We start from the raw sequence: 57671 nt of genomic DNA, 5'->3' as shown, positions 1-57671 counted from the left end.
TTAGTCGTTATCCTGATCATCGGATTGATCGTTTACAAACTGGCTGTCAATAAGAAAAAGCTGAATGAAAAAAATAAACAGGCTCCCGTGACCCAGGTACAGATTCCAGTAAAGGTAGCAGTAGCCACCGAACAGCTGCTGGAAATCAATATCATAAAAACCGGTAACATAGCGCCCTTCAAAGAAGCAAAAGCCGTAGCCATGACTGCTGGTACCCTCACCCAAGTGCGTTTTGAACTGGGCGACCAGGTAAAACAGGACCAGCTACTCGCCATTACGGATACACGTCAGGCACAACTGGAACTGCAGAAAGCAGAAACCGATGCTGCCAAACTCCGGAACGACCTCGATACATACACCGAACTCCTGAAAGGTAAAGCAGCCACACAGGAGAAAGTGAACGAAATCAAAAACAACTACCAATCCGCCCTTAACCAGGTAGAACAGGCCCGTAAAAAACTGTCTGATGCCGCCATCAAAGCGCCTACCAGTGGTATTATCAGTGCTAAACCTGTGGAACAGGGTGTATTTGTAAACGCAGGTACAGAGATCGCTACCATCGTAAACCTGAATAAAGCAAAGGTGCAGGTGAACCTTACCGAAGCAGAAGTATACAAGGTTACAATCGGCCAGAAAGTAAAGATCACCACCGATGTATACCCAGGTAAAGCATTCTCCGGAACCATCAGTTTCATTAGTCCGCAGGCCGACCAGACACACAATTACCTGGTGGAAATCATGACCGACAATACTACCCAGTCCATCCTCCGCTCCGGTACATTCGTATACGCAGACTTCTCAAAGAAGACACAGGAACAACTTCTCGTGATCCCAAGAGAAGCGCTGACAGAAAGCGCGAAGAACGCTGCTGTATATGTGGTTAAGAACAGCATCGCACATCTGCAATCCATTCAGACCGGTAGCGAAATGGGAGGGATGATGCAGGTTATCAGTGGTTTACAGGCAGGTGACACAATAGTTACTTCCGGTCAGATCAACCTGAAAGATGGTACTCCAGTCACTGTATCAAAATAAAAAAGCGCCTCATGTCAATAGCAGAAATTGCCGTAAAACGGCCTCTATTAATCATTGTAATATTTACGGTGCTGATCCTTTTCGGACTGGAATGTTATCATAGCCTGAATTATAACCTGCTGCCAAAAATGGAAGTGCCGACTGTAACAGTCAGCACTGTCTACGCAGGTGCCTCCGCTTCTGAAGTGGAATCATCCGTCACAAAGAAACTGGAAGATGCCTTCGCATCTGTGGAAGGATTGGATAAGATCACTTCCAAATCCCAGGAAGGTGTATCACAGGTAGTCATCTCCTTCAAAAGCGGTACCGATATCGACGAGGCAGAAGCTAATATTCAGCGTAAAGCTGATCAGGCACAGAACGACCTTCCAAAGGATATCGATAAGCCCCTGGTCAATAAAGTAAACCTGGAAGAAGCGCCGGTAGTGAAAGCCGGTGTCACTTCGGCCCTCGCTCCCCGTGCACTGTACGACCTGGTTGATAAACAACTACGCCCCATCTTACAAAACGTGGCTGGTGTAGGACAGGTAAACATCATCGGTGGAGACGAACGTGAGATCCAGGTAAACGTAGACCAGAATAAACTGAATGCCTACGGTATTACTATTACACAGGTTACAGATGCAGTAAACTACGCGAACCAGTCATTCCCTGCCGGTAGCATCGAAACGAAGAACCAGCAGGTAACGATCCAGTACGATGCAAACGTGACCTCTGTCGCACAGATCCGCGATCTGATCGTAGTACAACGCCCCGGTGCCGGCAGCGTCTATTTAAAAGATGTGGCCGAAGTAGTAGATGCGACTGCAAAGGCAACCGCTATCAACCACATCAATGGCCTGCCCTCCATCGGTATCCAGATCGTAAAGCAGTCAGATGCAAACACCGTGAATGTAAGCCGCGATGTCAAGAAAGCATTCACTACCCTGGAAGAGCAATATAAAGACAGCAAGGTAAAATTCACCATCTCCTCTGACCAGTCTACCTATACCTTACGCTCTGCGGATGCGGTTATGGAAGATCTGATCCTGGCAGTGTTCATCGTAGGTATCGTGATGCTGGCCTTCCTGCATAGCTTCCGTAGTTCTATGTTTGTGATGGTGGCATTGCCATCCTCCATGATTCCCACCTTCATAGCCATGTACCTGATGGGGTTCTCGCTGAACCTGATGACGCTGATGGCCCTTTCGCTGGTAGTAGGGATCCTCGTGGATGACTCTATTGTGGTACTGGAAAATATCTACCGGCACCTGGAAGCAGGAACGGACCGGAAACAGGCTGCCCTGGATGGCCGAAATGAAATAGGCTTTACAGCGATGGCGATTACGCTCGTGGACGTAGTAGTGTTCCTGCCACTGGCTATGTCAGGAGGGATCATCGGTATGATCTTAAGAGAGTTCTCATTGGTAGTAGTCATCTCTACATTAATGAGCCTGTTCGTATCCTTCACGGTAACGCCGATGTTGGCCAGCCGCTTCGGCCGGCTCGAACACCTGAACAAAGACTCCTGGTGGGGAAGACTCAACCTGGGTTTTGAGCATATCATCGATGTGATCAAGGTGAACTACGGTAAACTCCTGAAGGTCTCCCTGCATAAAAAGCGCTATCTCTTGTCCGGTGTGATCATTTTGATTATTGGTTCTATCATGCTGGTTGTGAAGGGCTTTGTGGGTGCTGCTTTCATTCCTTCCGGAGACCAGGGCGAACTGATGATCAACCTGGAACTATCCCCTGACGCATCTATTTACCAGACCAATATGCTGACCCAACAGGTAGAGAAGGAAATCCTGGCAAGACCGGAAGTAGACAAGGTCTTTTCCAGCATCGGCTTCCTGACAGGTGGTGTTGCAGGGACAGGCAATAACAGTAACCGCGCGGAGCTGACAGTAACACTTGTAGACGCAAAGAAAAGAAACATGACAGCCGAGGAATTCGGGATCATGATGCAGCGCGAGCTGACTGCCAGCGTACCTGGTGCGAAGGTAACAGCATCCCCGACCTCCATTACTGGTAATGCCAGTACAGCGCCCATCCAGATCGCTGTCAAGGGTGTAAACCTGAAAGATGTACGGAGTGTGGCAGAACAGTACATGAAGCTCACAGCTACCGTTCCCGGTACACAGTTCGTGCAGCTCTCTGTAAAAGATCCAAAACCACAGATAACGATAAAACTGGACCGAGAAAAGATGACCTTGTTGGGATTGAATGCGAGCCAGGTAGGTGGCGCATTGCAAAATGCATTCAGTGGAAATGACAAGAGCAAATTCAAACAATCCGGGAATGAATACAATATCCTTGTCAGTTTCGATCGCTTTAACAGGTCTGATATCAATAACGTAAGAAACCTTTCATTCACAAATAATGACGGACAGACATTTGTACTGAGCCAGTTCGCCGAAGTAAAAGAAGCCACGGGTGAAAGTGTGCTGGAACGTAGCGACAGGCTCAATTCCATCACCGTGAATGCGAACGTGGCCGGCAGACCAACTGGTACGGTAGCCAATGAAATCAAAGAAAAAGTAGCAGCAGTAAAATTGCCTGAAGGTGTGTCAATAGAATACCTGGGTGATGTAAAGAACCAGGGAGATGCATTTGGCAGCCTGGGACTGGCATTAATCACAGCGATCCTGCTGGTATACCTGATCATGGTGGCGCTGTATGAAAGTGTGATCTATCCCTTCGTTGTATTGTTCTCTATTCCGGTAGCTTTGATTGGTGCCTTGCTGGCACTTGCGCTGAGCATGGAGACTTTAAATATCTTCTCAATTATTGGTATCATTATGTTGTTAGGATTGGTATCCAAGAATGCGATCCTGATCGTGGACTTCACCAACCATCTGAAAGAGAAAGGTGCAAAAGTAGAAGATGCACTGGTAGAAGCGGGAGAGGAGCGTTTGCGCCCGATCCTGATGACGACACTGGCTATGATCTTTGGGATGTTGCCTATTGCTTTGGCCCGGGGAGCGGGCTCTGAGGTCAAGAATGGGATGGCATGGGTGATCATTGGGGGTCTGACCAGTTCTATGATCCTGACCTTATTCGTAGTGCCGGCCATGTATCTCATTATTGATAAACTGAAGACACGTTTACAAAAGAAAAAGCAACCCGCATACCATGAAGCTCATAGCTAGTAGTCTTATCTGCATGCTTGTATGGCCTGCAGTCCTGAATGCACAGGATACGCCGTCAAGGGCCCGTCTGGCAGCATCGTTTGTAAAAACGCGGGGAGTAGATTCCCTGTCAGCCGATCAAACGACAATTGTGCCTGCACAGGACAATAAAGCTATTAAAGACCGCAGGATTGATTCCCTTACCAGGGCCCGAATAGCCGATTCAGTCAAAAAGGCCGTCATTGTGGATGCCTTATTAAAGAATCCGAATTTAAGACCCGCCATGATCTCCACTACATTCATCAGCAGGGGCCAGCTGGAAGGAAATTTCAGGGGCAAAAATGTCCTAAGCGGAGATTTTGCGCAGCGACGTACAGAAGCACTCCTCAATCTCCCTGTGAAGAACTGGGGTAAGAGTGGAATGGTAACTGCTACGGTTTATTATGTACGAACAAACTATGACCTTTCTGATGTCAAAGGAGTGGAGATCAAAGACCCCAGGCTTTCTAAAAATACTGTAGGCCTGACTACCGCCTACCGTAGAATTGATTCTTTGTTTGGTCGCCTGTTCATCTCCTCAGCCAGTTTGATATTAATGACGGGCGATGGGGGTGGTATTAATAAATACGCAGTAATGGGGAATGGCATGTTCCTGTTAAAGAAAACAGCCACCACCACATTCATGCTGGGCGCGCAGGTGATCATCGATCCTACTTCAAGTGTGCCTGTAATCCCGCTGATGGTTTATCAGAAGAACTTGTCGAATGGGTATGACCTGAATATCACTATCCCGCAGCAACTGACATTGAGGAAGACGGTGAATAAGAATATGTGGGCCAGCTTTGGAACTATGCTGGTATCATCTGTGTCTTTCTTCAATATTACATCTCCGAATGTGCCACGGAATTCGAATTTCAACTTACTTGATCTGAAGACCGGCCCGTCGGTGGATTATAAATTGAATAAGTTATTGTTGTTAGGGCTGAGTGCAGGACTGTGGACACCGGTGATGTACAGACAATATGGAAGGTGGCAAAAGTCGAATCATTATTTCTTTGATGGGAAAGTGGATACCACTCCTTATATCAATGTGAATTTGTCAGTAATACCTTTTTGATAGTTACAAATGTGTAACGCAGTTGTAGGTTTAAGCAATGAGCCCGGTATTCATGCCGGGCTCTGAATATTTATGCAGGTGTTGTTTCTTTCTTATAAGCGCCCTATGCAACCAGTGCCTGCGCCGGCAGTGGAACAAACACCGGGGCTCCACTCCAAAGCCTTAAAATTGCGCAATATTTCCCTGAACGCCCCTCTGCCACACGGATACATTCAACAACTTCCCGCATATTTTTAAAACATTACATTTGTGCCCATGAAATTATGGTATCCATACAAGCAGATGAAAGACCTGGGGCAGGTGCCTGTCATGGTCGCCGGTCAGGGCACGCAGATGATCCTGGAAGATGGCCGCATCCTCACAGACGGTATTTCTTCCTGGTGGGCAGTGATTCACGGGTACAATCATCCAGAACTCAATCATGCACTTATCCACCAGGTCAGCAATTTCTCGCACGTCATGCTCGGTGGCTTATCACATCCCCCTGCACTGGCCCTGGCTGATAAACTGGTGGCCATTGCACCCGCTGGCCTCAACCACGTATTCTATTCTGACAGTGGCTCAGTAGGCGTAGAAGTAGCCCTGAAGATGGCCTTACAGTTCTGGAAAAATACCGGTTATACCGGCAAGCATAAAATTATCTCTCTCAGAAACGGTTATCATGGGGATACATTCAAAGCCATGGAAGTAGGAGATGACTCCGATTTCTCCAGTGCCTTTGCCGATGTATTGCACCGGGGGTATTTCTTAGATACTCCCACCGGAGGATTTCATGCAGATGCTGCCACACTCCAAAAGGATTTTACTGCTTTAGAAGATTTACTCAAAGCACACGCGCCGGAAATTGCCTGCTTCATTCTCGAACCCATTGTACAATGTGCCGGGGGCTTTAGAATCTATTCTCCCTTATATCTAAAAGTTGCCCGGGAACTCTGTGATAAATATGAGGTACTGCTCGTGCTGGACGAAGTAGCTACCGGCTTTGGCCGCACAGGCAAGCTGTTTGCCGCAGAGCATGCCGGCATCACACCTGATATTATGATTGTTGGAAAGGCCCTGACCGGAGGTTATATGGGGCACGCGGCTACCATGGCAAGCACCCGCATTTTCAATAGTTTCCTGGGTGATTCTTACGACAAGGCCCTGATGCATGGACCGACTTTCATGGGCAATCCCCTGGCTACCACCGTCGCACTGAAAAGCATAGAAATTATAGAAAGGGATCATTACCTGTCCCGCATCGCACAAATTAATGCCGTCATTCAGTCTGAATTTGATAAAATTGAATCTCCCGCTATTGCCGATAAAAGGATCGTAGGGGCTATTGGTGCCATTGAATTGAAGGAGGAAAGCATGATGGCCGGATTCCGTGACTTTGCAATAAATAACAATGCCTGGTTAAGGCCTATCGGCAAGGTAATGTATGTAATGCCTGCCTATATTATTACAGATGAAGAACTGCTGTTTTTAATTGGTATTATGAAGGAATGGATCAGTCGTATTTATGTAAACGACTAAGCGTCTCCCTGGATACACCCAGGTAATGAGCGATCATTTTCTTCGGTACCCGCTGGAATAATTGCGGGTACTGGTCTAACAACAATTCATATTTCTCTTTGGCTGAATTCCTTAGTAAAGAAAGCACTCTTTTCTGGGTTGCCACATACCCACCCAATGCCTTCCTTTCCCAGAAGATGAGCATTTGCGGCACCTGTCTGCCGATTTCCGCCCGCGCTTCCATGGTTAAGGCCAGCACAAAACAATCTTCCAGTGCCTGCACATCCATGTCTGCATTGCCTTGTTTCGCATACGCAGGGTAGTCAGATACCCACCAGTTCTCCATAGCGAATTGAATGATGTGCTCTTTGTCAGCATCGTCATAGGCAGCTGTTTTCAGGCAACCCTGTACAACGAAATATTCTGCACTCACTTTTTGCCCCACTTTGATCAGGTACTCCTTTTTAGAAAGGGACACAGGTATGAAACCATTGAGCACGATCTCGAATGCTTCGTCAGAAAGTGGTACCAGGTTTTCAATGTGCTGGCGTAAAATAGAGGCATATTCCATTTTGTAAAAGTACAAAAAGAAGGCCCGTACGCAAAAAGAGGGTATATCAAAGTAAGCTCCCGGGATTTAACCCGGGTATCTGACGGAGAGAATTTTTGTTTATATCATTCTCAGGCCCTTCAGATTACTTTGATACCACCTCTTTTTAATACATAAGCAGGATATTTATTTTGTCCGGGTCTTCAGCGCTTCCCTGATCGCTTCGCCCACTTCCTTCGCCGACTGCGGGTTCTGTCCTGTAATTAACCTTTGGTCTACCGTTACATGTTGCTGCCATGGGCCTGATTGCTCATAAATTCCACCTCTCTCTTTCAACTTATCTTCCAGCAAAAAAGGCACCACCTTAGTCAACTTTACAATCTCCTCTTCCTCATTAGAAAACCCATTCACCTTTTTCCCTGCTACCAGGTATTGTCCATTGCTCAGCTTAATATTCAGCAATCCGGCCGGTCCGTGACAATCTGCCGCCACGATCCCTTTCGCCTCATAAATCTTCGCAGCAATCGTCGCTAACTCCTTATTCTCCGGTAAATCCCACATGGCACCATGTCCACCCGCATAATAGATCGCCGCATATTCCTCCGGATGAACATCAGCAGGCTTCATACTATGCGAAATCTTGTTTTGGTATTTCTCATTCTCCCAAAACTCCTTATTCACCGGATCATTCAGATCAAACCCGTCCACCGGTGGATTCCCGCCTTTCGGACTCACAAAGTCAATTTCATATCCTGCATCAGTCAATACTTTCCAGGGATGAGATACCTCTCCTAAATAGTAGCCTGTTTTCTCACCGGTGCTGCCTTTAGTCGCATGACTGGTCACTACAAATAAAATTTTCATTTTTTGTGCTTTTAAAAAACCGCTGCTCATAAAAAGTAAGGCAGCTAATAACCATTTCGTTTTCATTGTATATATGCTTAATAATCAGAATCTCCTATTTCTCCTGGTGCTCACCGGACCTGCACTTTTAATCTTCCGCCCTAATCGGACTGCCTGTCCGCCGGTGCCGTCATTGTTGATGCAAAATTCAGGCGCAGACACTTAAATAAAAGTGATGTAAGTCACCAATTTGAAGGAGCATGTAGGATGGATACCAATTCGAACGAAATGACGACTGGTTTTTTATTGTAGTTTTGATGTTGTGGGAACTTGACGCTTTTAAGAGGCAGCTTTATGTATAAATCTATCGTTCATTTGGAGCTTGCCGTACCCACTCCTAAAATATTGGAGGGATCAGCACATTTTTTTCTAATTTCGCGCCATGAGATCATTTATCATCACTTTCATTTTTGCAATCGTCATTGGTCTTATTTATAAATGGATCATGGAACCGCCACTTACATGGGCTAAAATACCTCCGGTTATCACCGTTGCCCTCGTGCTTTCTTTGTTTTTTTCCCTGTTAACCAGGCCGCGGAAGAAATAGGGATTGGCTGACCCGGTCAGCCCATTTATCGCTCAAACAACTGTTTCCTGTAATTAATTCCCCACTTCGCCATCGCTTCAATCACGGGGTGCAGACTCTTTCCCTGTAAGGTCAACTCATACTCTACTGTAATCGGCATTGTATCCAATACTGTCCTGCTCACCAGGTGATTCATCTCCATGTCCTTTAGTTCCTTCGATAATACCTTCGGTGCTATCCCGGACAACTGCCGCTTCAAATCCATAAACCGCATTTTCCCCCTATAATACAAGGCACCTAAAATCTCCGTCTTCCATTTCCCACTCAATAACTCCTGTGTATCCCTAATCCCAATAATCATTGCCTGACACTCTGGTGTCAAGACGGGGCTTGCAACCTGGGGAAAATCTGTTTTCAAGTTTATAAATTTTGCGACAAAAATAGTAACATTCACAATCAGTTACAAATTAGTAACTAGTTACCATAAGGTAATGGGTTACTATTTGTAAACCGCATCAGCTAATTTTGATAAATAAATTTAAAAACTGGAATATGATACTCATCACCGGAGCAGCTGGAAATCTTGGCTCGGCTATCATCAACAGCCTGTTAAAGAAAGTACCTGCGAACCAACTTGCCGCTTTTGTAAGATCTGAACAAAAAGCGGATCAACTGAAGAAACTCGGCCTCAATATCCGTATCGGGGACTATAATGATATCGCCTCCCTGGACAATGCTATGAAGGGTATTGAAAAAGTCATCCTTATCTCTGGTATGTCCATGGAGAGACTGAAGGAACATGCAAATGTAGTGGATGCAGCAAAAAGAGCAGGAGTAAAACAAATTGCTTACACCGGCGTAACTATGAAGGATGCCGCTGTGAGTCCATTGAAAGCCCTGATGGAATCTCACTTCCAGACAGAAGACTATATTAAGGCGAGTGGTATTCCCTATACCTTCCTTCGCAATACCCTGTATGCAGAAGTGATTCCTTTCTACATTGGCGACCAGGCGCTGAACACTGGTATTCATTATCCTGCAGGTGCCGGTAAAGTACCTTATGTTTACCGTCCTGACCTGGCCGATGCTGCAGCTGTTGTAATGACAAATAAAGGGCATGAAAACAAAACTTACCAGCTCACCGGCGATCAGCTGTATTCATTTGCAGATGTAGCAGGATTGTTGTCAGAAGTGTCTGGTAAACATATTGCTTATACGGATGCAGACCCTGTAGCATTTGAAAAACATATGAAGGAAATAGGCGTACCTGAAATAGGCATTATGATCAGTACGGGTTTTGCTGCTGCGATAAAGCAGGGAGACTTTGAAGTAGTAACAACCGACCTTGAGAGAATCCTGGGGAGGAAGCCTACGCCGATAAAACAATACCTGAAAGCACATTATGTAGGATAAATATACTGAAATGCGCGACCTGACTGGCAGTTCGCGCATTTCAAAAAAATCATAGTGTCTAATCGACATTTAACCCCAAAAATTCCCTAAATTACATCACGTCGTATCTGATGTGACAATTCCCGTTAGAAAAAATTGTAGCCGGAAAGAAAACCCTGGTTGGCCCGATCCGTTGTCGCATCCTCATTTATTTTATTAAACCCACAAGCGTTATGAATTACTTCCCATTGCCACTGGCATTGAAGAGGGCTTTATGTGTTCCCGTCTTCCTGCTATTCCTGTTTCCGTTGACGACCCTGGCTCAGCAAAGTATCAAAGGCAAAGTCACCGATGATGCTAAAACTCCGCTGGCTGGTGTTTCCGTCGCAATCAAAAACACCCATCGTGGTACCGTCACCGCGCCCGACGGCTCCTTCAGCATCGCCGCTGCCAATGGCGAAACCCTGGTATTTACCTTCATCGGTTTCATTACGCAGGAACTCACCGTGAGTCAGACCGCCAACTACAACATCACCCTCGCCTCAAATGTCCAGAACCTGGACCAGATGGTCGTGATTGGTTATGGTATTCAAAAGAAATCTTCTCTTACCGGGTCCGTTGCCTCCGTCAATAGCAAGACGCTGAATGAGCTGCCTGTAGCCAGCGTGCAGCAAGCCTTGCAGGGCCGCGTGGCCGGTGTGACTGTCACAAACAACGGCGCTCCCGGTGCTGACCCAATCGTAAGGATCAGGGGTATCAGCTCTATCAGTTATGCTTCCGATCCCTTGTATGTAATAGATGGTTTTCCTACTTCCAATCTCACCAGCTTTGACAGCAAAGATGTATTGTCTGTCGAAGTCCTGAAAGATGCCAGTGCCGCCGCCATCTATGGTTCCCGTGCCACCAACGGGGTGGTGATTATTACTACCAAAAAAGGCAGCAGTAACACAAAACCCCAGGTCAGACTCGATACTTACACCGGCGTTCAAAATGCCTGGAAAAAGATTGACCTGCTCAATACGCAACAATACCTACAATACGAACGCGCGCTCAATGGTGCCGCCGGTATTGCCAAACCTCCCCGTCTTGAGGATGCAAACTGGAATTCCCCCATTTACGATGGCACTACCCAGACCTACGCCCAGACAAACACCGACTGGCAGGATGCATATTTCAAAACAGGCCTGATCACCCAAAGCAATCTTTCCGTCAGTGGTGGGGATTCAAAATCCACCTACTACATGTCTGGCGGCTACTTCAAACAGGACGGGATTACGCAGGGTGTCAACTATGAAAGAGGTAATTTCCGCCTCAATTCAGAACACCATATCAGCAGCGTCTTTACAGTAGGAGAGAACCTGCTTGTATCATACTCCAATCAGCGTTATGACAATACCTCGGGCAACAGAACCCGTCTTGCCAACGTGATCCGTTCACTTCCCTATCTGCCAGTTCATGATCCGACTACCCAGGGTGGTTTCCGCAACGCAGAAAATAGTGTGGATGGTGCAGACCCGACCAACCCTGTAGAAGATGCCCTATTAATAGGCAATGCTCATCGCCAGATCTTCAAACTTTTGGGTACCGTCTATGCCCAGGTTAATTTCACGCCATGGCTCAATTTCCGCTCTGTATTCGGCGCTGATTATGCCGGCCAGTATCAACATGAGTTCTCTCCGATCTACAACGATAAAGGCCGTAATGCCACCGTTGCAACGATCACTGATCAGCGGGCTAACAGAACAACTTTACTCTATACAGAACAGCTGACTTTCGATAAAACTTTTGGCAGGCATCGCTTTAATGCTATTGCCGTATTTGAAAGACAACCAGCCCGTAATTTTGGGGAAAACCAGACAGGGAACCAGAGTACCAATGATATTGAAACCCTGGTAGGTGCTACGAACGTCTCGTCCTATTCAACCAGGACATCCACACTCATTCAGTCTTACATCGGCCGCCTGAACTATGAATTTGGCAGCAAGTACCTGCTTAGTGCTGCTATTCGCAGGGATGGATTGTCCGTATGGGCACCCGGCAAAAAGTTCCAGAGCTTTCCCTCTTTCTCTGCCGGCTGGCGAATAGACCAGGAGCCTTTCATGAAACCCGTCACCGCTGTTTCAGAACTGAAACTCCGTGGTGGCTGGGGGATCACTGGCTTGAATGCGATCGGTATCTTCCCCGCATTGCAAAACTCCATCCTGGCGAATGAATATCCCTGGCAGGCGGTCGTACAGGCCAATGGTGCAACCTATCCATTTGGGAACACTATTTCTATCGGCAACGCTTCTTATTACAACCTGCTGGCCAGCACTAACCTGGAATGGGAGAAGACCAAGCAGGTCAATATCGGACTGGACTTCGGTCTCTTCGACAATAAAATCACCTTTACAGCAGAATGGTATCGTCGCCTTACAGACAACCTGATCCTTACCATTCCTACACCGCTCAGTTTTGGTTATGGCGGGGCCGGTTCCCAGCTTAACGCCGCCAGTATGAAGAATACGGGGGTGGACCTGCAGGTAGGCTATAACCAGCGACATACGCAGTTTAGCTGGAGTGTGACAGGCAACATTGGTTTTATCAGGAACAAGATCCTGTCTCTTAATACGCCGAATGCTACCATCGATGCGGGTTCCGATGCTGATTTTGGCAATGGCAATATGACCCGCACTGTAGCCGGACAACCTATTCAGTCATTTTATGGTTACGTGACTGATGGCATCTTCCAGAACCAGTCCGAGGTAGATAAAGGGCCTGTGCAGCTGCCCGGAACTGATCCTGCCAAAAGTACCGCCCCTGGTGATATCCGTTTTAAGGACCTGAATGGGGATGGCGCTATAACCTCTGCAGACCGTACATTCTTAGGCTCTTATATTCCTAAGTATTCTTATTCCCTGAGCTATAATGCGAACTGGCACAACTTTGATCTTTCTGTATTCTTCCAGGGGGTGCAGGGAAATAAGATCTTCAATGGAACACGGGTATTGCGTGAAGGCATGGCCCGCTTGTTTGGCGCGGGTACAGCCGTGCTGGATGCCTGGACACCGGAGCATACGAATACTGATATTCCCCGGGCAATTAGCGGGGATCCGAATTCGAACCTGCGGGTATCGGACAGGTGGATTGAGAATGGGTCTTACCTGCGATTGAAGAACCTGATGATCGGTTACTCACTGCATAATTATACGATTCGCTATATACAGAGTGTAAGGGTGTATATCGCTTCTCAGAACCTGCTCACGTTTACAAAGTATAAAGGATGGGATCCGGAGATTGGGTCTAAAAATACTACGTTGACGAACGGGATTGATTATGGGCAGTATCCGTCTGCACGGTCATTCCAGGTGGGGCTGCAGGTAGGGTTTTAGGGAATCACCACCCTTACCGGTTGCATACACACACTCAATGTATTACACTTGAATCACACATAAACCGATAAAACATGTACAAATTCATATTCATCGCCTGTCTGCTTCTCGGCGGCATAGGCTGTACCAAAGACCTGGACAAAACGAACCCGGGATACGCGACCCTGGATAATTACTTTAAAAACAGTGCAGAGCTGCAAAGCGGTACCAACGCCATTTACTCCACCTTCCACGCCAGTACCCTCATAGGCCGCGAATGGTTCTTCGTGCACGACCTGCGCAGTGATGATGTCTCGTCCGGTGGCGGCCAGCTGGAAGTACCCCGTGGTCAGATCCTGAACGGGGCGACTACGGCAGATAATTCAGTCATGACTGCTGTGTGGCAGGGCCTTTACATCGTTGTACATCGTGCAAATACGGTAATAGGCAGTGCGCCGAATGTAACTGACAATGATGCGCTCCGGGACCAGTGTGTAGCACAGGCCAAGTTTTTCAGGGCATGGGCTTATTTTGAACTCGTCACTTTATGGGGGCCTGTACCCATTTACACGCAGGTGGTGAGCCAATCCAACCAATTCCAGGCCCGCGCTGCGGAAACCGCTGTTTACGACCAGATCATAAAAGACCTGACAGATGCTGCAGGTATATTGAATGCAAGCTATTCCGCTGCTGAGCAGGGGAAGATCACTTCGGGTGCTGCCAATGCATTGCTGGGCAGGGTGTACATGCAAAAGGGTGATTACGCAGCAGCGAAAGCCGCTTTGTTAAAAGTCGTGAATTCAAACCTTTATCGCCTGGTAGACAATTATAACGATAACTTCCTGGAAGAAACAGAATTCAATGCAGAATCCATCTGGGAAGCTGTCTTTGTGGACAAGGGTGATAACGCGTTTGACTGGGGTGGTACCGGTGATGGTGCCGGCAATGCACAATCTACCATCCGTAACCAGGAATATTGTCCGCTGGCATGGCGCAACCTGATCCCGTCTAATAAGTTCCTGAATGAATTTGAAAATACCGCCACCGGTGCTGCTAAAACAGATCCCCGTTATAAATGGACGGTGTATGAAACCGGTGATCGCTTTAATAATGATGCGGATGTGCTCACAGATGCGATGCAAAACGGTAACTCTTCTACAGTTAATGGTGTGACTAAAAAGATCAGCTGGCGCAAGTTCATGCTTATCTATAAGCAAAGTTTGTCAACGGCTTCCTACCATCCAGGTGGCAATAACCAAAGGATTATCCGCTATGCGGATGTCTTGCTGATGTTGGCAGAATGTGCAAATGAAACAGGCGATCAGGCGGGAGCTGTGGCTTATCTGAACCAGGTGAGAGACAGGCCTTCCGTAGCCATGCCACATTACCCGACAGCACAATTCCCTGTTAGTTCCAAGGACCAGGTGACAAAGGCCATTATGCATGAGCGAAGCGTGGAGCTGGGTGATGAAGAGGTGCGGAACCGGGATATTTTAAGGTGGAGGAAGATGGGATATTTTTCGACAGATCCGATTAGCTATTTCAGGAAGAACAGGGATGAGTTATTGCCTATACCACAGGCAGAGATAGATAATAATCCTTCATTGGCGGATGGGGGAATTGCAGCACAAAATTCAGGTTATTGATCTGGTAATATTAACTCTGACTGTCGGATCAAATCTTAACTATTACAGGTAATTATATTGAAATTTAATTTTCTTTTTGTATCGGCAAAGCCCCCGCTTTGCCGATACAAAATTCATCGTTTTTGATCCTCTGTTGTGTAATTGCTAACAGCAGTGCTTTCATTCTTTGCTACGGATGAATCGTCTCGATACTTCCATCCGCCCTGTAGTGCAACTCTGTTACCTTCACATTCCTCAAATAAGTCTTACCAGACAACTCCACATCATGATAAAACAAATACCATTTCCCGTCCTTTTCAACAATAGAATGATGTGTAGTCCACCCCGTTACTGGTGTCATGATCACTCCTTTATACGTAAACGGTCCATAAGGAGAATCTCCTATAGCATAACACAAATTATGTGTATCGCCTGTAGAATAGGAAAAGTAATACTTCCCTTTATATTTGTGCACCCATGATGCTTCAAAGAATCTTTTATCATTATCCTTTTCATAAAAAGGCTTCCCCTGTTCATTGAGCAAAACAAGCTCCTTTACCTGCCCCTCGAAGCCAGTCATATCTTTCCTGAGTTTTGCTACTCTTGGTAGTGCGGCCAGTTCATTCGCATCTTTGTTTCCTGCACTGGCAGTATATTTATTGTGATCCCATTTCTGCAATTGCCCTCCCCATATGCCTCCGAAGTACATATAAAAATTACCATCGTCATCCTTAAATACGCAGGGGTCAATGCTATAACTGCCTGCAATAGGCTTTGGCAATGCTTTAAAAGGGCCTTCAGGTTTATTGCTTGTGGCCACTCCTATATGAAATATGCCACTGCTATCTTTTGCCGGGAAATATAAATAGTAGGTATGGTTGGCATAAGCTGCATCCGGAGCCCACAGTTGCTTTTTTGCCCAGGGCACATCTTTTAAGCGCAAGGCTACACCGTGATCAGTAACTTTTCCACCTACATGATCCAATGATAGAATGTGATAGTCTTTCATGTCGAAATGGCTGCCCAGGTCGTCTTCTGGTACGCCGGTGGCTGTGTCGTGGGAAGGGTAGATGTAAATCCGGTTGTTAAAAACATGTGCGGAAGGGTCAGCGGTGTAAATATGTTTTACCAGTGGCTGTGCTATTCCTTGCAGGCATGCAAATAAACAAACAATTAGTATACGGGTCATAGATAGATATTTTGTGTTTTATTAGGTTATTTCTTTTCCAGTTCTATACTTTGAAAAATAATTCCAGGCGAGCATTGAGCATACACCAATGTATGCTTTCCCGGTTTTAATGTTCGTGCCAGTTTAATTTGAATGATATTATCAGCCACCCATTGCTCCCAGACTTTCTTATCATCGTCGTTGCCGTTGATGGTCATTTCAAGTTCTTTTTCACCATCAATTGAGATGGCTATTGCAAGGCCTTTGCCATGCGGGAAGTTCAGGGTAGGAGAGAAGTTGAGGTAGATATTCATATCTCCTGCGGCCTGGAATTCATACTTCAGTGTAGGATTGGTGGAAGATTTATTTCCTGTATTAATTCCAGTACAGGTCATCCCATCCCCAAATTTCCCAATCCCTTTCAAAACCTGCCAGTCACCCTTCTTCTCCACATATTCCGTGGCATGGATCCGCCTATCTATTTTAGGTAACACTATCTTTGGGTTATACGCTCCTGATAAATCGGGCATTTTATTTACTGCTGGCTGCTGCCACCCGGTATAACCAATGTGTGTCTGGTCCATCATATGATTCCACTTACCATTACCCATTTTATGATAAGCTATCGTGAGCAACGAATCCTGTTTATAATAAGCCAGCGCACTATCAGCATAAGTGCTATTCCTGGCCTTATCAGTTTTATACATGGCCACCGCATAATACAATCTATGTAAATTATACATCGCCTCCACCGGATATTGCACTAACTGAAAATAGGCATCTGAATAAGGATGCAGGCGCACCTCCTTAGCCAGCGCTGCCCATTCTGCTACAATCTCTTTGTACTGCTCCAATGTATAACTATATTCATCCAGTAATTCCGGTTTTCGCCTTGCCGCCATTTCACTATACCGGCGTAACCAGTCGCCTATTTTCGGCTCACCAAAATTCTCTGCTGCAAATTCCCCATACCAATCGCGCATAGTATCCACTGCCGACCAGGCATAATCCATAAAGAAGGAGATGGGCAATTCCATCGGTTTCAAATCTCCTACATTTACAATCCAGACCTTATCAGCCCCGTACATCTTTGCCAGGTGAAACTGCTCCCACACCCTGGCCAGGTTATTTGTATTGATCCATTTATAATTTCTGGGATCGCCGACATAATCAAAATGATAATAAATGCCATACCCACCTTTACGCTTTGTTGATACAGCTGGGGCGCTGTCCACTTCCGGCAATCTCCCTCCATTCCCCACTTCCTCCATTTTCCGTGCTTTCCCTAATTCCGGCAATCTCTCTCCATTGCTTACTTCCTCCATTTCCCGTGCTTTCCCTACCTCCGGCAATCTTCTCACATTCCCCCAGTTATCGTCACACAACAACAAGGTCACATCCTCCGGCACCCGCATTCCCTTATCATAATAATCCTGCACCTCCTTATACAACGCCCACATCTGCGGTGTTTCCTCCGCCGGCTTACCTGTCACCTCACTGATAATCTGCCGCTGATCCCTCACAATCCTCTCCAATAAATCCGTCGCCGTTTCCTCAGTCATCGGCATATCCCCATCTCCGCGCATTCCCACTGTCACTATGCTCTCATGCTTCCCCATATTCTCTATCCCCTTCCTCCAAAACGCTCTCAATACGCTATCATTCGTCTCATAATTCCACGCACCCTTTCCATATCGCTTCCATTCCTGCTGGGAACGCAACATCGGTTCATGATGACTCGTACCCATTACTATTCCCCACTTATCTGCCAATACCGGATTCAATGTATCATCTTTATTAAAAGCGTTCCCCCACATTGCCGGCCACAAATAATTACCTCTTAGCCGTAGCAATAATTCAAACACCTTCTCATACACCAAATGATTAAAACCGCCGAATTTCTCATGCGTCCATCCTGAAAACGCAGGTGCCTCATCATTGATAAAGATTCCCCTATACTGAACCGATGGCGGCCCGAAATCATAACTGCCCTTCCGCACATAGACTTTCTCCTTCTTCTTCACCGGCACATCCGCCCACCAGTACCAGGGTGATACGCCCAATTGTCTTGACAACTCCAGTGCACCATAAGCCGCCCCTCTCTTGTCACTGCCTATTATCAGCACGCGTCCCGAATCAGCCATAATCCGAAACGCTTCCCATTTACCAGTCAGCCCGGTTGTATCTACATGAAATTCTTTTATGAGTGAAGATTGTAAAGTGGCTATCAAAATAAAGCCTTTGCTGGCAGGAACCGCCATCTGCCTCTGTACACCCTCCGTCAACACCTCTACCTCTTTATCCATCACTTTCCGTACATCCTCCTTCAACAGTTCCGCAGCCTTCCCCACCAGCCAGTCATCCTGCTGATCTACAATTATCACTTCCGGTAATGGAAAAGTATGTTGTGACTTGTTTATGGTTATCATCTGCTGTGCATAGCCATAGGTACCTATACACAGTAGGATTAACAATGGAATTGAGTTTTTCATAACATATCTAATATAAGAAAATTATTCTAACGCTATCTGGAAATGAAGCATATTATTTTCTTATTCCTGCTGGTCTTAATGGCCATCCAATCATCAGAGTGTGTGATTCGCTTCAACCAACAGTATTTAATAATATCATTTGTTCGGTTTAATCTTCAAAAGATTGAAGGAAATTCATATAGCACCGGATTTTTTGACTCACCCCAAATAACATTTCTTTTTTCAAAACTAATTCCTTAGTTTTGAAAACTAAACATTTAGTTAGTATGATCAGAACCTTGCTGCTACTGCTTCTCCTGCCAGCCAGCGCACTCTATGCCCAACAAGCTGATGCTGTAATGGAATACCTGCAGGAACAGGACTACCCACGGGCCATTGCCTACCAACAGGCACACCTGGATACCAATAATATCAAACAACAGTCGCTGCTGGCATATACATATTACCTGGCCGGGAATGATAATGCTGCTATTAAAACATATCAGCAAGTACTGGCCCTGGACAGTACTAACATATCAGCGCATCAATATATAGCTAATATCTGCCTGAATAAACAGGCACTCCTCCTGGCGATTCCACACCTACGCCGTATTGCGGCTTTAAGGCCCAATAATCCCGTCGCCATCCGTCAACTGAGCTTCGCCCTCCTGAATAACTTTGAGGGCAAAGAAGGCTTCGCTTTATTGCAAAAAGCCTATCAGCTAAATCCGGACGATCCCAAAACCGTCAACCGCCTTGCCGATGGACTCCTTGAACAGGAAAAGTATAGTTCCGCAGATTCTATTCTCAATATTTACCTGCAGAAAGATTCCACCCAGTACTACCTCATCGGCACTGCTATCAGAAGTAGCTATTACCTGAAGAATTATAAGAACTGTCTTGCCCTGGGCAAATACCTCATGACCCATGAAGTCGTCATGCCTGGTGCCATGAGCTTCGTCACCTCCGCCAGTTTTGCACTGAAGGAATACCAGTTTTGCGTAGACATCGATCAATTCATGGAGGACCGTAAAAGTCCCTCTGAGCAGATTATGTATTATGCCGCCCTGGCCCAGACTAAACTGAAACACTATGAAGAAAGCAATCTGCTCCTGGATGCCTGTATCAACCTGGCAAGATCCAAATATCTGCCCGGATACTACGCCGCCATCGCCAGCAATGATGAGGGCCTGAAACAATATAAACCAGCTATCGCTTACATGGATACGGCCTACTACCTGAGCCGGGAGCCCATGCACTTATATAGTATCGGCAGAATCTATGATGTGAATATGAAAAACGAAACAGCGGCGAAGAAATATTATAAACGCTACCTACAGGAAGGGGATAGTACGGACAAACAGGAAGCGATGATTTATAAATACCTGAAAGAAACTTACTTCACAACTAAGTAAAAAAAAGCGCAACTTTTGCCATTTGACAAAAGTTGCGCTTTAAATGCTAATAAATGTATTAACCCCTGATCAATGAAATCATCGCAGAAATCTCTTCCAATGCTGCATCCGTACCACCGGAGAAGCCGGAAAATTTAAATCTTACATTACCCGCCTTATCGATCACAAACTTAGCAGGAATGCTATTCACTTTATAAGCGGTAGCAGCCTTGTGCTCATTCAGATCCATCAGCACTTCAAAAGGATAATTGTGATCAGCAATGAACTTTTTGGTATCTGCTACTGCCTTATCATCTCTTTCCCAGGTATGAATAAACAGGAATTTTACATCGTTGTCTTTTTCATAACGCTGTACCGCCTGTTTCATTACCGGGAAGGATGCTTTACAGGGTCCGCACCAGGTAGCCCAGAAGTCCAGTACCACGACCTTTCCTTTCAGTTCACTGAGGGTGACATTTTTCCCATCCAGGTCTGCCAGGGTAAAATCAGGAGCAGGTGTATTGATCATCTGTCTGGTCAGTTCCTTTGTGATCTTTGCCACCAGCTGGCGGTTTACTTCCTGCAGGTATGCGTCGTAGCCATCAGGGCCCTTTACCTTTGCATACAGGGTTTTCAGCTCACCTTTCATGTCTTCCGTAGCCTGACCCGCCTTTACAGCTTCATCGATCTTTTCAAAGGCTTCCCTGTCACGACCCAGGGCGATCAGGATCTTTGAATAGGTATCCTGTAAAGGGCCATTCACCTCCCCATCTTCCTTGTACACCTTATATGCATTTTCTGCATACTTCAGTGCTTCATGATAGTTTTTGTCATTGTACAGCATCTTTGCGAGAATACTGTTATAAGACCGGTACCCAACCGCAGCAAATTTCGCTCCCTGATCCTGTACCTTCGCCATTTTGAAGGAGTAAGAAGTATCAATCGCTTTTTTCAAAAGTACTTCTGCTTCCTTAAAGTGACCTTTTTTTGCAAGAAAATTACCAACTATAGCCCAGCCTTCACCTTTCCAGGCGGAAGTTTCCACCATGTTGGCAAACTTTACGGCTTTGTCGACACTGTCGGTTTCAGCATAAGCAACACCAATCGCATTTCTCACATAATCATACGCAATCCTTTCCCGGCCAAATTTAGCAGGAGGGAAGCGTTTGATCAGCTGGTAGTACATTGCTTCTTTTTTAACAGGGTTTTTCTCATCGTAAATAGTAGTAATGTAGTCGTTTCTTACCAGCTGGCCGGCAGGAAATTTCTTTCTCTCAGCAGCCTGGATAGAATCCACTACATCCTTTTTATTCAGACGGTAAAAAGTATTGGCTGCCAGCTGCCATTCATCTTCATTGTTACTTTGCAGATGTTTGTACAACTCGGCATTCAGATAGGACTTGTCTTTTTCATCTTTTGAAGCGGCCAGCTTGTCATAAGCCTTGTACAGGCTGTCTATGCGCTGTGCCTTTACCGAGGCACAGCACATAGCAGCGAAAACACACATTGTTGTAATCTTTTTCATGTGAATACTTTTTAGCAAATGGATCATTCGTAACCCGGGTTCTGGGTCAGGGCTTTATTATTAAGAATTTCCTGGTAAGGTATTGGCATGAGCGTATCTCTTGCTACCCAGGTAGATTTTGCTTTGCTCAACACAGCATCTGCCTGACCGGTGCGTACCAGGTCGAACCAGCGGTGTCCAAATTCGCCAAACAGTTCAATTCTGCGCTCCTGGGCAATGGCAGTGAGCAGATCGTCCTTAGTGGCAGCAGTGGTATTACCAAGGCCGGCACGGTTCCGGATGGCATTCAGGTCAGTTTGTGCTGCGCCGGTATTATTTAGTTGCGCATTGGCTTCTGCACGGATCAGGTATTGTTCTGCCAGACGTAATACCACGTTGTATTCGTCGCCTGCAGTGGCAGATCCCAGTTTGTATTTACTGACACGGCGGTAGGTGACACCTCCGTTGACAAGACTGTCTGTCCAGGCTGTTTTCCTGTTATCTCCCGTTTCAAACTGGTCCAGGAAAGAATTGTACAGGTAGTAGTTTGGAACTGCAGTTGCGGAAGATGCCCTGTAGCCAAAACTACTTAGGCCATAATAGGTAGCAAACTGTAAAATGGTTTCTGCACTGGTGTTTTTAAATGTTGTACTCAGGTCAGAAAGTGTATAGGTGACATCTGTCGCGCCGATCACTTTGCTTGCATAGGTCACCGCATCTGCATAATCTTTCTGGTAGAGGTACACTCTTGCCAGCAATGCTTCCACGGCATGTTTGTTCACCCTTGCATGGAAGTTGCCGGTATAGGTGCCAGGCAATAACGCTTCTGCAGCTTTCAGGTCACTGATCACCTGGGCATATACTTCTGCCTTTGTCGCCCTGGGCAGATTTGCATTGTTCAATGCGATCGGATCGAGAGACAATGGTACACCGCCAAAGAAGTTAGCCAGGTAAAAGAAATGGAAGGCCCGCATAAAGTAGCTCTCACCCAATAACTGGTTCTTTACAGAAGAAGTCAGGGTAGCTGAATTGGAGAGCCCGTTGATCATGCTGTTAGCCTGTGCGACAACATAATATGGATTATACCATTGGTAGTTAAGCACGTTGCTGTTGGTACTTGTAACGTTGCCGTTCTGAAATTCGGCCATCAAAGGAGTTGAGCTATACAAGCGGTATTGGATATTATCGCCCAGCAGTTCTGCCGTCCAGTTATAGTATTGCAGGCAGGAGGTAGTCGTATAATAAGAATACATGGCCACAACAGCGCTGGTTGCTGTTCCGTCCGATGCAAACACGTCAGATGGTGCCAGTGAACTCGGTGCGTTGTCGATTGTTACAAATTTCTTGCAGGATGTGGCGGTAAGCCCCAGTGCGAGTAATATATATGATAGTTTCTTCATTATCTCTCAGCTTTTTTATAATGATAAATTCAGGCCTACAGTCAGGGTACGCAGCTGTGGTACGGCAATGTACTGACCAGTACCCAGGCCGGCACCGGTACCTGGCTGGGTGGTTTCAGGATCCAGTGTATACTTTTGCTTTGCCCATGTGTACAGGTTCTGACCTCTGGCATAGATAGATGCATTGGCAATCTTCACTTTGTTTAACAGGGTTCTGGGCAGATTGTAGGTCAGGCTCAGTGTTTTGAACTTGATGAAGGAAGCGTCACCCCAGTTTGCATCAGAGTAAGCGTAATAATAATAATTGTTAGAATACGTTTTACTTGCTCCCGGGATGTTGCTGCCATCTCCTGCACCATGCCAGCGGTTCAATACAGCAGTGCTCTGGTTTGTCATATCATATCCAAACGGATAGAAGTAATTATTCAGTGTGCTGTTCAGGTAGCCGTACCTGTGATTGAACTGGAAGGTGAAATCCAGTGTGAATCCATTATAGGTGATGGAGTTGGTCAGACCACCGTAGAATGGTACGCCTACTTTGCCAGCACTTCTATCATTAAAATCGACTGCGCCACTCTTATTCAGGTCCGCCAGTATGGGAGCACCGGTGGTAGGGTCTATACCCTGGAAATGGAAGAGGTTTGGTGCATCTACCGATTTACCAACAGTGTAAGTATTCGCATAGGAAGAATTCTTAATGTTGTCAAACGCAAGCAGTTTGTTCTGATTGATCGTCAGGTTCAGGGTCGTGTTCCATGAGAACTTTTTCGTAGCAATATTGGTTGTATTTAATTCGAACTCCCAACCTTTGTTCTGGATAGTGGCAGGCAGGTTACCGGCATAGGAATTTACACCAATCTGCGTGGGCGTTGTGATATATGCCAGCATATTAGAGGTCCTGTTTTGGTAATAGTCCGTTTTCAGCATGATGCGATCCTTCAGGAAGCCCAATTCCAGTGCGATATCCAGCTTTTTGGTCGTTTCCCATTTCAGGTTTGGATTAGATAAACCATTTGCCACCAATCCGGGAGTACCCATGTAAGAATAGGTGCTACCAAGTGTGTTGTAAATCGGAGTATACATATAGTTAGCTATCTGGTCGTTACCTGTTACCCCATAGCTGGCGCGCAGTTTACCAAAGCTGACCGGCTTCAGATCTGCCATAAAATCTTCCTGTGAAAAGATCCATGCTGCACCCAATGCACCGAAGGAACCAAACTGGTTATTAATACCAAAACGGGAGGAACCATCTCTTCTGAAGGTACCATCCAGGTAATATTTCTCTTTGTAGTTGAAATTGAAACGACCAAATCCGGCAGCATATTTATACAAGGAGTAATTACTGCCATATACGATCACAGTACCCGCGGCACTGATTGCATTCAGGAGGGCTTCGCTGGTGTAACCGGAGCCTCTCAGGGTAGTACTGGTGGCCTTGGTCTGTTGGAAGGTCGTACCTCCAATCACCTGCAGGTGTGCATCTCCGAAAGTTTTGTTGAATTCCAGGAATGGTTCTACAATCCAGTTGTCGTTCTTCCCTTTTGAATCCAATAACTGGTTATCTGCTATTGCTGTAGAATTCACAGAGCGGTTCGGTTGGGTACCCTGCTGCTCCAGGTTGTTCTGGGTAAAACCAAGGTTGGCTTTGATCGCCAGCTCCTTGATAATATTGTAGCGCAGGTTCAGATCGGTGATCAGGTTGTAGGTCTGGCCGGTATACTTTTGTAACAGGAGCGCAGCAGGATTTTTTCCTACACCCAGGTCCCAGTTAAATGTACCATCTGCATTATAAGGATTGAAGTTCGGTGCCAGGTTGTACACGGCAGAGAGATCTGTTTTAGGCATATCGCTCTTCATGTAAGAATAATTGGCGGAAAGAGAGATGTTGAACCGGTTGTCCTTGCTGCTATGGCTGGCATTGATCCTGTTAGAAAAAGTGATGGTATTGTTTTCGCCCGGGAATACAGTTCCTTCTTTACGGTAAGACGTAGAGTAGAGGAATGTATTCTGAGCATTACCTCCTGATACTGAAGCCATGGCTGTAGTCGTTTTAGCTTTGCCGCCAATGGCCCATTTCTGCCAGTCAGTATAGGCTGTCTGGTCCCATTTGGTCAGGTCGAAATCTGTCGCACCAGGGGTGGTTCCGGCATTGGTAAATGCTTCCTTACGCATCGCCAGGTATTCTGGTGTATTTAACATAGGAATGTAGCGGCTTACTTCGCCAAATCCATGGCTTACGTTTGCGCTTACTTTTGTATTACCATGACTACCTTTTTTAGTGGTAATGAGCACTACGCCGTTCGCACCTTTTGATCCGTAGATGGCGGTAGCATCCGCATCTTTCAGTACATCGATCCGCTCTATATCCTCAGGAGCGATCATGCTGAAAGGGCTGAGATTACCACTGGCACCGCTGATGCCATAACTGTTGAGGGCATCGGTCGCCGGGGTGCCACCATTGAACAGGGTAAAAGGAACACCATCTACTACATACAGTGGAAGGTAACCACTCATAATGCTGGCATTACCGCGAATGCGCACACGAACCCCGCCACCCGGTAAACCATTGTCCTGTGTGATTTCCATACCGGCTATGTGACCCTGCAGGGCTGTGAGCGGGTTAGAAACCGTCTGTACAGCGATTTCGCTTGCTTTTATAGAACTTACCGCACCGGTATTGTTCCTTTTGGTTGTAGAACTATAGCCCAGTACCTGTACTTCGTTCAGACTGCTGAAGCTGCGTACCATAGTAACAGGGAAGGAGGTTTGACCTTTCAGGGCCACGTCCTGGGTAGTATAACCTACTATACTGAATGTTAGTACGGAATTAGGATCTTCTACTTCGATGGAGAAATGACCATTTTGGTCAGAAGCAACGTATTTTTTACCGTTTTTTACGTGGACAGTTGCACCTGGAATCGGTTCGCCTGTTTCATCTTTAACAATGCCATGCACCAGGATACCATTGGATGGTGCTGATGTATCCCTGGTGGCCTGTACTGCTTTCTTTTCCTGCAGTATGACCTTGGCACCCTTGTCAATATAGACCAGGTTGGTACCAGTCAGGATCATGTCGAGCACTTGCGCTACAGAACGGGTACCACTACTGATCGTGACCCTTTTGTCCTTATTTAGGAGGTTGGAGGAATAAAAAATGCTGAACCCGGATTGTTCCTGCAATTTTTCCAGGGTGGCTTTGAGGCTCGCATCGTGAACCTCGAAACTGACCATTGTTTCCCTGATACTCTGACCGGCTGCATGCGTAGTTGCAAACAGGTTCAGGCACATGACAAAAAATAAGCTGACGCACACACTGACTCTCATGATAAACAATAAAATTGATTGCATTTTTTCTTTTGGCAATGGGTGCACGATCCCCTCTTGCAAAAGCTGAACTTTTGGCATAAATTTGAAGACGTTTAAATGATCAATAATTTTTACGTGAAACTCCTCATTGCTTCCTACGGCCGGAGGAGTTTTTTTGTGTGTTTACGTTTTTTTAATTCTGGTTGGTTTTTGTCATTTTTTAATGTTGATTTTAGTTGATCTAGTTAAAACAAGCGGTCCCGTCCAGTTCTACTGTCCGTCCCTTGATTGTATACGTTGTACCCATTGTTTGTGAGAGGACATCCAATACCTCGCTCAATGATTCTGTCCCTGAGAATCGACCTGTAATTGGACAATGTTGTAATGCCGGATTTTTAAATACAATGTTTACATCATACCTTCTGTCCAGTCTTTGTGCCAGTTGCTCATAGGGCATGTCCTGGAACTGCATATCTGATTTTGCCCATGCAATGACCGTAGCCGGAGTGATTTTGACCTCCTGAATGTTGTTGGTGTGCTGATTATAAACCACCTGCTGGTTGGGCGTCAGGATGGTTTTTTGCTGGCTGGCATCAGTGACCTGAACCTTACCAGTGAGTACAGAGACAGATACACTGTCAGTGTTCCAGGTTTTAATATTAAGAGAGGTACCTAATACGGTGGTAGATACCTGGCCGGTATGAATAATGAAAGGTTGTTCAGGATGGGAGGCGATGTCGAAATAGGCTTCTCCTTCCAGCGTTACTTCGCGCTTGTTGCCATTTCGCTGGTAATCCATTTTGCTGCCCGGGTGTAAAACCACCTTACTGCTATCCGGCAGGTAGATGAACCGGTTCTCGCTGGCAGCTGCAGGAATACTGGCTACCAGATTCTTATTTTCAGGCGTTTTAGACCAGTTTACATACAAAAAGGCACCCAGCAGGCATGCGGCAGCCAACGAGGCAAATACGGCCACAGGAGGCCGTTTTTTACGCCGGATCCGGGAGCTGAGGTAGGAGAGCATTTCCTGACCAGCCGCAGTTTCCTGGGCATCTGTCATAGGAAAAGGATCCGCTTCCCCGGAAAAATCCCTGTACCAGTTATTGAGCTCCTCCTGCTCTGAAGGAGTAGCTGTCTGATCGATGTATTTCTGAATAAGGAGGTCCAGGCGATTTCTTTCCATGCGATATCAGGTCGTTATAATACTATGTACCATAACTTACCCTGTTACCCTTAGTCGGTTTGAAAAAAAATTTTTAGAGGAAAAACAGCATGTTGATATGCCGTAGATTGAGGCGAATGGTACGCAGGGCCTTGGTGAGATGTGCCTCTGCCGTCTTTTCTGAAATATTCATGATACCGGCTATCTGTTGGTTGGTTTTCCCATCCATCCGGCTCAGTTTATATACCTGCCTGCATTTTTCCGGCAGCTTTTCTACAATTCCATTAATGTAATCGTCCAGCAGACGGGCATAAATCTTTTCCTCATCCGCACTGTGGGAGGACCGGAATATGCTGTGAAGAATATTTTTCCGGCGCTGTTGCTGGTGATAATGCTTAAATACAGAAAACTTGATGGCGGTAGCCAGGTAGTGGGAGAGTTCCCTGATTTCCAGGCTTTCCCGCCTGTCCCACAATTTGATCAGCACTTCCTGCACGATCTCCTTGGCTGAAGATTCGTCGTACGTATGCTTCCAGGCAATGGCCAGCAGCTGCTGCCAGTACCGGTGGTAAATCTCAGTAAAGGCGGCTTCGTCCCCCGTTGCCATGGAGGTAAGTAGCTCACTGTCACTGAAATGTTGCATAGTCATGAGTTGAAAATAAGAAAATATTTCCAAAAATAATGAAATCTACTAGAATGGTAGAGTATTAATTTGAGGATAAGGTAGCAATAGTTAAGATTCTATGCAAATAGCTCACTAAAGTATTACTAATAGGTCACCAAAAGGTCACCTCAATATCCCTGGGATATTGAAGTGACCTTTTGGTGACCTTATGATGATAGGATAGTGACCTTATTATATTGAATCCTCACTATGGTCGGTCCATATCAATTCGCCGGTTTCGAAGCCGATTTGCTGTGCGAGTGCAAGGTAATTTTCCCTGATATGAGCTGGAATGGTCGTCTCCCTGGATAAAATCCACATGTAATTGAGATTGTCCCCGGCCACCAGCGCGTACTGGTAGTCATCGTCCACCGCGATCACATTGTAACCGGCATAGAATGGACCGAAAAAAGAGACTTTCAGCCGGCCTACATCCGAACTGCCCACAAATTTTGCCCTACCGACACTTTCCTTCCATTGGCGGCTCTGGTAATTATAGCCCTTATTGTCCACCCGGATACTGCCATTTTCATTCAGGCTGTAGGTCGCCGTCACATTATTCAGGTGTTTTTCGAATTTGTAGTCCAGCCGGGCTATCTCGTACCATTTACCCAGGTACTTTTCTACATCAAATGGGCTAACAGCTTTTGCGCCGCGTGGAATACTGACACTGCTCACTGATTTATAGAAGATCAGGCCGGCAGCGACACCCACTCCTGCCAGGAGTGCGATGGGGAGTTTTTGAGGTTTTGACATAAAAATTGTTTAACTCCTGAGCCTAATTCAAAATTGATGCCTGCGGCAGGGCACAAAAAAGAGGTCGTACCAGCAGTAGTACGAAAAGCCTGAGTATGCAGTGAAATAAATTCCTCCTCAGTTCAATGCGTAATACCTTTGATACGACCTCTTTAAAAAAGCGGTCATTTACCAGTTGCTGTTCTGTACCATTTCCGGATTTGAGTTGATCTCATCCTGCGGTATCGGGAAGAGCTCATGCTTGGGTGATACAAAGTATAATTTCCCCACTTTGTCACTATTTGCAATTTCATCTTTCAGGAGTCCCCAGCGTTGCAGGTCATAAAAGCGCTGTCCCTCCCTGGCAAATTCCAGGAATCGCTGGTGCCTGATTTCCTTCATCATGGCTGTCTGATCCAGGCCAGCCGCCAATGCCGGCAAGCCCGCACGGTTCCTGATCGCCGTGAGATAAGTATAGGCATCTGCTGGTCTGCCCTGCATGGTCACAGTCTCTGCCAGCAATAACAATACATCCGCATAGCGCATGGCTTTTTCATTGATGTCAGATTGATTGTCCGATGCTCCGCTGCTACCTGTCAGCTCATTTGCCTGGTTATAGTTCTGGTATTTTTTATAATACGACTTAAATCCAAAGGGTAAGGTATAGGCAGAAAATGGTTTCTGGTAAAAGGTCGCTCCCGGGTAATCCCAGAATAAGGTGGCATACATTCTCGGGTCAAAATCCCCGGCCGTGGTTTTCTCATTTTGGAACTCATTGAAAAGCTTATCCGTCGGCGCTACTTCGAACCAGCCACTGGCTTCTGAGGGGGCAAACTCCTGTGCAGTGGTAACCCCCAGGCCCTCATTGGCATTTTCACCTGCCCATGGATTGGTACCTCCTACATCCTGGACCTGGATTTCAAATAATGACTCCGCGTTATTATCATTGGCAGCAGTAAAATTGTCGCCATAGTTGGCCAATAACTGGTAAGTATATGGAGCTGCCGTCAGTTGTTTCAAGGTACTCTCTGCATTGGCCCAGTCTTTTGTATACACATATGATTTACCGAGAAAGCCCAGGGCAGCACCTTTGGTAGCTCTGCCTTTATTACTGTCATCGTAAGTCAGTGGCAGGTCTGCTGCTGCCTCCGTAAAATCTTTGATCACCTGTGCCCATACATCTGTAGCTGGCGACTTGGCTACAAAATATTCTGCTGTAGATGCAGGGATGGTGGTACGCAGTGGTACATCCCCGAAGTTGACCACGAGTATATATTCATTCAGCCCTCTTATAAACTTTGCTTCTGCTATGTATGCTTTCTTTGCTTCGTCTGTGAGACCGCTTACCTTTTCAATATTCACCATGATCTGGTTCGCACGGAAAATGGCACGGTAGGCTACATTCCAGACATTGGTAGATGCTGCATTATCGGGCGTGTTCGTGAAGGTAGACAACTGGTACAGGTAGCTGACGTCGTTCCTGATAAAAAAGTCATCGCCACGGCCATTGGACAGTTCTACGCCCCGCACACCCCAGTAGCCACCGTCTACATTTTTGAACAGGCCATAAGTGGCTGCCAGCGCACTCTTTACATCATCTTCTGTTTTCCAGTAAGTATCTGTAGTAATCTGGTTCGGGTTCGTCAGTTCCAGGGAGCTCTTCGAACAGCTGGCCAGGAGCACGCCTGCAAGAAGAAGATATTGTAGCTTTTTCATAATGGAGTTCTTGTTTTAATAAATTAGAAGGATAATTGGATGCCGGCAGATAATACCCGGGCCAGGGGATATGCCACATGGCCATAATCTACGCCTCTGTCAAGGATGCTGCCGGTACGGCCAAGGTCCGGGTTAAAACCACTGTAATTGGTAATGGTAAATAGGTTGTCTGCACTGATGTATGCCCTGAGGGAAGTGGTGTGCAGTTTTGCATTGATACTCTCGGGTACTGTATACCCCAGTTGCAGGGTCTTCATCCTGAAGTAGGAGCCACTTTCCAGGAAGCGGGAAGAAGTCTGTGAGTTCAGGTTCGGATCATCGATCACAGCTCTAGGCATATTCGTATGATGCTCTGGTGTCCATGCCTGCAGCGTAGTTTTAGCATAGTTGTATTCCAGGTTCATCCCTTCCATATCCTGTCTTACGCCATTGTAAATTTTATTGCCTGATACCCCCTGCATGTAAATGTTCAGGTCAAAGTGATGCGCGGAGAGATTGAAGCCGATACCATATTCAAAATCAGGAAATGGGCTACCCAGGTGCACGCGGTCGGCACTGCTGATGATTCCATCACCATTGGCATCCAGGAATTTGATATCACCGGGTGCAGCATAGGGTTGGATCAGGTTACCGTTTTTATCCTTGTAGGCGTTCACCTCTTCCTGTGACTGGAAAATTCCCTCTGCCTTGATGAGATAGAAGCCTGTAACCTCGCCACCAGCTTCTGTCAATGTAGACGAAGCTCCATGGTGCGTAGGCTGGCCACCAAAGATCTGCTGGGTACCGGTACCCAGTTCAATCACCTTGTTTTTCACAGCAGAAAGGGTACCATATACATTATAGTTTAATGCACCGATATGGTTAGTATAGTTCATGCCGAGTTCAATCCCCTTGTTCTGAATGGTACCTGCATTTACCACAGGTGCGGAGGATGAACCTGCGGAACCCGGGATGGGTACATTCAGCAATACATCCGTGGTTTTCTTGAAGAAGTAATCCACGCTTGCATTCAGGGCTCCTTTCAGGAAACTAACGTCTACGCCTACGTTGGTAGTAGCTGTGTTTTCCCATTTGATATTAGGAGAGGCGTAGGCGGTCTGGATAGCGCCGAACCATTTTTGCTGTGTTTCACCGAGTACATAGTTGATATTCGATGCAATAGCAGCACTATATTGGTAATCGCCGATCTCCTGGTTACCCAGGATACCATAGCTGGCCCTCAGTTTCAGGGAGGACACTATTTTAGGATCCACATGCCAGAAGCGTTCATTGTTGATGTTCCAGCCCACGGCTACAGAAGGGAAGTTACCGTAGCGGTGTGCTGCTGCAAAGCGGGAAGAACCATCCCGGCGGAAACTTGCAGTGAGCAGGTAGCGGTTATCGTATGTATAAATTAAACGACCCAGGGTAGAGAGCAGTACGCTTTCGGCACTGTTGCCACCCACGGTAGCGGTACCTGATGCCGCATCCAGTTCTTTAATGCCATCGGGCAGGTTGGTCTTGGCCATCAGGTTATAATTGTAGCGGGTCTTTTGATAGCTATAACCTGCTAAAGCCTGGATGGAATGCTTACCAAAATCTTTGTTGAAGTTCAGCGTGTTTTCCAGCAGTACCAGCTGGTTTCTTTCCTGCACACGGCTCATGTCATTGGTCTTCTGTTTGAAGAGGTCACCTACATCATGCCGGCGTACATAGTCGTCAGTCGTACCAAAAGAAGTGGTATAACCAAGATTGAATTTGTACTTCAGGTAGGGGCGCAATGATACCTCTGCATAGGCATTGGCCAGGAAGGAAGTGAGTTCATAACTTACATCTTCGAGGTGCAGCAGTGCTACGGGGTTCGGAATATTCACCACGGAGCCGGAGGCACCGGCATAGCCACCGATTGCATTTTCGTCGTAGATCTGGTAAGTAGGAATCATCTTCATGGCAGAGCCTACGGCATTACCACCCTGACCACCCCAGCCGGTGCTCATCTGGTTCCATTTCTCGCGGGTAGCGAGGAAGGTTTGACCAAACTTAAGGATGCCTTTGGTGGACTCCGTTTTGGCACGCACACCGTATCGTTTGTAGCCGGTCATGTCCACGATTCCTCTCTGGTCGGTATATTCGCCTGAGACACTGTAGCGGGAGAAATCGGAGCCACCGGAGGCGCTCAGGTAATATTGTTGAATAGGAGCCGTTCTGTAGATGGCTTTCTGCCAGTCAGTGCCAGCACCCAAAGAGGAGGGATTAGCCGCTATATCGAGTCTTGGGAGGCCTGCCCCGCCATTGCCGGCATCATGTGCAGCATTGCTGACTGTGGCCCATTCTTCGGCATTGAGTACCTCGTATTTTTTAGCCAGGGTTTGTGACCCCAGGTTAGTTCTGAAATTGAACACGGGCTTACCGGATTTACCGTTTTTAGTGGTTACAAGTACTACTCCGTTGGCGGCGCGGGAGCCATAGATCGCGGCGGCCGAGGCATCTTTGAGCACATCCATGCTTTCGATATCGCCGGGTGCAATGTTGTTGATATTAGCCACCTGCACGCCGTCTACCAGGTAGAGGGGATCAGCATTGTTAAGGGTACCCACACCCCTGATGAGGATACGCGTGCCGGCACCGGGATCACCACCGGCAGATTCTACCGTTACCCCGGGGAGCTTACCCTGGAGGGAGCGGCCCACGTTGCTCACCCCTTCCGTCTTGATATCAGCGGCTTTGAGGGAGGCAATGGCACCAGTGAGGTCTTTCTTTTTCACGGTACCATACCCGATTACCACCACTTCATTCAAACCTGAGACTTTGGGTTTGAGGGCTACATTGATCGTGGTGTTGTTGCCTATGGCTACTTCTGACAGATCGTATTCCATAGAGGTGATGAGCAGGGTGCTGCCTGCCGGGGCATCGATGGAATACTGGCCTTTTTCGTCTGTGTAGGTGCCTTTTTGAGTGCCTTTGATCATGACGGCTGCTTTAAATACCGGGTTATTAGTTTCAGCGTCAGTAACCAGGCCTGTGATCTTTTTCTGGGCGCTGGCCAGAAAGGGGAAGAGCAACAGCAATAATAAAATAGGCGTTTTGCGCCGGGTCAGGCGCAGCGGGCTGTTTGTCATAAGGGAATTTAATTTAATTGATGAATTGGTTACAGTTGAATATCCTCCATCTGCCCGATGGCGAGTCTGGGCATAGTTTTTCTATTGTGCGTTATCACATGGAATAATAGATGTATAATTGACACTTCTACAATGTAGAGATAATTTCTTAAAAACAAAAACCCCACCTTTTTGGGTGGGGTATTGCCATTACTTTCAATTGGGTTCGCAATAGCCTGTGGCCGGTAAATTTTAATTTAAGATTATTTGCTGCCTCTTTTTACCAGGTGCTTTCTTTTGTGAGACAATCCCGCTTCTCTATAAAAAGTTATTGGTAAAACATTTTAAAGAGTTCTGATTTGGTTTTAATACCCAGTTTAAAGAATATGTTTTTCATGTGGTACTGGATGGTGTTGAGGCTTAAATTCAAATTTGCCGCGATAGCTTTATACGGCAGTCCTTCCAGTACAAGATCTGTGATCTCCTTTTCTTTTTTTGTCAACCTGGTTTGTTGAAGTGATTTCTCAGGTTTGTTGCGGTAGAGCATATACCTGAACAGCTGCTGACTCACCACTGGCTGATCGTATTCCAGCATGTGCACGAGCTTGCGGGTGATGTTGTGGAACAGGTCTGTCTTCAGGAGATAGCCATCTGCGCCTTTTTCGAAAGCCTGCTGTATCACCTGCGGATCTTCGTCAGGTGTCATTACCACCAGCAGCATCGTGGGCTGCATAGATTTTAATATATGGATATCTTCCATGCGTTGTTGCGTGCCCGGGGGGATCCCTAATAACAGGAGGTGTGGTTGTTGCTGCATAAAAGTTTGTGCAGCTGCTGTTGTTGCGGTGTGTAAACATACGGAAAGGTCTGTGTGTTGTGAAATGTTCAGGACTAATTCGTGGCGGTAATGAGTGTCTTCTTCAATTACGCCTACCTTGAATCGTGGGGACATTGACTGTTGCATCATTAGCTTTAATTGAGGGTTTTCTTTTTCAGGGGGATGGTGTTGGTCGCAAATATCAGATTTTCTCCAGAATTGACCTATACTTTTATTTTATGAATAGTACCCGTATTCGTTATCTTATATTTGTGCTGATCGTTCTTGCCATCGTTTGCAGTATAGGTGTGTATCATCTGATCACGCATACTGCTATTCCGGATTATTGAAATTTCGATTATTATGTGGAGATCTTATGCTTTGCTGTCAGCGCTCTTTGCCGGCCTGACGGCTGTACTTGCCAAGTTTGGGTTACAAGGTATCAGCAGTAACATAGCTACGGCTATCCGGACGCTGGTGATCCTCGTCATTGCATGGGGGATTGTGTTTGCAGGGGGAGAGACAAAAGATTTGCAGGCATTGACAAAGAAGCACCTCTTATTTTTAACCTTGAGTGGTATGGCTACCGGGCTATCCTGGATCTTTTATTTTAAAGCACTTTCTACCGGCCCGGTATCTAAAGTTGCGCCTATTGATAAATTAAGTGTCGCGATTGCGATAGCGCTCTCAGCTATCTTTCTCAAAGAAAGCCTTGATTACAAAACTATTGCCGGTGCGGTGCTGATCATGGCGGGTACAATTGTTTTAATCAGGTAATAGGGAATGTCTGGCTATATAAATAAGTTAAGGTTTAATTTGTTATCTATATAATTCAAATGGGGGTTTTCTGTTTCCTACATAAATCAAATGGGGGTGATCTGTTTCCTACATAAATCAGATAACCGTGATCCGTTTCTTGCATAAATCAGATAAGCGCGATCTGCTCCCTACATAAATCAGTGATCTGTAAGCGTAATGGTAAATATATGTAAGCCATCCTTAAAATCATACTCCGCCAGAAAGCCCGATGCCGTGCAGATCTGTTGAATAACCGCCAGCCCCAAACCGTTACTTGTACTGCTGTTAGACGGATTATAAAATCGTTGAAACAGGTGCTTCCGGTTCAGTGCTGCTGGATGACCTGTATTAGAAATACACAATTTATCCTGCATCAAGGTAATATGAATGATCCCGTTCTCATAGTTATGGCGTGTTGCATTGCTGAACAGGTTGTTGAGCAACAGTTCTATCAGCTCTTTATTGGTATGTAACTGTACGGCCTGTACGTCCAGCGAGATCCTCAGGGATTTGTCCTGCCAGATCTCATTGAACTGTGTAGCCTTTTGCTGTACGATTTGTGTCAGGTCTATAGTAGATTTATAAGCAAATTGTTCGTTCTCTATCTTTGTCAGGAGTAGCAGGGACTGATTCATCCGCGCCAGGCGGTCCAGGGCTTCTGATGCGCTTTGCAGGGAGTCGAACTGGTACTCCGTCAGGTTCTCACCCTGCATCATCATTTCCAGTTTGGACCTGATGATGGCCAGCGGTGTCTGTAATTCATGGGACGCATTTTCGGTAAACTCTTTCAACCTTTCATAATCCTGGATAGCTTTAGCGGTAGTACGTTCCAGGATGCTGTTCATGAAAGTAAATTCATCGATAGTACTGGTGGGAAGACTGAGCGATTCCCGGTTATTTACTTTGAAATGTTGTAAACGATCCAGGGAGGTGTAGAATGGCTGCCAGAGCTTTTTAAGGATGGTACTGTTAATGACGAGTGTCAGTAGCAGCATTAATAAGATCATACAAAAGGTAATACCGAATACAGTCCTGGTAATATGCTCCGTAGCTTCGAGCGACTTGCGGACCTTTACATGATACCATTCACCGCCGGCCCGGATGGAGAACTCTAACTGCCGGTAATCGTCGTCATGGTTGACTTTGACCGTTTTAAATTTCTCTTTGGAATAAGGTGTAGTTGTTTTTTCTATGATGGTTTCCTGGTCTTTGACTTCAACGGGGGTGAAGAGGGTGCCATGCAGGGCTACATAATTTGTAATCTCCCTTTGTTCAATCCTGAGATCCTCATCCATCTGTTTCAATAAAGTCAGGTGGAGAGCAAAGAAAAATGCAACACCGGAGAGTATAAAGATCGCAATAGTAGAAAGCAGGTTGATTCGGTTATACCGGGTCAGTAATTTCATGACAGGGATAATTTGTAGCCCATACCATATACGGACTTAATGTAATCGGGACAGCCTGACTGTACTAGTTTTTTGCGCAGGTTCTTGATGTGACTATACAGGAAATCATAACTGCCTGAAAGGTCCATTTCATCTCCACAGATATGTTCTGCAATGGCACTCTTGCTGATTACCTTATTCTTGTTGCTGATGAAATATAGCAGGAGATCGTATTCTTTTCTTGTAAGATCGATGACGCGGTCATTGACAATCGCTGTCTTATCGCCCAGGTTGAGCTGTAATTCTTCGAAAATGATCACATTGTTCCCGTTGAAAGACTTGCGCCTGATGATCGCCGCTACACGGGCAGATAATTCCGGCAGGTAAAAAGGCTTGGAGAGATAGTCGTCTGCGCCCGCCTTAAGACCATATACTTTATCGTCCAGGGAATTCCGGGCAGAGATGATTAAGACCCCGTCATTCTTATTATTTCTTTTTAACTCCTTTAATAACTCGAGTCCGCTACCACCGGGCAGGTTTATGTCCAGGATGATGCACATATAATCATACAGGGATATTTTTTCCATAGCGGTATCGAATGTATCTGCTACCTCACATAGGAAGTTCTCATCAGCCAGGTATTGGCAGATGCTATCTGAAAGATTTTTCTCATCCTCAATAATCAATACTTTCATACAATGGTATTTCGGCTACCTGCGAATGTAATGTGGAAAACTGTAGAAATTCTGTAGAGACGTGCGTTTATGCATGGTAGTGCCCGCTGGTGCCGGATGTTAATAATTATTTTTTTTGAACCTTTTGTTATCCACAGATGTAATATTCATACTATCTTGATGAAATGATGGTTGTAACATTTCCTCATAAAACAGAATAACCAAAACCGAAAAAATTAATCTTTTGCGAGCTATGTAACACGTATCCTAAGTTTAACATTCCTATCATAACCTACCCATCGTTTAAAGTTGGCATAAAGCAATATTTATTCCCCTTCGAAAAACTGCGTCGTTCGTACCTGCGAGCGGGAATAGGCTATTTATTGCCCTTACGGAACATCGATTATTCTATATCTACTTCTATTGCATGAAGGAATTTTACGCTTCCAGCTTCCTGAAGAAGCTGATCACTTGTTGTCTGCTCACACCAGCATTGCTTGTCTATTCCCTGATAGCAACTGCGGAAGGTAGTAAGGAATTGAATCAGAGCGGTGGTAACCGTGCTTACCTGAACTCTGCCTCAGCAGTTTCTTCTACAAACTTATTTCCTACCACGGGTACCATGAAGGTGTTTGTGAATGTAGGGGAGAGGATCTTCGTGGGTTCGAGTGCACAGGGTATCGGCAATGGCAGGATCAACCTGCGGGCTCCTAACGGCGTAACATATACGTCTGGCACAAGTACGACGGTGGGTAAGATTGCCAGCCGTTCGCAGGAAGTAGCAGGGCCAACTCTCAATAATGGCGCGGATGGCGGATATACACCCTATATCGTGACCGTAGGAGCAGGCCAGGCGGGCATCTGGGAGATCGACTTCGTACCACCGAATGCTACAAATATTAACAACCCAACGGCTATTTCAAGTACGGCTGCGTGGACACAACCTACGACTACCTCTTATATAGCTGCATTTGATGTGAGTGTGAGAAACTCAGCAAATACAGCGTTTATACCCGGCCGTATGTATACGAATATCTTTACGGCAAACCTGGGTGCTGCCAATGCTACCTTCAATGCAATATTTTATGTACTGACGAATGATGGATATGTTTATACAGTAAATAATAATGGTCAGGCTGGCTTTGGTTTTTCTTTTATTGCGAATAATAAAGGTTTTCGTACCAGCGCCGGCGATCCTACCTACAAAAGTGTAGACGACCTGACAGCGCTTAATATGCATGATCCCAGAACGGCTGATTCACCCACTGATATTACCCACAAAATCTTTTTCAATACGCCTTCGGCTGATTTACCTTCCAGTGCATCGTCCGTTAGCGGTTCCACCTGGTTGCTCACTACACCACCTGTCATTACTGCGAGTGTACTCTCATTCAGAGGGGTAGAAGGTACAGCAGGTGTGGCGGGTGATTATCCCGCTGGTGGTTATATCACATTTACCGGTACCTATGCAAGTAATTTTAACCTGGATATAGACTGTAACAATAACGGCGTGTATACTGATTCGGTAGACAGAAGATTAACCGGCTCTGCTGTAGTGGGAACGAATGATGTGTACTGGGATGGAGCGAATGGAAAAGGAGTAAAGATCCCGGCGGGTACTTCTACCTATCCCATGCGGGTCACGCTCCTGGCAGGGGAAGTCCATTTCCCTTTTATAGACGTGGAGAACAACCCAAATGGTATTATCATCACGCGCGTCAACGGATCTGGTTCTCCCAATAATATAGTCTACTGGGACGATTCCCAGATAACAGTGAACGGTACGCCTTCGAATCCCATCAAGACAACGTCTGATGGGATTTCGAGTGCAACGAATGGTCATAAATTTGGATCTACGGCCTATAGTGGTACTGACTTCGGTAATGAAAACGGGATTGATACCTGGGCATACCTGCAAAGTACCCCCGTGCCTACACTTCTCGCCATTACGTTCCGGGAGGCAGACCTGGAAACGACGGGTATCACCAAATCAAGTACTGCACCCTGTGTAGGCCAGACGATCACTTATACCACTGCGGTGCGCAATAATGGGCCCAATGCGGTAACGGGTGCCAGTTATAGATTTAGCTTCCCCGCTGAATTAACGAATGTCACCGTGACACCTGCACTTACTTCAGGTGCTTCTGTCATTACAGGAGGGGCAGTATCCGGCCAGCAATACAATGCTACCCTGGCTATGCCCAATGCAGCAGTGGTGACCTTTACCGTGACAGGTACCATCGCATCTTATCCAACTGGTGGTAGTCTGAATGTTACCTCGTCTATTATGCGCCCTGCGGATGTAACGGATCCGGATGCCACGAACCCGGATGCTGCGCCCCCGACAGATCCACAGGTAGAGTGCGATGCGGCACCCTCAGGCGTAGGATGTAATAATATTAAGACGGATGCGACTACGATTTCACAGACACCTACTACCTCGAACGCAGGGCCTGCGCAAACGCTTTGTGCTGCCACCTCTACCACACTGGCAGGTAATACCCCTACAGTGGGTACAGGCACCTGGACCCAGGTAAGTGGACCTAATACAGCGCTGATTACGAATCCCAGTTCCCCGACTACAACGGTAAGTAGTTTAACCACCGGTGCCTATGTATTCCGCTGGACGATTTCGAATGGTACCTGTACCTCCAGCACCAGTACAGTGACGATTACCGTGCAGGCAGCCCTGGCAGGCAATACGGTGACAGCTCCTGCTACCACTACCTTCTGTGGATCCGGTGATGCGGGCGTGATCACAGGCTCGACACCTACAGGTGGCAGTGGTACGTATACCTACCAGTGGCAGCAGTCTACCGACAATACTACGTTTACGGATATATCAGGGGCTACGTCTGCCAGTTATGATCCACCCCTGATCACAACTACTACCTATTACAGAAGGTCTGTGGTATCAGGTGCATGTACAACACCGGGTTACAGTAATGTGGTGACCATCACTATTCAGCCGGCTATTACGAATAATACCATCACTGCGCCGGCCACCACCACCTTCTGTTCATCGGGCGATGCAGCAGTTATATCCGGTACAGCGCCGGCAGGTGGGAGTGGTGCATTTAGTTACCAGTGGCAAAGTAGTACGGACAACAGCACCTTTACTAATATCTCTGGTGCAACTGCCCAAACTTACGATCCGCCTGCTGCTACCAGTACTACGTATTATCGTCGCCTGGTTACATCAGGTGCCTGTTCGAATGCGAGTACCAGCAATGTGGTGACAATTACCATACAGCCTACACTCACAGCAGGAGTGATAGCCGCCAGCCAGGACTTCTGCGTATCCGGTGACCCGGTGGCCTTTACGCAAACTTCCGCACCGACAGGTGGTAGTGGCAGCTATACATATCAGTGGCAGAGTAGTACAAACAATACTACGTTCACGGATATATCAGGTGCCACTGCGGCAACATACGATGCGCCTTTGCTGACAACCACTACTTACTTCCGGAGAATCACCCGTTCAGGTGTATGTACGGATGCGATCAGTAATGTACTGACGATTACGGTGAATCCAACCCTGACACCAGGTGCTGTCAGCGCTTCACAGACCTTCTGCGTAAGTGGTGATCCGGCTGTCTTTACCCAGACTACGGCCCCTACAGGTGGCAGTGGTACCTATACGTATCAGTGGCAGAGTAGTACGAACAATACTACTTTTACAGATATCTCCGGTGCAACCGCAGCTACCTACGATGCTCCTGCACTTTCTACCACTACTTACTTCCGCAGGATCACCCGTTCGGGCAACTGTGCCGATGTCTTCAGTAATGTGCTGACGGTTACCATCAATCCGGCTGTTTCTAATAATACTATCGCTGCTGCACAGACTATCTGTAGTGGTAGTACGCCGGCAGCACTGACAGGTAGTACGCCGGCGGGAGGTAATGGTACCTACACCTACCTGTGGGAAATAAGCGTGGGCGGCGGTGCCTTTACAACAGCACCAGGTACCAGCAATGGCCAGAATTATACCCCGGGCATCTTGACCCAAACTACCCAGTTCCGCCGGACGGTGACTTCAGACAACTGTGCATCAAGCCTGAGCAATGTGATTCAGATTACGGTAACAGGTGCCACCACAGTGGCAAATGCGGGACCGGATCAGGGGCCATTCAATGGTACCAGCGCGACACTTGCCGGCAATGCACCTGTAAACGGAACAGGCACCTGGACACAGGTATCTGGTCCGAATACGGCTAATATTGTTAACCCTGCAGCAAATAATACAAGTGTTACAGGTTTGGTACCAGGTACCTATACTTTCAGGTGGACGATTTCAAATCCTCCCTGTGCCAGCACGAATGATGATGTGCTGGTTATAGTGAATACAGCGCCGGTGGCCAATAATGATAATGCTACTACTCCTGAAGATGTGGCTGTGAATATTAATGTTATAAGTAATGATACGGATGTGGATGGTACGGTGGTGGCCAGCAGTGTAAGCATCGTGAACCAGCCGGCAAATGGTAGCGTGTCTGTAGCTGCAAATGGCGTGGTGACCTATACGCCGAATGCCAACTACAATGGTAGCGATGTATTTAGTTATACCGTGAGGGATAACCTCAATACGGTGTCCAACACAGCGACGGTTTCTATTACCATTACACCGGTGAATGATAAGCCGATGGCCACTGCGGATGTAATCAACATCCCCAGGAACCTGGCATTTACCTTAGCGGCACCGGGTATCCTGGCAAATGACGTGGATGTGGATGGCGACCAGTTGTCAGCCTCTATTGTAACACCTGTAACCTTGGGTACACTGGTACTGAATAGTAATGGTTCCCTGACCTACACTCCTCCTGCAAACTATACCGGCAATGCGACCTTTACTTATCGCGCCTGCGACGGTTCAGGTGCCTGTGATACTGCCCAGGTGACTTTTGTAGTAGGAAGTGTGAATCGTGCACCTGATGCGATTATTGATTACTATACCTCTAATGAAGATGTTGTACTGAATGTAGCAGCAGGCGGCGTGTTGACTAATGACACTGATCCGGATAATGATCAGCTGACAGCGACTGTGGTGACCCAGCCAGCCAGCGGTACACTGGCGCTCAATGCCGATGGCTCATTCAGGTATACACCTGTGAAAGACTTTAATGGTGTGGTATCCTTTGTATACCGTGCCTGTGATGCAAGTTCGGCCTGTGATACCGCTACTGTATTTATCAGGGTAGTGAATGTAAATGATGCACCGCTTGCAGTAGACGATTCATATAGTACAAACGAAGATGTGAACCTCACAATAGCAGCACCCGGCGTACTCTTTAATGATACGGATGTGGATGGCGATGTGCTGACGACTACAGTTATTTCTACTACCACTCATGGTACACTGACCCTGAACGCCAATGGAAGCTTCTCCTATATACCTGCACCTGATTATAATGGGATAGATAAATTCAGTTACCGCGTGTGTGATAATGGTACACCTTCTCTCTGTGATACAGGTGAAGTAACCATTACGATCAGACCGGTAAATGATACACCGGCAGTAGTGAACGATTCTTATACCCTGAATGAAGATAATACGCTGAATATTGCTGGTCCGGGAGTAATGAATAACGATACGGATGTAGATGGCGATGCGCTGACAACCTCACTGGTTTCCAATGTCAGCAATGGTACCCTTGTATTGCGCAACGATGGCGGGTTTACCTATACACCAAATGCAAATTATAATGGTACGGATGCATTCACTTACCGTGCCTGTGATCCATCAGGAGCTTGTGCTACAGGTACTGTGACATTGAATATTACCCCAGTCAATGATGCGCCTGTGGCTGGTGATGTCACCTTTACAGCAACCGAGGATGTGACGCTCTCTATCAACCCTCCGGGGCTGCTGGCGGCATCTGCTGATGTAGAAGGTGGTACGCTCACAGCGACACTGCTTACACAACCGGCTCATGGCACCATCACCGTGAATCCGAATGGTGGCTTCACATATACCCCTGCTGCCAATTACAATGGCAGCGACCAGTTTACATTCACAGTATGTGACAATGGTACGCCGGTAGCATGTGATACTGCTACGGCTACCATCAGCGTAACGGCGGTAAATGATGTACCGGTAGCAGGAGACGATACCTATACGACTGCCGAAGATACGCAGCTGAATATTACTGTTCCTGGTGTATTGGGTAATGATACAGATGTAGATGGGGACAACCTGACAGTATCCCTGCTGGCGGGTCCTATACATGGTACCGCCACTCTCAATGCAAATGGTTCCTTCTCTTATACACCAGCGTTTAATTACAATGGCACGGATACCTATACCTACATCGTTTCTGACGGCAAAGGTGGCTCAGATACCGGCCTGGTGACAATCACCATTACGCCGGTAAATGATGCACCGATATCAGGTGCTGTCAGCTACAATGCTACTGAGGATGTACCGCTCACCGTGGCTGCACCGGGTGTATTGATCAATGATACAGATCCCGATGGTGATCCGCTTTCAGCTACGCTGATCGCCAATGCAGCACATGGTACTGTGGCTATGAATGCAAATGGTAGCTTTACTTATACACCGAATCCGAATTTCAATGGTGTGGACAGCTTTAGTTACAGGGTATGTGATCCATCCGGAGCTTGTGATACAGGTGTGGTGTACCTGAACGTGGCAGCGGCGAATGATGCACCTGTAGCGGGTGATGATGCTTATACTACGGCTGAAGATACACAACTGACGGTTGCAGCAGCGGGAGTATTGGGGAATGATACAGATGTGGATGGCGATGGATTGTCTGCAAGCGTGGTGAAACAACCTCTGCATGGTACCCTGACCTTGAACAGTAATGGTGGATTTAGCTATACGCCCGGTCTGAACTACAATGGTGTGGATAGTTTTACCTATCGTGTATGTGATGGTAGTGGTGTGTGTGATACAGGAGTTGTGAATATTACAATTACAGCTGTGGATGATGCGCCGGATGCGGTAGATGATGTATATACTATAGCAGAGGACAATACATTGAGTGTACCGGCCACTGGTGTGCTCTTCAATGACACCGATCCTGAGAATGATGCACTCACTGCATCGCTGGTAACTGGTCCGGCCAGTGGCACCCTTTCATTGAATGCAAATGGATCATTCTCTTATACACCGGCGCCGGACTACAATGGCACTATTAGTTTTAGTTATAGTGCATGCGATCCATCCGGATTGTGTGATACCGCGACGGTGACTATTACTGTGACACCGGTGAATGATCCGCCTGTAGCCGGAGGGGATAGTTACCAGTTGTCCGAAGACCAGCCATTGACAGTCACAGCACCTGGCGTGCTCACCAATGATACAGATCCTGATGGCGATCAGCTGCAGGTAACGGGTATTGCCCGGCAGCCGGTGCATGGTACAGTGACTTTTAATGCAAATGGTCAGTTTACTTATACCCCGGCACCAAATTATAATGGTGTGGATTCCTTTATTTATATCGTCTGTGATAATAATACGCCGGCTGCATGCGCCAATGGAACAGTGACCCTGGCTATAACAGCGGAGAATGATGCACCGGATGCAGGGGATGATGCCTATTCTACCTCCGAAGATGTGCCTTTGACCATAGCCGCTCCTGGCTTGCTTTTCAATGATACGGATGTGGATGGTGACCCGATTACGATCACAGGGGTGGTAGCACAACCTGCGAATGGTACGGTAACGGTGAATGCGAATGGCGGATTTACCTATACGCCGGCAGCAAATTATAATGGACTCGATACCTTTACCTACCGGGTCTGTGATAATAATGGTGCCTGTGATACAGCGACAGCGCGGATTACCGTAACACCTGTCAATGATTCACCCATCCCTGCGGTGGACAATTATTCTACCAATGAGGATGTCACCCTGAATATAGCCGCACCGGGTGTATTGGCGAACGACACAGATCCGGATGGGGATAGTCTGACAGTAAGAGTGGTGCAGAATCCAGCCAATGGTACACTGACCCTGCTGCCGGATGGAGCCTTCTCCTATGTGCCGAATGCGAACTATAACGGGAATGATTACTTTATTTACAATGTATGTGATGGCGCTTGTGTGCCGGATACGGCATTTATCACGGTGGTATCAGTGAATGATGCGCCATTAGCGAAAGACGATATCCTCAACACAGGAGAGGACATTACAATAAGTGGGGATGCGTCTTCGAATGATGTGGATGTGGATGGTGATCCGCTGACTTACAGTATAGTATACCAGGATACCAACCAGGGTACGATTATCCTGAATCCGAATGGTACATTTACTTATGACCCGGTAGCGAACTACAACGGGGTAGATTCCGTGATCTACAAAGTTTGTGATCCATCCGGGGCTTGTGACACGGCCTATATAATTGTCAATATTGGTGAAGTAAATGATCCGCCGGTAGCGAATCCTGATACATATACAACTCCTGAGGATTCCCTGCTCACAGTGCCTATGCCGGGTTTACTGGCAAATGATACAGATCCGGATAATACCTGGGATCAGCTAAATACAAGTGTGGTAACACCTCCTGCCAATGGTAGCCTGACATTAATGGCTAATGGCAGCTTCACTTATCGTCCGAACCCGGATTACAATGGTACGGATCAGTTTACCTACAGTACCTGCGATGCGAACGGGGCATGTGACACATCAACAGCGACCATTACGGTGACTCCTGTAAATGATCCGCCAAATGCGGTGAATGATGTGCTCACCATAGATGAAGACAGTGTGGGTACGGGCAATGTATTGACGAACGATACAGATCCGGAAAATGATGCGCTGACGGCTTCACTGTTGGTCGTTCCGGCCAGTGGAACAGTGGTATTGAATGCAGATGGTACATATACCTATACGCCGACGGCCAACTTCAACGGTACTGATGGTTTCACCTATCGTGTTTGTGATAACAGCGGGGCCTGTGATACTGGTATAGTGACTATTACGGTGAACCCGGTAAATGACCCGCCTGTAACAGAGCCTGATAATTATAACCTGCTGGAGGATAATACACTGACAGTAGTAGATGGTTCCAGCGTGCTGGCCAATGACCAGGATGCGGATGGTGAGGGGCTGGTGGCTTCAGTAGTGACAGCTCCGGCACATGGAACATTGCGACTGAATGGCGACGGTACATTTACCTATACGCCAGCGGCGAACTACAATGGTACGGATCAGTTTACTTACCAGGCATGTGACCTGAGCGGAGCATGTACACCGGGTACGGTAACACTGAATATTGCGCCGGTAAACGATGCGCCGGTGGCAGTGAATGATTATTTCTCCAGAGCAGAAGATACAACGATCACTTTCCCGCCATCAGTGATCCTGGTAAATGATTATGATGTGGATGGTGATACGCTGACGGGGCAGCCTTTTGGTAACCTGCAACATGGTTCTTACGTTGCGAATCCGAATGGTACTTACACTTATACACCGGCACCTGATTACAATGGCCTGGATAGTATCCAGTACCAGGTATGTGATGGTCATGGTGCATGTGATACCGGTTTGATCATCCTGAACATTGAACCCCGGAATGATGCGCCGGTGGCGAATCCGGATGCATATGAGGTGGCAGAGGATAATGTGCTGGATGTGCCTGTCACGGCGGGTGTACTGGTCAATGATACGGATGTGGATGGAGATGTGCTGGTGGCAGCGCTGGTCACACCTGCAAATGGCAGGCTGACATTGAGTTCAAATGGTGCCTTTACGTACAGGCCGAACCAGGACTTCAATGGGTTGGATTCGTTTATATACAGGGCATGTGATGTAGGGGGGGCATGTGATACTTCGATAGTAAGGATCAGGGTAACACCTGTGAATGATGCGCCGGTAGCAGTGAATGATTATTTTTCGAGAGCAGAAGATACAACGATCACCTTCCCGCCTTCGGTAATCCTGGTTAATGATTATGATGTGGATGGGGATGCGCTGACGGGGCACCCGATCGGTAATTTACAGCATGGCAGTTATGTCTCGAATCCGGACGGCACCTATACTTATACACCGGCACCAAATTACAATGGCCTGGATAGTATCCAGTACCAGGTATGTGATAATGGTACGCCAGTTCTTTGTGACACGGGCTTAATCATCCTGAATATACAGCCGCGGAACGATGCACCGGTGGCTGGTGGGGATACCTATGCCATGTTGGAAGATGGTACATTGACGGTAAGTGCACCGGGAGTGTTGGGAAATGATAATGATGTGGATGATGTGACCTTGTCAGCGAACATGGTGACAGGACCCTTGCATGGTACCTTTACGCTGAATAGGAATGGTAGTTTTACGTATACGCCGGTGACTAATTTCAATGGGGTAGATACGGTGGTGTATAGTGCATGTGACCTGGAGGGGGCGTGTGATACGGCGTTGATCTTAATTAATGTACAGCCGGTGGCAGATCCGCCGGTGGCTGGCAATGATGTATATACGGCTACGGAGGATGTGCCGTTGACGATAGCGGCACCGGGTGTGTTGGGGAATGATTCGGATCCGGATGCTTATCCGTTGGTGGTTTCATTGGTGAGCGGGCCGGCGAATGGTATGGTAGTACTGAATGCGGATGGTTCATTTACCTATACACCGAATGCGGATTATAATGGTACGGATGTGTTTACCTATAATGTCTGTGACACCTCGCTGGGAGTGACCCAGTGTAATGTAGGTACGGTGACGATCAATGTGACACCTGTTAATGATGCGCCGGTAGGCGTGTGGGATAGCTATGTGTTGAGTGAGGATACGGCGTTGACGGTGAATGCACCGGGTGTATTGCGGAATGATCTGAATGTGGATGGGGATCCGATAACGGCGGCGCTGGTGACGGGTACGGTAAATGGTAATCTGACGGTGAATGTGGATGGTAGTTTGACGTATACACCGAATCCTAATTATAATGGTTTGGATAGTGCGGTTTACCAGGTATGTGATTTCCTGGGTTTATGTGATACGGCAAAGGTCTTGTTTACGGTGAATTCAGTGAATGACAGGCCGGTAGCGGTGGATGATATTTTTGTGCGTGCGGAGGATACGGTGATTACGTTTGGTGCTTCGGTGGCGTTGATCAATGATTATGATGTGGATGGAGATTCGTTGACGGGGCGGCCGATCACAGCGCCTACGAAGGGGTCTTATACGGTTAATCCGGATGGTACGTTTACGTATCGTCCGAATCAGGATTTCAATGGTACGGATAGTGTGTATTATGAGGCGTGTGATAACCACGGTGCCTGCGATACAGGTTTGATCAGGTTGATCATTGAACCACGCAATGATGCACCTGTGGCGGTGAATGATAGTTATACGACCCCTGAGGATATTGTATTGAGTGTGCCGGCTCCGGGGGTAGCAGTGAATGATTATGATGTAGATGGAGATGAGTTGAATGTAAGTTTGTTGTCGGGTACGGTCCATGGTACGGTGGTGATCAATAGTGATCAGTCGTTTGCGTATACGCCGGTGCCTAATTTCAATGGGGTGGATAGTTTTACGTATAGGATTTGTGATCCATCGGGGTTGTGTGCGACGGGTGTGGCGGTGATCACGGTGACATCGGTGAACGATGTACCGGTGGCGCAGGATAATTCGTATGCGTTGCCGGAGGATAGTTCGGTGGTGGGAAATGTGTTGGATAATGACAGTGATGCGGATGGGGATGCGTTGACGGCTACTTTGATAAGTGGGGTATCAAATGGGAATTTGGTATTTAATGGGGATGGGACATTTACGTATACGCCGAATGCGAATTTCAATGGAATGGATGCTGCGAGCTATAGTGTTTGTGATCCGTCGGGGGCATGTGATACGGCGTTGATATCGTTTATAGTGACGGCGGTGAATGATGCGCCGGTGGCGGTGGGGGATACGGTGAGTGTGGTGGAGGATGTGGTGGCAACTGGTAATGTGCTGGCTAATGATACAGATGTAGAGGGGGATGCGCTTACTGCGTCGTTGGTAACAGCGCCGGTAAATGGAAGTGTTGTATTGAATGCGGATGGGACATTTACGTATACGCCGAATGCGGATTATAATGGTTTGGATAGTTTGGTTTATCAGGTATGTGATAATGGAGTGCCAAGTCTGTGTGATAGTGGGGTGGTAAGGTTCATGGTAACGGCGGTGAATGATGCGCCGGTGGCGGTGGGGGATACAGTGATTGTGGTGGAGGATGTGGTGGCAACTGGTAATGTGCTGGCTAATGATATTGATGTGGAGGGGGATGCGCTTACAGCGTTGTTGGTAATAGCGCCGGTAAATGGAAGTGTTGTATTGAATGCGGATGGCAGCTTCACTTATACACCGAATGCGAACTTTAATGGTGCGGATAGTCTTGTTTACCAGGTATGTGATAATGGTAGTCCAAGTCTGTGTGATAGTGGGGCGGTAAGGTTCAATGTAACGGCGGTGAATGATGCGCCGGAGGCAGTGGATGATACAGTGAGTGTGGTGGAGGATGTAGTGGCAACTGGTAATGTGCTGGCTAATGATATTGATGTGGAGGGGGATGGGCTTACTGCGTCGTTGGTAACAGCGCCGGTAAATGGAAGTGTTGTTTTGAATGCGGATGGCAGCTTCACTTATACACCGAATGCGAACTTCAATGGTGCGGATAGTCTTGTTTACCAGGTATGTGATAATGGTAGTCCAAGTCTGTGTGATAGTGGGGTGGTAAGGTTCAATGTAACGGCGGTGAATGATGCGCCGGTGGCGGTGGATGATGATGTAACAGTTACAGAGGATGTGGCAGCGACTGGTAATGTGCTGACAAATGATACAGATGTAGAGGGTAATGCACTTACAGCATCACTTGTAACCGCCCCGGTAAATGGTACAGTTGTTTTGAATGCTGATGGCAGCTTCACATATACACCAAATGCGAACTTCAATGGATCAGATAGTCTTGTTTACCAGGTCTGTGACAATGGTACTCCTAGTCTGTGTGATAGCGGGGTAGTAAGGTTCACGGTAACAGCCGTGAACGATGCTCCGGTAGCAGTGAATGATACAGTGAGTGTGGTGGAGGATGTACCTGCAACTGGTAATGTACTGACTAATGACACTGATGTAGAGGGTAATGCACTTACAGCTTCGCTGGTAACCGCCCCAGTTAATGGTACAGTTGTTCTGAATGCTGATGGTTCATTTACTTATACACCTAATTCGAATTATAATGGTTTGGATAGTTTGGTTTATCAGGTCTGTGACAATGGTACCCCAAGTCTGTGCGACAGTGGGGTGGTAAGGTTCACGGTAACGGCGGTTAACGATGCTCCGGTAGCAGTGGATGATGATGTAACAGTGACTGAGGATGTACCAACAACTGGTAATGTATTGACTAATGATACAGATGTAGAGGGTAATACGCTTACTGCTTCGCTGGTAACCGCCCCAGTTAATGGTACAGTTGTTCTGAATGCTGATGGCAGCTTCACTTATACACCAAATGCAAACTTTAATGGATCAGATAGTCTTGTTTACCAGGTATGCGATAATGGTACTCCAAGTCTGTGTGATAGTGGTGTGGTAAGGTTCACGGTGACAGCAGTTAACGATGCACCAGTAGCTGTTGATGATGATGTAACAGTGACTGAGGATGTACCAGCAACTGGTAATGTGCTGACTAATGATACAGATGTAGAGGGTAATACGCTTACAGCATCACTTGTAACCGCCCCAGTTAATGGTACAATTGTTCTGAATGCGGATGGCAGCTTCACTTATACTCCAAATGCAAACGTCAATGGATTAGATAGTCTTGTTTACCAGGTCTGTGATAATGGTAGTCCAAGTCTTTGTGACAGTGGCGTAGTCAGGTTCACGGTAACAGCCGTGAACGATGCGCCGGAAGCTGTTGATGATACAGTAAGTGTGATGGAGGATGTACCTGCAACTGGTAATGTGCTTACTAATGATACAGATGTAGAGGGTAATACACTTACAGCTTCGCTGGTAACCGCCCCAGTAAATGGTACGGTGACCCTGAATGCTGATGGCAGCTTCACTTATACTCCAAATGCGAACTTCAATGGATCAGATAGTCTTGTTTACCAGGTATGCGATAATGGTAGTCCAAGTCTGTGTGACAGCGGGGTAGTAAGGTTCAATGTAACAGCAGTTAACGATGCACCAGTAGCTGTTGATGATGATGTAACAGTAACAGAGGATGTACCAGCGACTGGTAATGTGCTTACTAATGATACAGATGTAGAGGGTAATACGCTTACAGCATCACTTGTAACCGCCCCGGTAAATGGTACAGTTGTTCTGAATGCTGATGGCAGCTTCACTTATACTCCAAATGCAAACTTCAATGGATCAGATAGTCTTGTTTACCAGGTCTGTGACAATGGTACCCCAAGTCTGTGCGACAGTGGGGTGGTAAGGTTCACGGTAACGGCGGTTAACGATGCTCCGGTAGCAGTGGATGATACAGTGAGTGTGGTGGAGGATGTACCTGCAACTGGTAATGTACTGACTAATGACACAGATGTAGAGGGTAATACGCTTACTGCTTCGCTGGTAACCGCCCCAGTAAATGGTACAGTTGTTCTGAATGCTGATGGCAGCTTCACTTATACACCAAATGCAAACTTTAATGGATCAGATAGTCTTGTTTACCAGGTATGCGATAATGGTACTCCAAGTCTGTGTGATAGTGGTGTGGTAAGGTTCACGGTGACAGCCGTGAACGATGCACCAGTAGCAGTGGATGATGATGTAACAGTAACAGAGGATGTACCTGCAACTGGTAATGTACTGACTAATGACACAGATGTAGAGGGTAATACACTTACAGCATCACTTGTAACCGCCCCGGTAAATGGTACTGTGATCCTGAACGCTGATGGCAGCTTCACATATACTCCGAATGCAAACTTCAATGGAGCAGATAGCCTTGTTTACCAGGTATGCGATAATGGTAGTCCAAGTCTGTGTGACAGCGGGGTAGTAAGGTTCACGGTAACAGCCGTGAACGATGCTCCGGTAGCAGTGAATGATACAGTGAGTGTGGTGGAGGATGTACCTGCAACTGGTAATGTACTGACTAATGACACTGATGTAGAGGGTAATGCACTTACAGCTTCGCTGGTAACCGCCCCAGTTAATGGTACAGTTGTTCTGAATGCTGATGGTTCATTTACTTATACACCTAATTCGAATTATAATGGTTTGGATAGTTTGGTTTATCAGGTCTGTGACAATGGTACCCCAAGTCTGTGCGACAGTGGGGTGGTAAGGTTCACGGTAACGGCGGTTAACGATGCTCCGGTAGCAGTGGATGATGATGTAACAGTGACTGAGGATGTACCAACAACTGGTAATGTATTGACTAATGATACAGATGTAGAGGGTAATACGCTTACTGCTTCGCTGGTAACCGCCCCAGTTAATGGTACAGTTGTTCTGAATGCTGATGGCAGCTTCACTTATACACCAAATGCAAACTTTAATGGATCAGATAGCCTTGTTTACCAGGTCTGTGATAATGGAACCCCAAGTCTGTGTGACAGCGGGGTAGTTAGATTCACGGTAACAGCCGTGAACGATGCTCCGGAAGCTGTTGATGATACAGTGAGTGTGGTGGAGGATGTACCAGCTACAGGTAATGTGCTGACTAATGATACAGATGTAGAGGGTAATACGCTTACAGCGTCACTTGTAACCGCTCCTGTAAATGGTAGTGTTGTTCTGAATGCTGATGGCAGCTTCACATATACACCAAATGCAAACTTCAATGGATCAGATAGCCTTGTTTACCAGGTATGCGATAATGGTACTCCAAGTCTTTGTGACAGTGGCGTAGTAAGGTTCACTGTAACAGCAGTAAATGATGCTCCGGTGGCGGTTGATGATACAGTGAGTGTGGTGGAGGATGTGGCAGCAACTGGTAATGTACTGACTAATGATACAGATGTAGAGGGTAATACGCTTACAGCGTCACTTGTAACCGCTCCGATAAATGGTAGTGTTGTTCTGAACGCTGATGGCAGCTTCACTTATACTCCAAATGCAAACTTCAATGGGGCAGATAGTCTTGTTTACCAGGTCTGTGATAATGGTACCCCAAGTCTTTGTGATACCGCTGTAGTAAGATTTACAGTAACCTCAGTCAATGATGCTCCGGTAGCAGTGGATGATACAGTGAATGTGGTGGAGGATGTACCTGCAACTGGTAATGTGCTGACTAATGATACGGATGTAGAGGGTAATACGCTTACGGCATCGCTGGTAACCGCCCCAGTAAATGGTACGGTGACCCTGAATGCTGATGGTAGCTTTACTTATACGCCTAATTTGGATTATAATGGTTTGGATAGTCTTGTTTACCAGGTCTGTGACAATGGTAGTCCAAGTCTGTGTGACAGCGGGGTAGTAAGGTTCAATGTAACAGCAGTTAACGATGCACCGGTAGTAGTGGATGATACAGTGAGTGTGGTGGAGGATGTAGTGGTGACTGGAAATGTGCTGACAAATGATACAGATGTAGAGGGTAATACGCTTACAGCATCACTGGTAACCGCGCCAGTAAATGGTACAGTTGTTCTGAATGCTGATGGCAGCTTCACCTATACTCCAAATGCAAACTTCAATGGAGCAGATAGCCTTGTTTACCAGATCTGTGATAATGGTACCCCAAGTCTTTGTGACAGTGGCGTAGTAAGGTTCACGGTAACAGCAGTTAACGATGCACCGGTAGCAGTGGATGATACAGTGAGTGTGGTGGAGGATGTACCTGCAACTGGTAATGTGCTGACTAATGATACAGATGTAGAGGGTAATACACTTACAGCGTCACTTGTAACCGCCCCGGTAAATGGTACGGCGACCCTGAATGCTGATGGCAGCTTCACTTATACTCCAAATGCGAACTTCAATGGATCAGATAGTCTTGTTTACCAGGTATGCGATAATGGTACTCCAAGTCTGTGTGATAGCGGGGTAGTCAGATTTACGATAACAGCCGTTAACGATGCACCGGTAGCAGTGGATGATACAGTGAGTGTGGTGGAGGATGTACCTGCAACTGGTAATGTACTGACTAATGATACAGATGTAGAGGGTAATACGCTTACAGCGTCACTTGTAACCGCTCCGGTAAATGGTACGGCGACCCTGAATGCTGATGGCAGCTTCACTTATACTCCAAATGCAAACTTTAATGGAACAGATAGCCTTGTTTACCAGGTCTGTGACAATGGTAGTCCAAGTCTGTGTGATAGTGGCGTAGTAAGGTTCACTGTAACAGCAGTAAATGATGCTCCGGTGGCGGTGGATGATACAGTGAGTGTGGTGGAGGATGTGGCAGCAACTGGTAATGTACTGACTAATGATACAGATGTAGAGGGTAATACGCTTACAGCGTCACTTGTAACCGCTCCGATAAATGGTAGTGTTGTTCTGAACACTGATGGCAGCTTCACTTATACACCAAATGCAAACTTCAATGGATCAGATAGTCTTGTTTACCAGGTATGTGACAATGGTACCCCAATTCTGTGTGACAGTGGCGTAGTCAGGTTCACGGTAACAGCAGTAAATGATGCTCCGGTAGCAGTGGATGATACAGTGAGTGTGGTGGAGGATGTACCAGCTACAGGTAATGTGCTGACTAATGATACAGATGTAGAGGGTAATACACTTACGGCATCGCTGGTAACCGCTCCTGTAAATGGTACAGTTGTTCTGAATGCTGATGGCAGCTTCACTTATACTCCAAATGCAAACTTCAATGGATCAGATAGTCTTGTTTACCAGGTATGTGATAATGGAACCCCAAGCCTTTGTGATAGTGGCGTAGTAAGGTTCACGGTAACAGCCGTGAACGATGCTCCGGTAGCAGTGGATGATACAGTGAGTGTGGTGGAGGATGTACCTGCAACTGGTAATGTACTGACTAATGACACAGATGTAGAGGGTAATGCACTTACAGCATCACTTGTAACCGCCCCGGTAAATGGTACTGTGATCCTGAACGCTGATGGCAGCTTCACATATACTCCGAATGCAAACTTCAATGGAGCAGATAGCCTTGTTTACCAGGTCTGTGATAATGGAACCCCAAGTCTGTGTGACAGCGGGGTAGTTAGATTCACGGTAACAGCCGTGAACGATGCGCCGGAAGCTGTTGATGATACAGTGAATGTGGTGGAGGATGTACCTGCAACAGGTAATGTGCTGACTAATGATACAGATGTAGAGGGTAATACACTTACGGCATCGCTGGTAACCGCTCCTGAAAATGGTACAGTTGTTCTGAATGCTGATGGCAGTTTCACTTATACTCCAAATGCAAACTTTAATGGATCGGATAGTCTTGTTTACCAGGTATGTGATAATGGCACCCCAAGCCTTTGTGATAGTGGCGTAGTAAGGTTCACGGTAACAGCCGTGAACGATGCTCCATTAGCAGTGGATGATACAGTGAGTGTGGTGGAGGATGTACCTGCAACTGGTAATGTACTGACTAATGACGCAGATGTAGAGGGTAATGCACTTACAGCATCACTTGTAACCGCCCCGGTAAATGGTACTGTGATCCTGAACGCTGATGGCAGCTTCACATATACTCCGAATGCAAACTTCAATGGAGCAGATAGCCTTGTTTACCAGGTCTGTGATAATGGAACCCCAAGTCTGTGTGACAGCGGGGTAGTTAGATTCATGGTAACAGCCGTGAACGATGCGCCGGAAGCTGTTGATGATACAGTAAGTGTGGTGGAGGATGTACCTGCAACAGGTAATGTGCTGACTAATGATACAGATGTAGAGGGTAATACACTTACGGCATCGCTGGTAACCGCTCCTGTAAATGGTACAGTTGTTCTGAATGCGGATGGCAGCTTCACATATACACCAAATGCGAACTTCAATGGAGCAGATAGCCTTGTTTACCAGGTCTGTGACAATGGTACTCCTAGTCTGTGTGATAGCGGGGTAGTTAGATTCACGGTAACAGCCGTGAACGATGCTCCGGTAGCAATGGATGATGATGTAACAGTAACAGAGGATGTGGCAGCAACAGGTAATGTACTGACTAATGATACAGATGTAGAGGGTAATACGCTTACAGCATCACTGGTAACCGCTCCAGTAAATGGTACAGTTGTTCTGAATGCTGATGGCAGCTTCACTTATACTCCGAATGCAAACTTTAATGGATCAGATAGTCTTGTTTACCAGATCTGTGATAATGGTACCCCAAGTCTGTGTGACATTGGAGTAGTAAGGTTCACGGTAACAGCCGTGAACGATGCACCAGTAGCTGTTGATGATGATGTTACAGTAACAGAGGATGTACCTGCTACAGGTAATGTGCTGACAAATGATACAGATGTAGAAGGTAATACGCTTACAACGTCACTTGTAACCGCTCCGGTAAATGGTACGGTGACCCTGAATGCTGATGGCAGCTTCACTTATACTCCGAATGCAAACTTTAATGGAGCAGATAGCCTTGTTTACCAGGTCTGTGATAATGGAACCCCAAGTCTGTGTGACAGTGGCGTAGTAAGGTTCAATGTAACAGCCGTTAACGATGCTCCGATAGCAGTGGATGATGATGTAACAGTAACTGAGGATGTACCAGCGACCGGTAATGTACTGACTAATGATACCGATATAGAGGGTAATACACTTACAGCGTCACTTGTAATCGCTCCTATAAATGGTACAGTTGTTCTGAATGCTGATGGTTCATTTACTTATACACCAAATTCGAATTATAATGGTTTGGATAGTTTGGTTTATCAGGTCTGTGACAATGGCACCCCAAGTCTGTGTGATAGTGGAGTTGTAAGGTTCACAGTAACCTCAGTGAACGACGCACCAGTTGCTGTAGATGATAATGTTACAGTGACAGAAGATGTTGCAGCGACTGGTAATGTATTGGGCAATGATAGTGATCCTGAAGGCAATGCACTGACAGCCAGTTTGGTAACCGCCCCAGTAAATGGTACAGTAGTTTTGAACGCTGATGGCAGTTTCACTTATACACCAAATGCAAACTTCAATGGATCAGATAGTCTTGTTTACCAGGTCTGTGACAATGGGGTGCCAAGTCTGTGCGACAGTGGTGTAGTAAGGTTCACGATAACAGCAGTTAACGATGCGCCGGTAGCAGTGGATGATGATGTAACAGTGACTGAGGATGTACCAGCAACTGGTAATGTGCTGACTAATGATACAGATGTAGAAGGTAATACACTTACAGCTTCGCTGGTAACCGCCCCAGTTAATGGTACAGTTGTTCTGAATGCTGATGGTTCATTTACTTATACACC

Annotated in this window: 26 protein-coding genes (1 of these 26 running past the window's edge); 10 read left to right on the top strand and 16 right to left on the bottom strand. The window is 46.7% G+C overall.

The window, feature by feature from the left end; genetic code table 11:
• The 4 genes from DXN04_RS28770 to bioA all read left to right on the top strand — a co-directional run.
• Nucleotides 1-1035: the 3' portion of an efflux RND transporter periplasmic adaptor subunit gene (locus DXN04_RS28770; RefSeq protein ID WP_116856879.1), read on the top strand. Its footprint begins 24 nt before the window's first position; 1035 of the gene's 1059 nt are visible here — the last part of the coding sequence; its start codon lies off the left edge, out of view; its stop codon occupies nucleotides 1033-1035.
• An 11-nt stretch (nucleotides 1036-1046) separates the two neighbouring features.
• Complete coding sequence (locus tag DXN04_RS28765; RefSeq protein WP_116856878.1) at nucleotides 1047-4166, top strand: efflux RND transporter permease subunit; 3120 nt, start codon at nucleotides 1047-1049, stop codon at nucleotides 4164-4166.
• Entirely contained in the window at nucleotides 4150-5262 is a 1113-nt protein-coding gene (locus tag DXN04_RS28760; protein WP_147320092.1) for a DUF6268 family outer membrane beta-barrel protein, read from the top strand. The genes DXN04_RS28765 and DXN04_RS28760 overlap by 17 nt, the downstream gene beginning before the upstream one ends.
• A gap of 255 nt (nucleotides 5263-5517) precedes the next feature.
• Nucleotides 5518-6780, top strand: coding sequence for an adenosylmethionine--8-amino-7-oxononanoate transaminase (bioA, locus tag DXN04_RS28755; RefSeq protein ID WP_116856876.1), 1263 nt, complete (start codon nucleotides 5518-5520; stop codon nucleotides 6778-6780).
• On the opposite strand, the gene DXN04_RS28750 is transcribed toward bioA, so the two are convergent.
• From DXN04_RS28750 to DXN04_RS28740, 3 genes are all read right to left on the bottom strand, one after another.
• Nucleotides 6755-7330 (bottom strand): Crp/Fnr family transcriptional regulator, encoded by a 576-nt coding sequence (locus DXN04_RS28750; protein WP_116856875.1) that lies wholly within the window; start codon nucleotides 7328-7330, stop codon nucleotides 6755-6757. The genes bioA and DXN04_RS28750 overlap by 26 nt on opposite strands.
• Before the next feature lie 165 nt (nucleotides 7331-7495).
• Nucleotides 7496-8173, bottom strand: coding sequence for a type 1 glutamine amidotransferase domain-containing protein (locus DXN04_RS28745; protein ID WP_199415159.1), 678 nt, complete (start codon nucleotides 8171-8173; stop codon nucleotides 7496-7498).
• A 611-nt stretch (nucleotides 8174-8784) separates the two neighbouring features.
• Entirely contained in the window at nucleotides 8785-9156 is a 372-nt protein-coding gene (locus tag DXN04_RS28740; protein WP_233525709.1) for a winged helix-turn-helix transcriptional regulator, read from the bottom strand.
• Between the two features lie 134 nt (nucleotides 9157-9290).
• Between DXN04_RS28740 and DXN04_RS28735 the strand changes: the two genes are divergently transcribed.
• The 3 genes from DXN04_RS28735 (at nucleotide 9291) to DXN04_RS28725 (ending at nucleotide 15126) form a co-directional block, all read left to right on the top strand.
• Nucleotides 9291-10151, top strand: coding sequence for an SDR family oxidoreductase (locus DXN04_RS28735; RefSeq protein WP_116856970.1), 861 nt, complete (start codon nucleotides 9291-9293; stop codon nucleotides 10149-10151).
• 212 nt (nucleotides 10152-10363) lie between these two features.
• Nucleotides 10364-13501, top strand: a complete 3138-nt coding sequence (locus tag DXN04_RS28730) for a SusC/RagA family TonB-linked outer membrane protein (RefSeq protein ID WP_116856873.1) — start codon at nucleotides 10364-10366, stop codon at nucleotides 13499-13501.
• Nucleotides 13502-13575: 74 nt separating this feature from the next.
• Entirely contained in the window at nucleotides 13576-15126 is a 1551-nt protein-coding gene (locus DXN04_RS28725; RefSeq protein ID WP_116856872.1) for a RagB/SusD family nutrient uptake outer membrane protein, read from the top strand.
• A gap of 169 nt (nucleotides 15127-15295) precedes the next feature.
• On the opposite strand, the gene DXN04_RS28720 is transcribed toward DXN04_RS28725, so the two are convergent.
• Entirely contained in the window at nucleotides 15296-16294 is a 999-nt protein-coding gene (locus DXN04_RS28720; protein ID WP_116856871.1) for a glycoside hydrolase family 43 protein, read from the bottom strand.
• Between the two features lie 26 nt (nucleotides 16295-16320).
• Nucleotides 16321-18765, bottom strand: coding sequence for a glycosyl hydrolase 115 family protein (locus tag DXN04_RS34950; protein ID WP_158569212.1), 2445 nt, complete (start codon nucleotides 18763-18765; stop codon nucleotides 16321-16323).
• A gap of 266 nt (nucleotides 18766-19031) precedes the next feature.
• Between DXN04_RS34950 and DXN04_RS28710 the strand changes: the two genes are divergently transcribed.
• Nucleotides 19032-20159, top strand: coding sequence for a tetratricopeptide repeat protein (locus DXN04_RS28710; RefSeq protein ID WP_116856870.1), 1128 nt, complete (start codon nucleotides 19032-19034; stop codon nucleotides 20157-20159).
• Nucleotides 20160-20217: 58 nt separating this feature from the next.
• Here the strand turns inward: DXN04_RS28710 and DXN04_RS28705 are convergent, their stop codons facing one another.
• The 9 genes from DXN04_RS28705 to DXN04_RS28665 form a co-directional block, all read right to left on the bottom strand.
• The gene (locus tag DXN04_RS28705) at nucleotides 20218-21663 is read right to left on the bottom strand and encodes a redoxin domain-containing protein (protein ID WP_158569210.1); all 1446 of its coding nucleotides are present in this window, start codon (nucleotides 21661-21663) and stop codon (nucleotides 20218-20220) included.
• Nucleotides 21664-21686: 23 nt separating this feature from the next.
• A complete protein-coding gene (locus tag DXN04_RS28700; protein ID WP_116856868.1) occupies nucleotides 21687-23042 on the bottom strand; it encodes a RagB/SusD family nutrient uptake outer membrane protein in 1356 nt (451 codons plus the stop codon).
• A gap of 15 nt (nucleotides 23043-23057) precedes the next feature.
• Nucleotides 23058-26330, bottom strand: coding sequence for a SusC/RagA family TonB-linked outer membrane protein (locus DXN04_RS28695; RefSeq protein ID WP_158569208.1), 3273 nt, complete (start codon nucleotides 26328-26330; stop codon nucleotides 23058-23060).
• Nucleotides 26331-26589: 259 nt separating this feature from the next.
• Nucleotides 26590-27531, bottom strand: coding sequence for a FecR family protein (locus DXN04_RS28690; protein WP_116856866.1), 942 nt, complete (start codon nucleotides 27529-27531; stop codon nucleotides 26590-26592).
• Between the two features lie 73 nt (nucleotides 27532-27604).
• On the bottom strand, nucleotides 27605-28153 hold the full coding sequence (locus DXN04_RS28685) for an RNA polymerase sigma-70 factor (protein WP_199415158.1): 549 nt from the start codon (nucleotides 28151-28153) through the stop codon (nucleotides 27605-27607).
• A gap of 213 nt (nucleotides 28154-28366) precedes the next feature.
• Nucleotides 28367-28930, bottom strand: coding sequence for a lipocalin family protein (locus tag DXN04_RS28680; protein WP_116856864.1), 564 nt, complete (start codon nucleotides 28928-28930; stop codon nucleotides 28367-28369).
• Between the two features lie 168 nt (nucleotides 28931-29098).
• A complete protein-coding gene (locus tag DXN04_RS28675) occupies nucleotides 29099-30625 on the bottom strand; it encodes a RagB/SusD family nutrient uptake outer membrane protein (protein ID WP_116856863.1) in 1527 nt (508 codons plus the stop codon).
• A gap of 23 nt (nucleotides 30626-30648) precedes the next feature.
• Complete coding sequence (locus DXN04_RS28670; protein ID WP_116856862.1) at nucleotides 30649-33723, bottom strand: SusC/RagA family TonB-linked outer membrane protein; 3075 nt, start codon at nucleotides 33721-33723, stop codon at nucleotides 30649-30651.
• Nucleotides 33724-34030: 307 nt separating this feature from the next.
• Entirely contained in the window at nucleotides 34031-34669 is a 639-nt protein-coding gene (locus DXN04_RS28665) for a response regulator transcription factor (RefSeq protein ID WP_116856861.1), read from the bottom strand.
• Nucleotides 34670-34882: 213 nt separating this feature from the next.
• On the opposite strand from DXN04_RS28665, the gene DXN04_RS28660 reads away from it, so the two are divergent.
• Entirely contained in the window at nucleotides 34883-35296 is a 414-nt protein-coding gene (locus DXN04_RS28660) for an EamA family transporter (protein WP_116856860.1), read from the top strand.
• 179 nt (nucleotides 35297-35475) lie between these two features.
• On the opposite strand, the gene DXN04_RS28655 is transcribed toward DXN04_RS28660, so the two are convergent.
• Nucleotides 35476-36723 carry a sensor histidine kinase gene (locus DXN04_RS28655; RefSeq protein WP_116856859.1) on the bottom strand — a complete coding sequence of 416 codons (1248 nt, stop codon included), beginning with the start codon at nucleotides 36721-36723 and terminating at the stop codon, nucleotides 35476-35478.
• Nucleotides 36720-37397, bottom strand: coding sequence for a response regulator transcription factor (locus DXN04_RS28650; RefSeq protein ID WP_116856858.1), 678 nt, complete (start codon nucleotides 37395-37397; stop codon nucleotides 36720-36722). Before DXN04_RS28650 ends, DXN04_RS28655 begins: the two co-directional genes overlap by 4 nt.
• Before the next feature lie 406 nt (nucleotides 37398-37803).
• On the opposite strand from DXN04_RS28650, the gene DXN04_RS28645 reads away from it, so the two are divergent.
• On the top strand, nucleotides 37804-57671 hold a 19868-nt coding region (locus DXN04_RS28645), incomplete at its 3' end, for an Ig-like domain-containing protein (RefSeq protein WP_116856857.1).

The organism is Chitinophaga silvisoli (genome assembly GCF_003412465.1).
GTDB classification, from domain to species: domain Bacteria; phylum Bacteroidota; class Bacteroidia; order Chitinophagales; family Chitinophagaceae; genus Chitinophaga; species Chitinophaga silvisoli.
The sequence above is the reverse complement of the archived record's forward strand: the minus strand, read 5'-3'. Positions and strand labels throughout refer to the sequence as shown.

Coding starts and splice junctions, on each gene's coding strand:
- DXN04_RS28685 (WP_199415158.1), bottom strand. CDS start 28,153: ATGCAACATTTCAGTGACAGTGAGCTACTTACCTCCATGGCAACGGGG.
- DXN04_RS28720 (WP_116856871.1), bottom strand. CDS start 16,294: ATGACCCGTATACTAATTGTTTGTTTATTTGCATGCCTGCAAGGAATA.
- DXN04_RS28705 (WP_158569210.1), bottom strand. CDS start 21,663: ATGAAAAAGATTACAACAATGTGTGTTTTCGCTGCTATGTGCTGTGCC.
- DXN04_RS28660 (WP_116856860.1), top strand. CDS start 34,883: ATGTGGAGATCTTATGCTTTGCTGTCAGCGCTCTTTGCCGGCCTGACG.
- DXN04_RS28695 (WP_158569208.1), bottom strand. CDS start 26,330: ATGTGCCTGAACCTGTTTGCAACTACGCATGCAGCCGGTCAGAGTATC.
- DXN04_RS28665 (WP_116856861.1), bottom strand. CDS start 34,669: ATGATGCAACAGTCAATGTCCCCACGATTCAAGGTAGGCGTAATTGAA.
- DXN04_RS28735 (WP_116856970.1), top strand. CDS start 9,291: ATGATACTCATCACCGGAGCAGCTGGAAATCTTGGCTCGGCTATCATC.
- DXN04_RS28765 (WP_116856878.1), top strand. CDS start 1,047: ATGTCAATAGCAGAAATTGCCGTAAAACGGCCTCTATTAATCATTGTA.
- DXN04_RS28675 (WP_116856863.1), bottom strand. CDS start 30,625: ATGAAAAAGCTACAATATCTTCTTCTTGCAGGCGTGCTCCTGGCCAGC.
- DXN04_RS28730 (WP_116856873.1), top strand. CDS start 10,364: ATGAATTACTTCCCATTGCCACTGGCATTGAAGAGGGCTTTATGTGTT.
- DXN04_RS28650 (WP_116856858.1), bottom strand. CDS start 37,397: ATGAAAGTATTGATTATTGAGGATGAGAAAAATCTTTCAGATAGCATC.
- DXN04_RS28670 (WP_116856862.1), bottom strand. CDS start 33,723: ATGACAAACAGCCCGCTGCGCCTGACCCGGCGCAAAACGCCTATTTTA.
- bioA (WP_116856876.1), top strand. CDS start 5,518: ATGAAATTATGGTATCCATACAAGCAGATGAAAGACCTGGGGCAGGTG.
- DXN04_RS28680 (WP_116856864.1), bottom strand. CDS start 28,930: ATGTCAAAACCTCAAAAACTCCCCATCGCACTCCTGGCAGGAGTGGGT.
- DXN04_RS28710 (WP_116856870.1), top strand. CDS start 19,032: ATGATCAGAACCTTGCTGCTACTGCTTCTCCTGCCAGCCAGCGCACTC.
- DXN04_RS28655 (WP_116856859.1), bottom strand. CDS start 36,723: ATGAAATTACTGACCCGGTATAACCGAATCAACCTGCTTTCTACTATT.
- DXN04_RS28760 (WP_147320092.1), top strand. CDS start 4,150: ATGAAGCTCATAGCTAGTAGTCTTATCTGCATGCTTGTATGGCCTGCA.
- DXN04_RS28745 (WP_199415159.1), bottom strand. CDS start 8,173: ATGAAAATTTTATTTGTAGTGACCAGTCATGCGACTAAAGGCAGCACC.
- DXN04_RS34950 (WP_158569212.1), bottom strand. CDS start 18,765: ATGAAAAACTCAATTCCATTGTTAATCCTACTGTGTATAGGTACCTAT.
- DXN04_RS28725 (WP_116856872.1), top strand. CDS start 13,576: ATGTACAAATTCATATTCATCGCCTGTCTGCTTCTCGGCGGCATAGGC.
- DXN04_RS28700 (WP_116856868.1), bottom strand. CDS start 23,042: ATGAAGAAACTATCATATATATTACTCGCACTGGGGCTTACCGCCACA.
- DXN04_RS28690 (WP_116856866.1), bottom strand. CDS start 27,531: ATGGAAAGAAATCGCCTGGACCTCCTTATTCAGAAATACATCGATCAG.
- DXN04_RS28750 (WP_116856875.1), bottom strand. CDS start 7,330: ATGGAATATGCCTCTATTTTACGCCAGCACATTGAAAACCTGGTACCA.